42 protein-coding genes (1 of these 42 running past the window's edge) are annotated in these 42,211 nt (G+C 70.3%); 27 read left to right on the top strand and 15 right to left on the bottom strand.

Translation table 11 applies throughout. The features are described 5' to 3' along the window. The 7 genes from IE267_RS35350 to IE267_RS35320 all read left to right on the top strand — a co-directional run. A partial coding sequence (locus IE267_RS35350; protein WP_189766033.1) for an alpha/beta fold hydrolase occupies nt 1–2,547 on the top strand: 2,547 nt, incomplete at its 5' end. Between the two features lie 70 nt (nt 2,548–2,617). After that, entirely contained in the window at nt 2,618–3,253 is a 636-nt protein-coding gene (locus tag IE267_RS35345; RefSeq protein ID WP_189766032.1) for a DUF6875 domain-containing protein, read from the top strand. Nucleotides 3,254–3,284: 31 nt separating this feature from the next. Further along, nucleotides 3,285–4,166 carry an alpha/beta hydrolase gene (locus IE267_RS35340; RefSeq protein WP_189766031.1) on the top strand — a complete coding sequence of 294 codons (882 nt, stop codon included), beginning with the start codon at nt 3,285–3,287 and terminating at the stop codon, nt 4,164–4,166. Next, nucleotides 4,163–5,017, top strand: a complete 855-nt coding sequence (locus IE267_RS35335; RefSeq protein WP_167151432.1) for a tryptophan 2,3-dioxygenase — start codon at nt 4,163–4,165, stop codon at nt 5,015–5,017. Before IE267_RS35340 ends, IE267_RS35335 begins: the two co-directional genes overlap by 4 nt. Nucleotides 5,018–5,086: 69 nt before the next feature. After that, the gene (locus tag IE267_RS35330) at nt 5,087–6,349 is read left to right on the top strand and encodes a kynureninase (RefSeq protein ID WP_189766030.1); all 1,263 of its coding nucleotides are present in this window, start codon (nt 5,087–5,089) and stop codon (nt 6,347–6,349) included. 61 nt (nt 6,350–6,410) lie between these two features. Continuing rightward, nucleotides 6,411–7,451: a methyltransferase gene (locus tag IE267_RS35325; protein WP_189766029.1), complete on the top strand. Its 1,041-nt coding sequence runs from the start codon at nt 6,411–6,413 to the stop codon at nt 7,449–7,451. A gap of 26 nt (nt 7,452–7,477) precedes the next feature. Next, complete coding sequence (locus IE267_RS35320) at nt 7,478–8,770, top strand: cytochrome P450 family protein (RefSeq protein WP_229861612.1); 1,293 nt, start codon at nt 7,478–7,480, stop codon at nt 8,768–8,770. Nucleotides 8,771–8,852: 82 nt separating this feature from the next. Here IE267_RS35320 and IE267_RS35315 read toward each other — a convergent pair whose 3' ends face one another. The 3 genes from IE267_RS35315 to IE267_RS35305 form a co-directional block, all read right to left on the bottom strand. Next, nucleotides 8,853–9,056 carry a ferredoxin gene (locus IE267_RS35315; RefSeq protein ID WP_167151426.1) on the bottom strand — a complete coding sequence of 68 codons (204 nt, stop codon included), beginning with the start codon at nt 9,054–9,056 and terminating at the stop codon, nt 8,853–8,855. A 38-nt stretch (nt 9,057–9,094) separates the two neighbouring features. Beyond that, nucleotides 9,095–9,742 carry an LmbU family transcriptional regulator gene (locus IE267_RS35310; protein WP_229861611.1) on the bottom strand — a complete coding sequence of 216 codons (648 nt, stop codon included), beginning with the start codon at nt 9,740–9,742 and terminating at the stop codon, nt 9,095–9,097. 226 nt (nt 9,743–9,968) lie between these two features. Further along, the gene (locus IE267_RS35305; protein ID WP_189766028.1) at nt 9,969–10,817 is read right to left on the bottom strand and encodes a TetR/AcrR family transcriptional regulator C-terminal domain-containing protein; all 849 of its coding nucleotides are present in this window, start codon (nt 10,815–10,817) and stop codon (nt 9,969–9,971) included. 117 nt (nt 10,818–10,934) lie between these two features. On the opposite strand from IE267_RS35305, the gene IE267_RS35300 reads away from it, so the two are divergent. The 5 genes from IE267_RS35300 (at nt 10,935) to IE267_RS35280 (ending at nt 17,780) form a co-directional block, all read left to right on the top strand. Next, entirely contained in the window at nt 10,935–11,822 is an 888-nt protein-coding gene (locus IE267_RS35300; protein WP_167151422.1) for a siderophore-interacting protein, read from the top strand. Between the two features lie 94 nt (nt 11,823–11,916). Beyond that, nucleotides 11,917–12,900 carry an ATP-binding cassette domain-containing protein gene (locus tag IE267_RS35295; RefSeq protein ID WP_189766027.1) on the top strand — a complete coding sequence of 328 codons (984 nt, stop codon included), beginning with the start codon at nt 11,917–11,919 and terminating at the stop codon, nt 12,898–12,900. Continuing rightward, nucleotides 12,890–13,657 (top strand): ABC transporter permease, encoded by a 768-nt coding sequence (locus tag IE267_RS35290; protein ID WP_161256654.1) that lies wholly within the window; start codon nt 12,890–12,892, stop codon nt 13,655–13,657. Before IE267_RS35295 ends, IE267_RS35290 begins: the two co-directional genes overlap by 11 nt. A gap of 89 nt (nt 13,658–13,746) precedes the next feature. After that, nucleotides 13,747–16,008, top strand: a complete 2,262-nt coding sequence (locus IE267_RS35285; protein WP_189766026.1) for an ATP-binding cassette domain-containing protein — start codon at nt 13,747–13,749, stop codon at nt 16,006–16,008. Between the two features lie 416 nt (nt 16,009–16,424). Further along, nucleotides 16,425–17,780 carry a SpoIIE family protein phosphatase gene (locus IE267_RS35280; RefSeq protein WP_189766025.1) on the top strand — a complete coding sequence of 452 codons (1,356 nt, stop codon included), beginning with the start codon at nt 16,425–16,427 and terminating at the stop codon, nt 17,778–17,780. Nucleotides 17,781–17,959: 179 nt separating this feature from the next. Here the strand turns inward: IE267_RS35280 and IE267_RS35275 are convergent, their stop codons facing one another. Continuing rightward, the gene (locus tag IE267_RS35275; RefSeq protein ID WP_161252749.1) at nt 17,960–18,217 is read right to left on the bottom strand and encodes a hypothetical protein; all 258 of its coding nucleotides are present in this window, start codon (nt 18,215–18,217) and stop codon (nt 17,960–17,962) included. Between the two features lie 163 nt (nt 18,218–18,380). Between IE267_RS35275 and IE267_RS35270 the strand changes: the two genes are divergently transcribed. Beyond that, entirely contained in the window at nt 18,381–19,367 is a 987-nt protein-coding gene (locus tag IE267_RS35270; protein ID WP_189766024.1) for an L-threonylcarbamoyladenylate synthase, read from the top strand. Nucleotides 19,368–19,479: 112 nt separating this feature from the next. On the opposite strand, the gene IE267_RS35265 is transcribed toward IE267_RS35270, so the two are convergent. Beyond that, a complete protein-coding gene (locus IE267_RS35265; RefSeq protein WP_167151408.1) occupies nt 19,480–20,361 on the bottom strand; it encodes an SDR family oxidoreductase in 882 nt (293 codons plus the stop codon). 88 nt (nt 20,362–20,449) lie between these two features. Here IE267_RS35265 and IE267_RS35260 point away from each other — a divergent pair, with 88 nt between their 5' ends. Continuing rightward, entirely contained in the window at nt 20,450–21,028 is a 579-nt protein-coding gene (locus IE267_RS35260) for a TetR/AcrR family transcriptional regulator (protein ID WP_167151406.1), read from the top strand. A gap of 101 nt (nt 21,029–21,129) precedes the next feature. On the opposite strand, the gene IE267_RS35255 is transcribed toward IE267_RS35260, so the two are convergent. Further along, nucleotides 21,130–21,570: a MarR family winged helix-turn-helix transcriptional regulator gene (locus IE267_RS35255; RefSeq protein ID WP_189766023.1), complete on the bottom strand. Its 441-nt coding sequence runs from the start codon at nt 21,568–21,570 to the stop codon at nt 21,130–21,132. 69 nt (nt 21,571–21,639) lie between these two features. On the opposite strand from IE267_RS35255, the gene IE267_RS35250 reads away from it, so the two are divergent. Next, nucleotides 21,640–22,014: a cupin domain-containing protein gene (locus IE267_RS35250; protein ID WP_167151402.1), complete on the top strand. Its 375-nt coding sequence runs from the start codon at nt 21,640–21,642 to the stop codon at nt 22,012–22,014. 219 nt (nt 22,015–22,233) lie between these two features. Here the strand turns inward: IE267_RS35250 and IE267_RS35245 are convergent, their stop codons facing one another. After that, complete coding sequence (locus tag IE267_RS35245; protein ID WP_189766022.1) at nt 22,234–22,698, bottom strand: hypothetical protein; 465 nt, start codon at nt 22,696–22,698, stop codon at nt 22,234–22,236. Nucleotides 22,699–23,164: 466 nt separating this feature from the next. On the opposite strand from IE267_RS35245, the gene IE267_RS35240 reads away from it, so the two are divergent. The 3 genes from IE267_RS35240 to IE267_RS35230 all read left to right on the top strand — a co-directional run bounded on the left by IE267_RS35240 (nt 23,165) and on the right by IE267_RS35230 (nt 25,535). Continuing rightward, complete coding sequence (locus tag IE267_RS35240) at nt 23,165–23,728, top strand: YbaK/EbsC family protein (protein WP_189766021.1); 564 nt, start codon at nt 23,165–23,167, stop codon at nt 23,726–23,728. A 124-nt stretch (nt 23,729–23,852) separates the two neighbouring features. Beyond that, complete coding sequence (locus IE267_RS35235) at nt 23,853–24,320, top strand: PPOX class F420-dependent oxidoreductase (protein WP_189766020.1); 468 nt, start codon at nt 23,853–23,855, stop codon at nt 24,318–24,320. Nucleotides 24,321–24,479: 159 nt separating this feature from the next. Further along, on the top strand, nt 24,480–25,535 hold the full coding sequence (locus tag IE267_RS35230) for a glycoside hydrolase family 19 protein (RefSeq protein WP_229861610.1): 1,056 nt from the start codon (nt 24,480–24,482) through the stop codon (nt 25,533–25,535). Nucleotides 25,536–25,697: 162 nt separating this feature from the next. On the opposite strand, the gene IE267_RS35225 is transcribed toward IE267_RS35230, so the two are convergent. Continuing rightward, complete coding sequence (locus IE267_RS35225; RefSeq protein WP_189766018.1) at nt 25,698–27,044, bottom strand: WD40/YVTN/BNR-like repeat-containing protein; 1,347 nt, start codon at nt 27,042–27,044, stop codon at nt 25,698–25,700. Nucleotides 27,045–27,064: 20 nt separating this feature from the next. On the opposite strand from IE267_RS35225, the gene IE267_RS35220 reads away from it, so the two are divergent. Together IE267_RS35220 and IE267_RS35215 are read left to right on the top strand one after the other, a co-directional pair. Beyond that, nucleotides 27,065–27,298, top strand: coding sequence for a response regulator transcription factor (locus IE267_RS35220; protein WP_308428878.1), 234 nt, complete (start codon nt 27,065–27,067; stop codon nt 27,296–27,298). 502 nt (nt 27,299–27,800) lie between these two features. Next, the gene (locus IE267_RS35215) at nt 27,801–28,643 is read left to right on the top strand and encodes an AfsR/SARP family transcriptional regulator (RefSeq protein WP_189766017.1); all 843 of its coding nucleotides are present in this window, start codon (nt 27,801–27,803) and stop codon (nt 28,641–28,643) included. 28 nt (nt 28,644–28,671) lie between these two features. Here the strand turns inward: IE267_RS35215 and IE267_RS35210 are convergent, their stop codons facing one another. Continuing rightward, nucleotides 28,672–29,364 (bottom strand): hypothetical protein, encoded by a 693-nt coding sequence (locus IE267_RS35210; RefSeq protein ID WP_189766016.1) that lies wholly within the window; start codon nt 29,362–29,364, stop codon nt 28,672–28,674. A gap of 14 nt (nt 29,365–29,378) precedes the next feature. Next, nucleotides 29,379–30,671, bottom strand: coding sequence for a hydroxymethylglutaryl-CoA lyase-like TIM-barrel protein (locus tag IE267_RS35205; protein WP_229861609.1), 1,293 nt, complete (start codon nt 30,669–30,671; stop codon nt 29,379–29,381). 256 nt (nt 30,672–30,927) lie between these two features. On the opposite strand from IE267_RS35205, the gene IE267_RS35200 reads away from it, so the two are divergent. The 7 genes from IE267_RS35200 to IE267_RS35170 all read left to right on the top strand — a co-directional run bounded on the left by IE267_RS35200 (nt 30,928) and on the right by IE267_RS35170 (nt 36,609). Continuing rightward, complete coding sequence (locus IE267_RS35200) at nt 30,928–31,128, top strand: hypothetical protein (RefSeq protein ID WP_167150882.1); 201 nt, start codon at nt 30,928–30,930, stop codon at nt 31,126–31,128. A gap of 60 nt (nt 31,129–31,188) precedes the next feature. Continuing rightward, nucleotides 31,189–32,667 carry a phenylacetate--CoA ligase family protein gene (locus IE267_RS35195; RefSeq protein ID WP_189766015.1) on the top strand — a complete coding sequence of 493 codons (1,479 nt, stop codon included), beginning with the start codon at nt 31,189–31,191 and terminating at the stop codon, nt 32,665–32,667. Beyond that, on the top strand, nt 32,664–33,698 hold the full coding sequence (locus tag IE267_RS40225) for a hypothetical protein (protein WP_167151383.1): 1,035 nt from the start codon (nt 32,664–32,666) through the stop codon (nt 33,696–33,698). The genes IE267_RS35195 and IE267_RS40225 overlap by 4 nt, the downstream gene beginning before the upstream one ends. A 115-nt stretch (nt 33,699–33,813) precedes the next feature. Next, the gene (locus tag IE267_RS35185) at nt 33,814–34,575 is read left to right on the top strand and encodes a dienelactone hydrolase family protein (RefSeq protein ID WP_189766014.1); all 762 of its coding nucleotides are present in this window, start codon (nt 33,814–33,816) and stop codon (nt 34,573–34,575) included. A gap of 195 nt (nt 34,576–34,770) precedes the next feature. Then, a complete protein-coding gene (locus IE267_RS35180; protein ID WP_161255952.1) occupies nt 34,771–35,313 on the top strand; it encodes a GNAT family N-acetyltransferase in 543 nt (180 codons plus the stop codon). 301 nt (nt 35,314–35,614) lie between these two features. Next, nucleotides 35,615–36,199 carry a dihydrofolate reductase family protein gene (locus IE267_RS35175; RefSeq protein WP_189766013.1) on the top strand — a complete coding sequence of 195 codons (585 nt, stop codon included), beginning with the start codon at nt 35,615–35,617 and terminating at the stop codon, nt 36,197–36,199. Next, nucleotides 36,196–36,609 carry a VOC family protein gene (locus IE267_RS35170; protein WP_189766012.1) on the top strand — a complete coding sequence of 138 codons (414 nt, stop codon included), beginning with the start codon at nt 36,196–36,198 and terminating at the stop codon, nt 36,607–36,609. The genes IE267_RS35175 and IE267_RS35170 overlap by 4 nt, the downstream gene beginning before the upstream one ends. A 145-nt stretch (nt 36,610–36,754) precedes the next feature. On the opposite strand, the gene IE267_RS35165 is transcribed toward IE267_RS35170, so the two are convergent. The 5 genes from IE267_RS35165 to IE267_RS35145 form a co-directional block, all read right to left on the bottom strand. Next, entirely contained in the window at nt 36,755–37,147 is a 393-nt protein-coding gene (locus IE267_RS35165) for a hypothetical protein (RefSeq protein ID WP_167151375.1), read from the bottom strand. After that, nucleotides 37,140–38,003: a heavy metal-binding domain-containing protein gene (locus IE267_RS35160; RefSeq protein ID WP_205380370.1), complete on the bottom strand. Its 864-nt coding sequence runs from the start codon at nt 38,001–38,003 to the stop codon at nt 37,140–37,142. Before IE267_RS35160 ends, IE267_RS35165 begins: the two co-directional genes overlap by 8 nt. A 1-nt stretch (nt 38,004) precedes the next feature. Next, nucleotides 38,005–38,880 (bottom strand): heavy metal-binding domain-containing protein, encoded by an 876-nt coding sequence (locus IE267_RS35155; RefSeq protein ID WP_189766011.1) that lies wholly within the window; start codon nt 38,878–38,880, stop codon nt 38,005–38,007. Between the two features lie 303 nt (nt 38,881–39,183). After that, on the bottom strand, nt 39,184–42,024 hold the full coding sequence (locus tag IE267_RS35150; RefSeq protein ID WP_189766010.1) for a M4 family metallopeptidase: 2,841 nt from the start codon (nt 42,022–42,024) through the stop codon (nt 39,184–39,186). A 157-nt stretch (nt 42,025–42,181) separates the two neighbouring features. After that, nucleotides 42,182–42,211: the 3' end of a helix-turn-helix domain-containing protein gene (locus IE267_RS35145; protein ID WP_189766009.1), read on the bottom strand. 606 nt of this gene lie beyond the right edge of the window; the window shows 30 of its 636 coding nt (coding positions 607–636); the start codon falls outside the window, past its right edge; the stop codon is at nt 42,182–42,184.

Here is a 42,211-nt window from a genome sequence, read left to right as displayed (position 1 = left end):
CGTATTGAGCCGGGTGAGGTGGAGGCTGTGCTGGCCGGTCATCCGGGCATCGCGCAGAGCGCGGTCGTGGTCCGGGACGACCATGCCGGCGACGCCCGCCTCATCGCCTACGTCGTGCCGGACGTGGACGGGACAACCCCCGGCGAGGAAGCGGAACAAGGGCAGATCGAGGAGTGGAAGGATCTCTACAACTCGCTCTATTCCGAGTCCGGTTCGGAGTTCGGGGAGGACTTCTCCGGATGGAACAGCAGTTACGACGGTGAGCCCATCCCGCTGACCGAGATGCGTGAGTGGCGTGCCGCCACGACCGCGAGGATCAAGGCGCTTCGACCGCGCCGGGTCCTGGAGATCGGCGTGGGTACCGGACTGCTCCTCGCCGGCCTCGCACCCGAATGTGAGGAGTACTGGGGAACCGACTTCTCACCCACCGTCGTAGAAACGCTGCGACGCCATGTCGACGCCGACCCCGAACTCGCCCGGCGCGTCACCCTGCGCGTGCAGGCCGCGCACGAGAACGGCGAGCTGCCGCACGGCCACTTCGACACGATCGTCCTCAACTCCGTCGCCCAGTACTTCCCGAGCGCCGACTATCTGGAGCAGGTCATCGAGCAGGCCTTCCGCCTGCTCACTCCCGGCGGAGCCGTGTTCATCGGCGACATCCGCAACCCGCGGCTGCTGCGCACCTTCACCAGCGCGGTCCAGGCGGCCTCCGCCGACGACGTCGCAGACACGGCCGCCGTCCGTCGTGCCGTGGAGCAGAGTCTGGTCCTGGAGAAGGAACTCCTGGTGGACCCGGAGTACTTCACCGCCCTCGCCCACCACATCCCCGACCTGGCCGGCACCGACATCCAGCTCAAGCGCGGCGCCTCCCACAACGAGCTCACCCGCTACCGCTACGACGCCACCCTCTACAAGACCGGCATCACCCCCCACCCCCTCACCGACACCCCCACCCACCCCTGGCCAGGGGATCTCGCGGACCTCGCTGAGCAGTTGGGCACGGGACGGCCCGATCGGCTGCGCGTGACCGGCGTCCCGAACTCACGCATTGCCCACGATCTCGCCGTGCGGCAGGCGATCGAGGGCGGGACGGCGGCTCCCGGACCGCTCGTGGCCGGTGTCGATCCGGAGGAACTGCACCGGCTGGGGGAGCGCCACGGTTACTGGACCGCGATCAGCTGGAGCACGCACGATCCGGCCGCCGTCGACGTGACGTACGTTCGGCCCGAAGTCCTGGCAGAGCGCGTCGCCGTAGGTACGTACGCCTCCGCAGGCAGCGCCGCTTCCGGTATGCCGCTGTCCTCCTGGACCACGAGCCCGGGCGCCGGCCGCGACACGGGTGCTCTTCTCATCGCCCTGCGCGAGCACGCCCGTCGGCTACTGCCCGACTACATGCGCCCTGCCGCCATCGTGCCTCTCGACCGGCTGCCGCTCACCGCCAACGGCAAACTCGACCGCGCCGCGCTGCCCGCCTTCGCGCCGGAGCAGGCCGACATCGGACGGGCACCGGCCACACCGCAGGAGCAGGTCGTGTGCGAGCTGTTCGCGGAGGTGCTCGGGCGGCCGGTCGTCGGAGTGGACGAGGACTTCTTCGCCCTGGGAGGACACTCCCTGCTGGCCACCCGGTTGATGGCGCGGCTGCGGGCCGCCTTCGGCGTCGAGTTGGGGCTGCGGAGCCTGTTCGAGGCGTCGACCCCGGGCGGGATCGCGGCCCGGCTCGAAGCCGACGACTCGGACGGCTCCTACGAGGTGCTGTTGCCGCTGCGCCCCCGGGGCACACGGGCGCCGCTGTTCTTCGTCCATCCCGGCGGCGGCATCAGCTGGTCGTACAGCGCGCTGATCAAACACCTGGGCCCGCAGTACCCGCTGTACGGAATCCAGGCACGCAGTCTGGCCCGGCCGGAGGCCAGGCCGGGCAGCATCGAGGACATGGCGACCGACTACGCCGACCAGATCCAGACCGTGCAGCCGCACGGCCCCTACCACTTGGCGGGCTGGTCCTTCGGCGGGCTGTGCGCGCACGCACTGGCAGCCGAGTTCCGGCGGCGCGGTGAACCGGTGGCGCTGGTCGCGGTGCTCGACGTGATCCCCAACTGGCAGGGGCTGACCCACGCGGACGTACCCGCGCCCGACGACCGGGTGATGCTGCTGTACCACGTGGGTCTCGTCGACGACGGCACACAACGGCAGGACGACGAGGAGATGACCTTCGCCAGGGCGCGGGAGATCCTGCGTCGCCAGGGCAGTGCACTGGCCAGCCTGGACGAGGACCGGCTCGCGGCGATCACCGAGATCTCGGCGAACAACACCCACCTGACCATCGACTACCGGCCTGGCGCGATCGACGGCGATCTGCTGCTGATCGCCTGCTCGGAGCAGCAGGACCCGCCGGTCGACGCTGCGGCCTGGCAGCCGTACGTCCGTGGCACCGTCGAAGCCCATGTAGTGCCCGGCGAGCACGGGTCCATGCTGACCCGGCCGGACACGCTGGCCGAGATCGGTCGGATCCTGTCGGCCAAGCTCCACGAACTGACCGGCGACGAGTGACGTTCCCAGCCCGCCTTCCAGGCTCGCCCCGTCCGCCTTCCGCGTGGACCGATCCCGAGGACTGACAACGATGCTGACCGACGTGCTCTCCGTCGACTTGGCCAAGGCGCTAGAGGCCGCCGACGGCTGGCTGAGCGACTACATCCGCCGACCACACAGCGAACTGGGACGTACCGGCCCGGTGTGCCCCTTCGTGGAACCCGCCCAGCGCGCCGGCGCGCTGGAGATCCGGGTCAGACTGGTGGGTCCCACCCCCAGCCAGACCCTCATCGACGAGATCGTCCGCTGTGGGCTGGACGAGTTCAGCGAGGTCGACTGGAAGGCCGGCAACCCGAATCTGCGCTCGCTGCTGCTCGTCCTGCCGGACCTGCCGCCCGAGCATCTGCACCTGTTGGACGAGGCGCACGCCGCGCTCAAGCCCGAGAGCGTGCACCGCGGCCTGATGATCGCCCAGTTCCACGAGAAGTGCCGGGAGAAGGCCGCCCGCAACCCGGAGTTCGAGGTGAGCTACGCCCCCGTGCCGATGATGGCGGTACGGTCCATGGCGATCCATGACGTGCTGTTCCTCGCGGACCGGCGCGAGTGGTTCGAGGAGTACGCGAGCCGCTTCGGGGCGCGTTACCGGAACTCGGCGCACGGCATCGATCCGCTGCTGACCGAGATGTACGAACGGGCCCGTGCCAAGCATGGGCTGATGACCCCGTGATGCACGGCGGATTACGGCCCGGGGGTGCACGATGACGGACACCGCCGTGTACCGGGGCATGGATCAGGCCACGCTCGACCGGCAGTACTCGCCGAGTTCCCGGGTGCCGAGCCTCGGGGCCTACCTGCGGGAGTACGCACGGCGGAGCACGGCCGCCCGCCGGTGCCACCCGGTGCGCACCGGGCTCGCCTACGGCGGACATCCGGCCGAGGTGCTGGACTACTTTCCCGGCCGCCCGGGGCCCGGGCGGCCCCCCTTGCTGGTGTTCGTGCACGGCGGGAACTGGCAGGCGCTCGGCCGTGCCGAATCGGCCTTCCCGGTACCGCCGTTGCTCGCCGCCGGTGCGGCGGTCGCGGTGGTCGAGTACGGGCTGGCGCCGGACGTCGGACTCGACGCGATGGCGGGGATGGTGCGGCGCGCGATCGACTGGCTGCTGCACCACGCGGACCGGCTCGGGTTCGCCTCCGACCGGCTCCACCTGTGCGGCACTTCGGCCGGCGCGCACCTGGCCGCGATGGCCCTGTTGCCCGGTCCGCCGCAGGGGCCGGACGTCTCCGGCCGGATCGCCGGGGCGGTGCTGCTCAGCGGCATGTACGACCTTGAGCCGGTCCGTCTGTCGTACGTCAACGAGGCGCTGCGCCTTGACGAAGCGGGGGCGCGCCGCAACAGCCCGCTCGGCCTGCTGCCGCCGCGGTTGCCTCAGGTGGTGGTCGCCCGCGGGGGCAACGAGACCGAGGAGTACGTCCGCCAGCACGACCGGATGGTCGCGGCGCTGCGTCCCCGGGCCGCGGTGTGCGAGGTCGTCGCCGAGCGGCGCGACCACTTCGACCTCCCCTACGACCTGGGGGTGAGGGGCACCGGACTGGGCGACGCGGTGCTCGCGCAGATGGAACTGGGAGGAGCGGCCACATGACCACCGAACAGCCCGCGCAGGGCTCCGGGCAGAGCGCCGGATGCCCGCTGTCCGCAGCCGTCCCGCCGGGCACCACCCCGTACGCGTACTACGCGCGCATGGACGAGCTGCTGGCGCTGCAGCATCCGCTCAGCCCGGCGGACACCGAGCCGGGGTTCATCATCATGAGCCAGGTCAAGGAGCTCCTCTTCAAGCTGCTGCACACCGAACTGACCACCGCCCGCGATCAGTTGGACAAGGACCGGATCGACGCCGCGCTGTGGACCCTGCGCAGGTCGGCGCGGGTGCAGCAGGTCCTCCTCGTGTCCTGGGAGACGTTCTCCGTGCTCTCGCCCGCCGAGTTCGCCGAGTTCCGGGACGTCCTCGGATCGGCGTCCGGCTTCCAGTCGGCCGGCTACCGGCGACTGGAGTTCCTGCTCGGCAACAAGAACCCGGCGATGGCGCAGCCGCACCGGGACACGGCCGGTCACGACGCGGTGCTGAACCAACTGCACGAGCCGAGCCTGTACGACGCGGCCCTGGCCCTGCTGGCCCGCCGGGGGCTGCTCACGCCGGACGACTCCCCGGCGCGGGACGCCACCCTGCCGTACCGGTCCGGCGAGGACGTCGAGGAAGCCTGGCGGGCGATCTACCAGGACCGGCCCGGCCACCACGATCTGCATGCGCTGGCCGAGGCGCTGATGGACACGGCGGAGCAGTTCGCGCGCTGGCGCTACACGCATCTCCTCACCGTGCAGCGGATGTTGGGAGCCAAGCCGGGCACCGGCGGGACCGATGGCGTCGCCTGGCTCGCCCGGATCAGCGAACACCGTTTCTTCCCCGAGCTGTGGTCGGTGCGCTCGACGCTCTGACCCACCGGACAGGTGCCAGGAGCACCAGGGACACGACAGATGCCGACGGACTGAAGGTGAGGAGTGCCGATGGAGGGCGGAATCCCGCGCGCGGTGGCCGAGGAGCTGGACGCGGCCGATCCGCTGGCCGCGTTCCGGAAGCGGTTCGTCATCACCGATCCGGAGTTGGTCTACCTGGACGGCAACTCGCTGGGCCGACTGCCCGCGGCCACGTCGGACCTGTTGCGCGAGGTGGTCGAGAAGGGCTGGGGCGGCGGCCTCGTACGGTCGTGGCAGGAATGGATCGACTGGGGCGCCCGGCTCGGCGACCGTCTCGCCGCCCACGTGCTCGGCGCCCGGCCCGGCGAGGTGGTGATCTCGGACTCGACGTCGGTCAACCTGTACAAGCTGGCCGGCGCCGCGCTGGACGCGGCGCGCGGACGGAACACCGTCCTCATGGACGCCGAGGACTTTCCCACCAACCGGTACGTCCTGCAGGGGCTCGCCGACCAGCGCGGGCTGCGGCTGCGACGGCTCCCGTCCGATCTCGACGGCGGCCTGGATCTCGATGTGCTGCGCTCCGCCCTCGACCGGGACGTCGCCCTGGTGGTGCTGTCGCTGGTGTCGTACCGCAGCGGCGCGCTCCTGGACATGGCGAAGGTGAACGAACTGGCCCGCGCGGCCGGCGCCAGGGTGCTGTGGGACTTGTCGCACGCGGCCGGAGCCGTCCCCGTCGATCTCGCCGCGGCCGGTGCGGAACTCGCCGTGGGGTGCACCTACAAGTACCTGAACGGCGGCCCTGGTTCACCCGCCTTCCTCTATGTGCGCAGTGATCTGCACGCCGTGCTGCGCCAGCCGGTGTGGGGCTGGTACGGGCAGCGGGAGCAGTTCCGGATGGGGCCCGACTACGATCCGGTGCCGGGGATCGAGCGCTTCCTGGTGAGCACCCCGCCCCTGCTGTCGCTGGCGGCGATCGATCCGGCCCTCGCCCTCGTGGAAGAGGCCGGCGTGGACCGGATACGTACGAAGGGGCTGCTGCTCGGCCGGCTGGCCGACGATCTGGCCGCCGCCTGGCTCACCCCGCTGGGCTTCCGGTCGGCTTCGCCGGGGACGCCGGAGCAGCGAGGCTCGCATGTGTCGCTGCACCACCCGGACGCCTGGCGGATCTGTCAGACGCTCGCCGGTGAAGCGAAGGTCGTCTGCGACTACCGGGTACCCGACCGGTTGAGGATCGGTCTGTCGCCCCTCTACACCCGGTTCACGGACGTCTGGGACGCACTGGCACGCCTCCGCGAGGTCACCGCCGGGCGCACCTACGCGTCCCGCCCCGCCGACCTGGCCCGGGTGACCTGACCGTCGGCCTCGGGGCCACCGCCTTGCCCGCACCTCACCACCCACCCGATACGGAGTGCCCATGACCGACACATCGCCGCTCACCACCGACGGCCTGGTACGGATCCTGTTCGGCTCCTCGGCCTTCCAGATGCTCAACGCGGGCCGCAACCTGGGTCTGTTCGCGCTGCTCAGTCGGCAGTCCGGGCTGACCGCTCAGGAGATCGGACGTGAACTCGGCCTGGCGGAACGCCCGGTGCAGATCCTGCTCCTGGGTACTACAGCTTTGGGGCTGACGGTCCGTCAGGACGAGGGGTACCTCAATGCCGCTGTCCTGAACAACACGTTCGAGGACGGCACTTGGGAGATCATCGAGGATCTGATCGAGTACGAGGAGCGGATCGTCCGCCCTGCCGAGGTGGACTTCACGGAGTCGCTGCGCCAAAACACCAACGTCGGGCTGCGCCGGATCGACGGGACCGGCACCGACCTCTACCACCGGCTGTCCGCGAACCCCGAGCTTGAGCAGTTGTTCTACCGCTGCATGCGGTCCTGGTCACGGCTGTCGAATCCCGTCCTGATCGAGCAGGCCGACCTGACCGGGGTGCGCCGGGTCCTCGACGTCGGGGGCGGCGACGGCGTGAACGCCATCGCCCTCGCCCAGGCCAACCCCGGCGTCGAGTTCACCGTCCTCGACCTCCCCGGCACCGTGCAGATCGCTCGCCGCAAGATCGCCGAGCACGGCTTGGCCGAACGGATCTCCGTCCGGGCGGCGGACATCTTCGCCGACGACTACCCGGCGGGGCACGACTGTGTGCTGTTCGCCAACCAGTTGGTGATCTGGTCACCGGAGGAGAACGTGCGCCTGCTGCGCAAGGCCCACGCGGCGCTGCCCGACGGCGGGCGCGTGCTGGTGTTCAACGCCATGTCCGACGACAGCGGCGACGGCCCCCTGTACGCGGCCCTGGACAACGTGTATTTCGCGACGCTGCCGGCCGCGAGCAGCACCATCTACCGATGGGGCCAGTACGAGGAGTGGTTCGCCGCGGCCGGGTTCGTGAAGCCCGAGCGGCTGCCGGGCGGCCGGTGGACGCCGCACGGCGTGATCAGCGCGGTCAAGTGACGCCCCAGCGAGAACCGGAGTCGGCCATGTCCCTCAAGTCCCACGACGCCTCGCCGACCGGTGGGGCCGCGGCGTGCCCCGCCGGTCCGCACATGATGGATCCGGATCTGCTCCGGGACCCTTTCGGCGGCTACGGCCGGCTGCGCGAACAGGACCCGGTGGTGCACGGCAGGTTCGTCGACGGCACCCCGGTGTGGTTCGTGACCCGCTACGACGACGTCCGCGCGGCGCTGCGCGACCCGCGGTTCGTCAACACCCCCTCCCACGTGCCGGGCGAGAAGGGCGCGGACCCGCGCGAGGGCATGATGGAACTCCTCAAGGTCCCTGAGCATCTGCGCGGCTATCTGCTCGGCTCCATCCTGGACAGCGACCCGCCGGACCACCCGAGGCTGCGCCGCCTGGTGACCCGGGCGTTCGCGGCCCGCCGGGTCCTGGATCTGCGCCAGGAAATCGAGCGGATCGCCGACCGGCTGCTGGCCGAGCTGCCGCACCGGGAGGAGGACGGGACGGTCGATCTCCTGGAGCACTTCGCGTATCCGCTGTCGATCACGGTGATCTGCGAGCTCGTCGGCATCCCGACGGCCGACCTCGGCCGGTGGCGGGAGTGGGGCGGCGACCTGGTGTCGATGCGGCCCGAACGACTCCAGCACTCCTTTCCCGTAATGATCGATTACTGCCACGAACTGATCGAGCGGCGCCGCGCCGCGCTCAAGGACGATCTGCTGAGCGAGCTGATCCGGGCCCAGGACGACGACGGCGGACGGCTCAGCGACGTCGAGATGGTCACCATGATCCTCACGCTGGTCCTGGCCGGCCACGAGACGAGCGCGCATCTGATCGGCAACGGCACCGCCGCGCTGCTCACCCACCCCGACCAGCTGGCATTGCTGCGCAAGGACCCGGCACTGCTGCCGCGCGCGGTGCACGAGTTGATGCGCTGGTGCGGGTCGGTGCACGTGGCCCGACTGCGCTACGCCACCGAGGACCTGGAGCTCGCGGGCACAGCGATCGCCCGGGGTGACGCGGTCCAACTGGTCCTGGTGTCGGCCAACTTCGACCCGCGCCACTACAGCGACCCGGACCGCCTGGACATCACGCGCCAACAGGAGGGGCAGGCCGAGAACCACGTCGGCTTCGGACACGGCATCCACTACTGCCTGGGTGCGACGCTGGCCCGACAGGAAGGCGAGGCAGCCTTCGTGAAACTGCTGGAGCACTATCCGGACCTGGCGCTCGCCGATGGGGCCGCCGAGCTGGACCGGGCCCGGCTGCCGGGCAGTTGGCGGCTGAACTCGCTTCGCCTTCGGCTCCGGCCCTGACCACGGTCGCGGACAGGGGCCGCCCGGCATCGGGCGGCCCCTGTCGGCCGGCGACTCGCCTTGGCGGCGCACGGACGGGTGCTCAGCCGGGTGGTCCGTCTCCCAGGGTGATGGCTTGCACCGGGCACGCCAGCGCCGCTTCGTGCACCTGGTGCGGCACCGCGGTCGCGGCGCCTTCGGGCACCAACTCCGAGTATCCGTCGTCGTCCTGAGTGAATACGTCCGGGGCCGTCAGAACGCACTGCCCGGACCCTATACACGTGTGATGATCGATACTGATCTGCATGGAAGACCGTCTCCGATGGTCGGGCGGACAGGGGCCACTCAGTCCCCGAGTGCGTGCGCGGCGGCGCGGTCGAGGGCGACGAGTATCCACTCCTCGAAGTTCCCTTCCACCTTCGCCGCGGCCTCGCGCCAGCGGTCCACGCGATCGACGGACACGCTGATCCTGGGCAGACCGACCTGTGCGAGCGGGGCCGCCCGACTGCCCTGACGGCTCTCCCGCAGCTGGAGCCGGAGCCGGTTCCTCGACCAGCCCTGCTCCTCCGCGCGGTCGAGCCAGGTGTCCGCCTGCTCGGGCGGGAGCGAGGCGACCTCGGCATGGTGGCCGAAGCTCAGGTTCTCGCGCCGTCGCCCGAGCTCGAAGTGCCGTGCCACCCATGCGTAGTTGCGCAGAGTCTGATAGTCGAGTCCAGCGGCCTGTACGCCGGTCCGGTAGCGGTCGGAGTACCGCTCCTGGCCGTACACGAGCCAGTCGCCCAGGCACCAGGCGGATGAGTCGGCGATCTGGAAGATGTGCAGTCCGGCCTTCTCCCACCGGTCGTACGACAGGATGGCGGGAATCTTCAGGCCGACCCGTGTGGTCAGGATCCGCCCTTGATCGTTGCTCCCGCGGCGAGCCGCCGCCTCACCCGGTCTGTGGCCGACTGCTAAATGACTGTCACGCTGGTGGTACTTGGCGATTTGCTGCACGGGTTTTCCCCCTGGAATTGAGCCATTGCCAAATCTCGTCCCAGTCGTCAGCGACCGGGGGCCATGAAAGGACCCCGGCCCAAAAAACCGTAGATTACCGAACGATGTATCGTCAATGATCAATTCCGGACGGATGTGACCGGTTGGAGCGCAAAGGAGCCCGGGGATGACAGCCTCAAGTGTCCGTGATCTCTAAAACCCGTGTGCAATCCCTGCGCCCGGACCCTTACGGCGCGGACGGGGTCGCTCGGGCCGGGCTGCCGATGCCGGGCCGTTCGGCCGCGGCGATCCCGTCGAGGATCAGTTCCAGGCCGACCCGGAAGGCCTCCTTCGCCTCCCGCTCCACATGGGGTGTCGCGTCGGCCGGCTCCTTCCCCGCGTCGTCGGCCGCGGCAGCGGTGGCGTGCGACTCCAGCGCCGCCAGAGCCGGGAAGCGCTCCGCGAAGTCCGGCGCCACCTCGGTGAGCAGAGCGGTCCGCTCCATCCACCACTCCTCGTCGGACACCCCCGTCTCCGGCGCGGCCTGCCGGCGCTCGGCGGCCACCCGGGCCATGCCCCGGACGAACTGGAACAGCACGGCGATGACCCGGCGGACTCTCAAGGGCTCCAGGCCCACCCCGCCCAGGATGCGCACCACCGTCTCCAGTTGCGCGTACTCGCCCGGCCCGAGCACCGGCCGGGCCTGGGAGACCTGCAGGACCCAGGGGTGCCGCAGATAGAAGGACCAGGTGTCCTCGGCCCACTCCGCGATCGCCGCGCGCCAGCCCGCGGCGGTGTCGTACTCGGTGGGCAGCTCGGCCAGCACCCGGTCGTGCATGAGATCGACCAGTTCGCTCTTGCTCGGCACATAGGTGTACAGCGCCATGGCCGTCCGTCCCAGCCAGGACCCCACCGCCCGCATCGACAGGGCTGACATTCCCTGCTCCTCGGCCACCGCGATGCCCGCCGCCACGATCGTGTCGACGTCGAGCGCGGGCTTGGGCCCGGGTGCGGATCTGGTGCCCTTCGGGCCGGCCGAGCGCCAGAGCAGAGCCATTGAGCGACGGGCGTCGCCCTGTCCGGCAAAAATGACCACCTTGCAACTCCTTACTGCATAAAGTAACCTCGCCCCGAGCATCTCCTTACGGTGTAAGGATATCAGGTGGACGTGGGGTCCCGCCTCGGGATGCCCGGCACTCTTGGAAGGTTTTTGATGGCAGAGCTCCCTGTTTCATTCATCCAGGTCACCGACATCAAGCACGTCACGCCGCGCATGGTCCGAGTGACGTTCGACGCGGACCACATCGACGACTCCGTCGGCGGCACGCCGGACCAACAGGTCAAGCTCTGCTTCCCCCGATCCGGCCAGCGCGTGCCCGTGCTGCCGGAACAGGGTGACGACGCGACCAGCTGGTACCAGGCGTTTCTGGCCATTCCGGAGGACGAGCGGCCCTGGATGCGCAGCTTCACCATCCGGCGGCGCCGGCCGGGCACCAACACCCTCGAAATCGACTTCGTCCTGCACGGGGACACCGGCCCCGCCACCCGCTGGGCCGGTTCGGCCCGGCCCGGCAGTCAGCTCGGCATGGTCGGACCTTCGACGCTCTACTCCGCACCCGTCTCCCTGACGGACTCGATCGCGAACTCCGACTGGCTCCTGCTCGCCGGTGACGAGACCGCGCTGCCGGCCATCGGCACCCTGCTGGAGGCGCTGCCCGAGGGGGCACGTGCCCTGGCCTTCGTCGAAGTCGCCGACGCCGAAGAGCGGCAGGACTTCGAGACCGCCGGGAACGTCAGCGTCAACTGGCTCTACCGAGACGGGACTTCGCCCGGCCAGAGCGACAAGCTGGTCGACGCCGTGCGCGAGGCCGAGTTCCCGGCCGGCCGGCCGTTCGCCTGGCTGGCCGGCGAATCGGGGGCCGTGCGGGCCCTGCGCCGTCATCTGGTCAACGACCGGGAGCTGGACAAGAGGTCGATCGACTTCAGCGGCTACTGGCGGTTCAAGCTCACCCAGGACGATGCGCCGACCACGGAGGACATGGCCGAGGCGCAGGAGCGGCTCGCCGAGTTCCAGGCCGCCGCCGACGCCCGCCCGGAATGAACCGCACGGAGGGGCCGGGCTTCGGCTGGGCCCCTCCGCGCCCGACCGAGAAGCGGTACGCGCCGACAAGCGGTACGCGCGAAAGAAGGCTTTCATGATCACAGTGCGAGGTCTCGCCCGGCAGTTCACCCTCCGTGGACGGACCGTCGATGCGGTGAAGGGCATCGACTTCGATGTGGCGGCCGGGGAACTGGTCGGTTTCCTCGGCCCCAACGGGGCGGGAAAGACCACGACCCTGCGCATGCTGACCACGTTACTGCGCCCCACCCGGGGTTCGGGCACCGTGGCCGGCTGCGACCTCCTGACCGACCCGCAGGGGGTCCGGCGCAAGATCGGTTACGTGGCGCAGGGCGGGTCCACCTGGCCGGAGTCCAAGGTCGGGGAGGAGATCGAGCTGCAGGCCCGCCTCTACGGCCTGTCGCGGGCCGAGGCCCGGCGGAGGGGAGCGCTCCTGGCGGAACGGCTCGACCTCGCCGGCCTGGAGCAGCGTCCCGCGAAGACGCTCTCCGGCGGCCAGCGGCGTCGGCTCGACATCGTGCTGGGCCTTGTGCACGAGCCCCAACTGGTGTTCCTGGACGAACCCACCTCCGGACTCGACCCGCAGAGCCGGGCCAACCTGTGGGACCACGTCCGCCGGATGCGCGCCGAACAGGGCATGACCGTCTTCCTCACCACCCACTACCTCGACGAGGCCGACGCCCTCTGCGACCGGATCCTGGTGACGGACGACGGCAAGATCGTCGCCGAAGGAACCCCGGACGAACTCAAGGCAGGCGTCGCAGGTGATGCGATCACCGTCGACGTCGCGGACCGGGCCGCCGAGGCCGCCGAAGTGGTGCGCCGACTGCCCGGAGCCCACGACGTCACCGTCGTCGCCGAGACCGTGCGGCTCAGGGTTCCCCGGGGTGACTCCGTGCTGCCGGAGCTGCTGCGCGCCCTGGACAGCCATCGGATCACGATGACCTCGGTCAAGGTGAACCGGCCCACCCTCGACGACGTCTTCCTCAGCCTGACGGGGCGTTCCCTGCGCGACGGCGAGGCGGCGAGCCCGGCCATGGAGGCCACTCATGCTGCGTGACACCTGGCTGATCTTTCTGCGGGACATGAAGCTGTGTCTGCGCAATCCCACCTGGCTGATCATCGGCATCATGCAGCCGCTGCTGTACCTGTTCCTCTTCGGGCCGCTCATGGTGACGGTGGTGGCCCATACGCCCGGCTTCCCGTCCGGCAACGCCTGGGCCGTGCTCACGCCCGCGCTCATCGTGCAGACGGCGCTGTTCAGCGGTTCGTTCGCCGGAGTCGGGCTGCTCACCGAGTACCGGGTCGGCGTGGTGGACCGCTTCCGCGGAACACCGGCCAGCCGGTCCGCGCTCCTGTTCGGCAAGGTCCTGGCCCAGGCCGTCCAGGCCACCGCGCAGTCGGTGCTGATCGTCCTGGTGACGCTGCTCGTCTTCGACCTGGACGCGCCGGCGTCCGGCATGCTCCTGAGCCTCGCCATGGCGGCGGTCCTCGCCATCACGCTGTCGTCCGGATCGTACGCACTGGCGATGGTCCTCAAGAGCGAGGCCGCGTTCCCCTCGCTGATGAACGCCGTGCTGCTGCCGCTGCTCCTGCTGTCCGGCGTGCTGCTGCCGGTCACCGCGCAACTGGCTCCCGGCTGGCTCTACAACCTGGCCCGCATCAACCCGCTGACCCATGTGGTCGACGCCGAACGGGCCGCGTTCCGCGGGGACTTGGGCTCCACAGGGCTGCTGACCGGGTCCCTCGTCCTGTTGGCGATGGCCGCCCTGGCGCTCGTCTGGGGCACGCGGACGTTCCAGAAGGAGAACGCCTGACGGCGACATCCCGTGAGGCGACAGCCTCTCTGCCCGACCACGACCGGGGCTCTCCGGGGAGCCCCACCCGTACCACCCGAGGAGCACATGTGAGTACCGACGCCATCAAGGTGACCGGTGCGCGGGAGAACAACCTCAAGAACATCTCGGTGGAGATCCCGAAACGGAGTCTGACGGTCTTCACCGGCGTCTCCGGCTCGGGCAAGTCCTCCCTGGTGTTCGACACCATCGCCGCCGAGGCCCAGCGCCAACTCAACGAGACCTTCACCGCCTTCGTCCGCAACTTCCTGCCCGACCACGGCCGTCCGGCCATGGACGCCATCGAGAACATCTCCGCCGCCGTCGTCATCGACCAGAAACGGCTGGGCGGCAACCCACGCTCCACGGTCGGCACCATCACGGACATCAACCCGCTGCTGCGACTGCTGTTCTCACGGGCGGGCGACCCCGTGGGCCTGCCGCCCAGCGCGTTCTCGTTCAACGACCCCCAAGGCATGTGCCCGACGTGCGAGGGGCTGGGCAGGGTCGTGGAACTCGACCTCGACGCGTTCGTCGACCGCGCCAAATCCCTCAACCAGGGCGCGCTGCTGCACCCCGACTTCTCCACGGACAGCTGGTACTGGCTGAGTTACGTGGAGTCCGGCTTCTTCGACAACGACAAGCCGCTCGCCGACTTCACCGAACGGGAGTTGGGGCTGCTGCTGCACGGCGAGATGCCACAGAAGCTCCGCCTGGTCTGGCAGGGCAACACACTGAACGTCAAGTACGAGGGTCTGGTGGACAAGTTCACCAGGCTCTACATCAAGAAGGAGGACATGTCCGAGCGCAGCCGCCAGGTGTTCCAGCGGTTCGTACGCTCGGCTCCCTGCCGGGACTGCGCGGGCACCCGCCTCGCGCCCGCCGCCCGTGGCTGCCGGATCGCCGGCCACCACATCGCGGATCTCACCTCCATGGAGGTCGAGCGCCTGGCCGCGGTCCTGGCGGGGCTGGACCTGCCCCACGTGAAACCGGTCCTGAAGGACCTGGTCTCCCGGCTTCGGCACCTGGTCGACATCGGGCTCGGCTATCTGAGCCTGGACCGCGAGACCCGAACGCTGTCGGGCGGCGAGTCGCAACGGATCAAGATGGTCCGCCATCTGTCGAGCAGTCTGACCGACATGCTGTACGTCTTCGACGAACCGAGCGTCGGACTGCACGCCCGCGACGTGCACCGGCTCAAGGAACTCCTGCTCGAACTGCGGGACAAGGGCAACACGGTGCTCGTGGTGGAGCACGACCCGGACGTCATGGCCATCGCGGACCACGTGGTCGACATGGGACCGAAGGCCGGGACGCTGGGTGGCGAAGTGGTGTTCGAGGGCAGCTTCACCGGTCTCGTCGAAGCCGACACCCTCACCGGCCGCCACCTTCGCCACCGCCTGCCCGTGAAGGCCGCACCCCGGCGCGCGACCGGCGCGCTCAGCGTCACCGGCGCGAACAGTCACAACCTCACCGATGTCACGGTCGACTTCCCCACGGGCGTCCTCACCGTTGTCACCGGAGTCGCCGGATCGGGCAAGAGTTCTCTCGTCAACGACGACTTCCTGAGCCAACATCCGGATGCGATCGTGATCGACCAGTCCGCGGTGACGGGGAGCCGGCGGTCCAACACCGCCACGTACACCGGACTCCTCGACCCGATCCGCAAGCTGTTCGCCAAGGCCAACGGGGTCAGTGCGTCGCTGTTCAGCGCCAATTCCAAGGGCGCCTGCCCCAACTGCCAAGGACTGGGCGTCCTTTACACCGACCTGGCGTTCATGGAGACGCTGAAGTCCGTGTGCGAGGTCTGCCAGGGTCGTCGTTTCGCCGATGACGTCCTCGGCTACCGACTGCGCGGCCGGTCGATCAGCGACGTACTGGCCATGACGGCGGCCGAGGCGGTGGACTTCTTCACCGAGCCGAAGCTCCGCCGGACGCTGCACGCGCTGAACGAGGTGGGCCTGGACTACGTGGGGCTCGGCCAGCCGCTCAGTACCCTGTCCGGCGGCGAGTGCCAGCGCCTCAAGCTCGCCGCCGACCTGCACCGCGTCGGCAGCGTCTACGTGATGGACGAGCCCACCACCGGCCTTCACCTGTCCGACACCCACCGCCTCCTCGGCATCGTCGAGCGCATCGTCGACCGGGGCAACACGGTGATCGTCATCGAGCACAACCTCGACATCGTCAAGAACGCCGACTGGATCATCGACCTCGGCCCCGAAGGCGGCAGCGGCGGCGGGAAGGTCCTGTTCGAGGGAACCCCGGCGGAACTCCTGAAGGCCGCCGGCTCGTACACCGCCGAGTACCTCCGCCGGGACCTTTCGGGCGCCTGACGCGTAGGTGCCCGTCCACCGCCGGGGCGTGGCCGGTGTCGTCGGGGCCGGATCGCGGCGGATCGGACGGAAGGCGCCTGACCTGGGCAGAACCTCAGGTCAGGCGCTTTCTTCGGCTGGGGAGGACGTTCAGCGTCCTCGCCACCGCCGTCGTCCGGTCGGCGGGACGAGGCCAGTCGAGCTGCCTGGGCCCGTCCCGCGCCGGTACACCGCTGCGGGCGAAGGCCGGCAGCTCGCCGTCGCAGCCGACGACGTGAAGCTGCGGGGGACCCTCGCTGGACCACGCCGGTTCTGCTCCGCCCAAGCCGGCGCGGCGTCGGCCAGGTGTCGTTCCTCGGCCCGCGACTGACAGCCGTGCGGATGGTGTGGTTGGCTGGCCTGCGCGATTGCGGCGTGACGGGCAAGGGAGGCGAGGCATGGGCGGAGTGGACTATCCCGGCGGGGTACGGGAGGACGGGCTGCCGGCGGCGCTCTCCGATCCGGCCAGACTGGCGGCGCTGGAGGCCAGCGGGATGATCGGCAGCGCCCCGGAGCAGATGTTCGACGACCTGACGCGACTGGCCGTGTCGGTTACGGGTTCAGCCATCTCCGCGATCACGTTCGTGGGGAAGACCCGCACCTACTGGAAGTCGGTGCCGCACCTGCCCTACGGCACCGTGGACGAGTGGCAGAACGCGGTGGGCGACAGCTTCTGCTACTTCGCCGTCGGGGCGGAGGGCCCGTTCATCGTCGAGGACGCCGAGAAGGACCCGCGCACCGCCGGACACCAGGCCATCGGGCCCTGGGGCGTTGGCGCCTGGGCCGGATTCCCGATCGTCACCAGCGACGGTCAGGCGATCGGCACCATGTGCGTCATCGACGCGAGCCCGCGCCAGTGGAAGACCCAGGACCTGGAAACCCTCGCCGTGCTGGCCCGCGCGGCATCCAACGAGATCAATCTGCGCATCTCCCTGGGCGCGACACAGGCCGCGCTGAGCACCGCGCAGGTGGCGCTGCACCAGGCACAGGGGGCGCTGGCGAACTCCCGCGAACTGGCCCGCTCCCTCCAGGACAGCCTTCTGCCGCCGGCGCTGCGCCCGGTACCCGGCATCGACGCCTCGGCGCTCTACCTGCCTGCCAGTGGCGACGCGGATGTGGTGGGCGACTTCTACGACCTCTTCCACTCCCGCGGGCCGTGGTGGACGGCCGTGCTGGGCGACGTGTGCGGCAAGGGCACCGAAGCGGCCAAGGTCACCGCGTTGGCCCGCTACACCCTGCGCGCCGACGCCGGGGACCACCTGTCGCCCGCGACGGTCCTCGGCCGGCTGAACGCCGCCATGCTCGCCCAGCGCTCCCCGCGCTTCCTGACCGCCGTCCAGGCCACGCTCCGCACCACACGAGCCGGCGTGGCCGGACGCCTGTGCCTGGCGGGCCACCCGCCGGCCCTCGTCCGCCGCGCCACGGGGCGTGTGCAGCAGGTCGGCACCAGCGGCACTCTCCTCGGCGTCCTGGAATCCGTCCGCCTCACCGACGTCCGCTTCCGGCTCGCCCCGGGCGACCTGCTGTTCCTCTACACCGACGGCGCCTGCGAAGCACGCCCGGACCCCCAGGGGCCCGCACCCGACCGGTCGATCTTCGACGAAGGAGCCCTCGCCCAGGCCCTGGCGGACACCCACGGCCTCGACGCGGCCGCGACCACCGCCCAAATCGCCCGCACGCTGGCCGACCACCACGGTGGCTGGGCCAGCGACGACACCGCCCTGCTCGCCCTCCGGGTCCCCCCACCACCCTGACCCGGCCCGCCCCGACCGGACACGGCACTCGGGCCGGAAGGCGTCCCGGCCACGCCCGCACCGAACTCCGGTGAGCAGAAGCCCCGTTGAGCATCGAGCAGCCCGTACCGGATTTGGTGGACACGACCACGGAGTCCTCCGTCCGCACCGGGGCGAACGGAGGACTCTTCGTGTGTGGCTCAGTCGATGACGACGATGCTGCTCTCGCGGCCGCCGGTAGCGCTGTCGGTGGCCCAGCCGTAGCCGCTGTTCGCGGTGTGGACGTGGGAGGTCCCGGCGAAGCCGGCCCAGTGTCCGGCGACGAACGGCTCGTCAGCGCTGACAACACCCTCGTAGCGCCCGCCAACGGCGACGTCCGCGTAGGCGGGGGCGGCCAGGCCGGCCATGGTGAGCGCAACGGTGGAAGTGACCAGGACCCGGGCCAGCATGCTCTTCATCAGAGTTCCTCTCAGCGTGGGGATGTCCCCTGAGTTAACGCAGACGGCAGGCCCGTACGGTCGCTGCACGCGCCAACACACGTAGCGGATCACCCAATTCGCTCAGGTGAAGGGCGACCGGCGCTTGTTCCCGGCAGCCGGCGATCAGTGGAAGAATCCCCGCGTGACGGTACGTACCAGTGATATCGAGAAAGCGGCCGGGCTGCTGCGCGCCGGAGGGCTGGTGGCCCTCCCGACCGAGACGGTCTACGGTCTCGGTGCCAACGCCGAGGACCCCGCTGCGGTCGCGCGCATTTTCCAGGCCAAGGGGCGGCCCTCCTCCCACCCGCTGATCGTTCACATCGGCGGCGCGGACAGCCTCGACCAGTGGGTGGAGGGCGTTTCCCCCACGGCCCGGCTGCTGGCCGAACACTTCTGGCCGGGGCCGCTGACGCTGGTGCTGCCCCGGGGCCCTCGTGTCCCCCTCGAAGCAACTGGTGGGCTGGACACGGTGGCCGTGCGCGTGCCCGCCCATCCCGTGGCACTCGCCCTGCTGTCCGCCTTCGGCGGCGGAATCACGGCGCCCTCCGCCAATCGTTTCGGCTCGGTCAGTCCGACGACTGCCGACCACGTCCGTGCGGAACTCGGCGCGGCCGTCGACTTCGTGCTGGACGGCGGCCCGTGCGAGGTCGGCGTCGAGTCGACGATCGTCGACGTCACCGGTGAAGTACCCGGCGTCCTGCGGCCCGGCGGGGTGACGCGCGAGGAACTCGAAGCGGTGCTGGGGTGCCCGGTCACCGTTCCCGAAACGAGTTCCGTCCGGGTACCGGGCCAGCACCCGTCCCACTACGCGCCACGGGCACGCGTCGTCCTGGTCGCGCCCGACAAGGTCGTGGCCGAAGCGGAAAGCGCACAGGAACGGGGGCACCGGGTAGGCGTCTTCCTCCCGCCCACTGCCGTCACTCCGCCCAAGGTGCACGCCGTGGTCGACCTGCCTGCCTCGGCGGCCGGCTACGCACGCGGACTGTACGGGTTCCTGCGCGAGCTCGACGAGCAGGGATGTGACCTCATCATCGCTTCCCTGCCGACGGAGGAGGGGCTCGGCCTGGCCATCGCCAATCGCCTCCGCCGCGCTGCGGGACCCCGGCCCGACGATGAGCAACGAGGCTGACCGGAACGGTAGTTGACGAGGTGCCGGCGCCTCCGGGATCGTCGGCGCCCCGGTACCTTCGACGGACCGAGCCGTCCGCGCGAATGTTCCGAGCGGGCCTCTCGGTTGCCGGTCAGGGCTGGATGTTCTCCAAGTCCTCCAGGAGGCCGGGGTGCTTCGGCTCCCAGCCGAGTGCACTCCGGGTGCGGGCGCTGGACGAGGGCTGGTCGGCCTCGAAGATCGGGCCGAGGGGGCCATAGGTCTGCACCGGCACCGACTCGACCGGCAGACCCAGCCGCCGCCCGACGACCTCGGCGATGTCCCGCACCCGGTCTCCCTCGTCGGCCACGGCGTGCCAGGCGCTGCCGGCTTCCCCGCGCTCCAGGGCGAGCCGGAACAGGGCTGCCGCGTCGAGCGCGTGGACGGCCGGCCAGCGCTGTGTGCCGTCGCCCGGGTAACCGGACACGCCGGTCCGGCGTGCGATGTCGGTCAGCAGGCCGGCGAATCCGCCCGAGCCCTGGTTGTGGACGGTACGCGGCAGGCGTACGGCCGTACTCCTGACCCCGCGCGCCGCAAGGCCCAGGACCGCCGTGACCGCGCGGCCGCGACCGCCGACCGGTCCGTCGGTCGGCACCGGATCGGCCTCGGTGGAGAGGCGGCCCGGGGTGTGGGGCGTACCCGAGGCGGTCACGAACGGGCGGTCGCTGCCGACGAGTTCCTCGCCGAGCGCCGCGAGGGCGGCGCTCTCCTCGGCGACGTTCCGCGCGAGGGCCTCGGGACTGCTGAAGTCGTTGCCGAAGGCGAGGTGGACGACGCCGTCGGCCCGGGCCGCGCCTGTCCGGAGGACATCCAGATCGGCGAGGGCTCCGCGGAGCGGCTCGGCGCCGGCCGCCTCGACGGCGCGTGCGGAGGCGTCGGAACGGGCGAGTGCGAGGACGGTGTGGCCGTTGCCGAGCAGTTCGGCGACGACGGTGGAGCCGATCAGGCCGGTGGCGCCGGTGACGAAGACGCGCATGGGAAATCCTCCATCAAGTGATGGGACTCTTGTCCCGTCACACGCTACCAGGCGACGGGACAAGAGTCCCATCACATAGGATGACCCCATGAGTAGGTGGGAACCAGGCGCACGCGAACGCCTCGTCGTGGCCGCAGTCGATCTGTTCACCGAGCAGGGGTACGACGCCACGACGGTCGCGCAGATCACCGAGCGTGCCGGGGTCACCAAGAGCACCTTCTTCCGGCACTTCCCCGACAAGCGCGAGCTGCTGGTGGCCGGGCAGGAGACGCTGAGCAGGCTGCTCACCGAGGGGATCGCCGAGGCCCCCGCCGCCGCCACGCCTCTGGAAACGGTCGCCGCCGGTCTTGAACGCGCATCGAATGCGATGGGCCCCATGAACCGCGAGCTCGCCCCGCGCGTGCGGGCGGCCATCGCCGCCTGCACCGAGCTGCAGGAGCGTGACGCCCTCAAGGCCGTCAGCCTCACCGCCGCGATGACGACCGCCCTGGTCGCCCGTGGCCTGCCCGAAGCCACCGCGGCCCTGGCGAGCGAGCTGGGCATCCTCGCCTTCAAGCGCGGGTTCGCCGAGTGGTCCGAGGGTGACCGCGACGGCCAGGACGAACTCGCCGGGTACGTCCTGGCGGCTCTGGACGAGCTGCGCGTGGCGAGCGCATCACTGGGCTGAGCGGTCGGCCGTGCCCGCTCGTCGGCGGGCTGACCGGGTAGGTCCACCCTCGTGGAGGGCCCGGGCGTGCCCGTCGCCCCGTACGGCGCCGGGCCGGTGGTTCACCAGGCGGGGCGGATCGGCCCCCGCGGTGCGAGTCGTCTCAGGTCGGTGACCAGTTCGCCGAAGCGCGTCTCGCCCAGTACTTCTCTCCATGCCGCGACGGCGGCTCGGGCCGCCTGATCGGCGGCGCGCGTGGCGGCCCAGCCGGTCGCGGTCAGGGCCAAGAGGCGGGCGCGGGCGTCGTGCGGGTGCGGAAGCCGTTCCACGTATCCCTTGCGGACCAACTCCTCGACGAGCTGGGCGGCGGCCTGCTTGGTCACGCCCAGGTGCTCGGCGAGGTCGGCCGTGGTGGCGCCGCCGGCCGAGATGCGGGCGAAGGCGAAGCCGTGCGCGGGCCGGAGGTCCGCGAACCCCTGCTGGGACACGGTGGTGTGGATCTCCTGTACCAGCTGGCCGGAGAGGGCCAGTACAAGTGCGGAGAAGTCCAGGGCGTCGTCCATGGCTTGACTATAACTCGTCAACCAGCTTGTCTATGTGGACAAGGAACTTGTCTAGCTGGAGGTTGGCGTATGTCGTTCATCCGCAGTGAAGAAGCCGTCGTGCACGAGATCCACGGTGGCCGTTTCGTTTCCTACGTACGTCCGGACACCGGCAGCCGGGACCTCGCCGCCTGGCGCGTCGAGATCCCGGCCGCCATGGTGGCGCCGACCCATACGATCAGCGAGGAGGAGACGTTCTACGTCCTGTCCGGCAGCGTCCGGCTCGTCATCGACGGCGAAGGCCTCGAACTCCGGCCGGGGGACGCGGCGGTGGCGCCGGCAGGCTCCGAGCTGGCGCTCGCCAACACCACCGACGAGCCCGCCCAGCTGTGGGTCAACACGCGTGTCGGGCTCACGGCCCGGCTCGCCGACGGCAGCAGCATGTCGCCTCCCTGGGCTCGCTAGTGCTGTGACCGACGGGCCCGGCCCTCCCGTGGATCAGGTGGCCGGGCCCGTCCCGTGCGCATGGTCGAAAGCTGTCACGTCATGGGGCTGCGCGGCGCCCGCGTGCCCGCGGTCCCGCCGCCTTCGCGGGGGCGCCTTCGCCTCGGCGGCCTCGATGGGCCACGCCTGTGGGGGCCCGGCAGGGGCGCGGGAGGCGGGCAGCGGTACGGCTGTGGTCGCTCAGTGGTTGGTGCCGGTGGCCCAGATCGCTTGGCTGCCGTCGTAGATGACGACGTTGCCGTCGTCCTGGACGACCAGTCGTGAACCCGGGTGGCCGCTGGTGTTGGATGCCCATACGGGCCTGTTGGAAGCGGTGTAGACGACGAAGTTGCCGTCCGTCTGGAACCGGGCCGTCCAGCCCTGGCCGACCGTGTTCGATGCCCAGCGCGCCCGGTTGAACTCGTCGTAGACGACGAGGTTGCCGTCCGTCTGCAGGACGAGTCGCGCCGTGTTCGAGCTCAGGGACTGGTTGCGGTTCAGGGTGAACGGCGCGTAGCGCGTCTGGTTGGCCTGGGGTCCCAGCGCGGTGACCGAACCGTGCTCGGCCGCCGGAGCGTGTCCGGCGGGTGCGGCGTTGGCCTGGCCGGTCAGCGCCATGGTGGCGAGGGTGGCCGTTGCGAGAAGGGTGATGACTCTCTTCCTCACGAGCGGACTCCTTGAGTCAGTCAGTGCATCCTGCGAGTGCCCGACCGGGCACCGCAGCGGCACTCTGGCACCATCGACACACCGGAAGGAGCCGCTCCGTACGGCGGTGGCGGGTTCATATGCCCTCTTTGATGAGAAGGTTCCGGCATTGCGGGGCGGGCAAATGCCGACGAATGCCCACGAAGGGCCAGCTCCTCGGCTTCCGGTGCTCCGGAGAGTGCGAGCGGATCAACTGCCGTCTCCTGATGGGCAACCGCGACCTCGTGCGGGACTCAAAGTCCGATTCCCGAGCGCCTCGTGCCGGTCGCACCACTGGTCATGCCAGGAGGGCGCGTCAACGGCGTGTATGCGGACGAGGTCGAATCCCGGGGTGCGAGGGCGCGCCCGACCGGCGCTGACCGCGCGTGGCCACCTGCGCTCGGGGGGCCGCATCGAGCACCGCGGGAGCTGGACTAAGGTCGCGTCCATGGCCACCCTGGTTCCCGCCCCCTTCGGCGACTTCGCCGCTGCCCACCCCGCGCTCGAAGTTCGTGCGGACCTCGTCGCGCCGGTGGCAGGCGCTCTCGCACATTGGGACGCCGCTGAAGCGGCCCGCGCGGTCCTCTATGTCGACACCGACCCGGCCAAGGCCGACACGGCTGTCTTCGCGGAGTCGTACAAGGTCCCGCTCGACGTCTCCGCGAACTGCGTCGTGGTCGCCGCCAAGCGGGGCGGCGAGACCACACTCGCCGCCTGCCTCGCACTCGCCGGTACCCGGGTGGACGTGAACAGCGTCGTGCGCAAACACCTCGGCTCGCGCAAGGCGTCCTTCGCGCCGATGGACGTCGCCGTGGCCGAGAGCGGGATGGAGTACGGGGGCATCACGCCCATCGGCCTTCCCTCCTCCTGGCCGCTGCTCGTCGACGCGGCGGTGGTCGAGACCCCGTTCGTCCTGGTCGGCAGCGGCCGACGCCGCGGCAAGCTGATCGTCCCGGGCTGGGCACTCGCGCAGCTCCCGGGGGTCGAGGTCCTCCAGGACCTGGCCCGCTGAGAACTCCTGCAGACGACCGCCCGGCATTGGCCGCGCCGGTGCTGCGACAGGAGCGGCAGGGGGCGGCGGCGGCCACGCGCGCCCTGCCTCTCCGGCCGTGCCCGCCTGTCGTAGGGTGCGGTACATGAGTCCTAGCATCGCTTCCAACACTCCTGTAGAACTTGACCAGTTGCTTGAGTTCGCACGTACGAGGCACCGCGCGATCCTGCTGACCCGGCGCGCCGACGGCGACCCGCAGGGGTCGCCGCTGACGTGCGGCGTCGACGCCGAGGGACGCCTGGTGATGTCCACGTATCCCGAGCGCGCCAAGACACGGAACGCCCGCCGGGACGAGCGGGTGAGCGTGATCGTGCTCTCGGACGAGTGGAACGGGCCGTGGGTGCAGATCGACGGCACGGCCGAGGTCATCGACGCGCCGGAGTCCGTCGAGCCGCTGGTGGACTACTTCCGCAGCATCAGCGGTGAGCACCCCGACTGGGACGAGTACCGCGCGGCCATGCTGAAGCAGGGCAAGTCCCTGATCCGCGTCACCCCGGTCCGCTGGAGCCCGGTGGCGAAGGGTGGCTTCCCGGCGCGGCTGGCTCAGGAGTAGCTCCTTTCCGCCCCGAGCCGTGGCCGTTCCCGCCGTCACCTCGATGCGCGGCGGACGCGGAATGGTCTGGACCTTGACAGGTGCAGACCATTCCGCTTGAGTCTGCCCCGATCCCACTCGACTCCTAGAAGGAGTGGTCGCGTGTCGAGACAACGGCTCATGGCTCTTCTCACCACGCTCGCGGTCGCGTTGGGGCTTGCCCTCGTCGTGCCGCTGGCATCCACTGCCTCCGCCGCCGCCACCTGCGCCGGCGCCTGGAATTCCTCCTCGGTCTACACAGGTGGTACGTCCGCCTCGTACAACAGCCACAACTGGCAAGCCAAGTGGTGGACCCAGGGCGAGACCCCCGGAGCGGCCGGCGTCTGGGCGGACCAGGGTGCGTGCGGCGGCTCGGGCGGAACCGGCGGTAGCTGCGACTACCCGGCGTGGACCGCGGGCCATGCCTATGTGGCCGGCGACGTCGTCAAGTACACGGACGGCAATTACTACGTCGCCGAACACGACAACCCGGGCTACGACCCGGTCATCAGCACCTGGTACTGGGACCCGTACAGCTGTAATGGCGGTGGCGGTCCGACCACTCCGCCGTCCAACGGCTCCTTCGTGGTCAGCGAGGCCCAGTTCAACCAGATGTTCCCGAACCGGAACTCGTTCTACACGTACAGCGGTCTGACCGCCGCACTGAGCGCGTACCCGGGTTTCGCCACCACCGGTAGTGACACGGTCAAGAAGCAGGAGGCCGCGGCCTTCCTCGCCAACGTCAGCCACGAGACCGGCGGCCTCGTCTACATCGTCGAGCAGAACACCGCCAACTACTCCCACTACTGCGACGCGACCCAGCCCTACGGCTGCCCGGCCGGGCAGTCCGCCTACTACGGCCGAGGCCCGATCCAGCTGAGCTGGAACTTCAACTACAAGGCGGCGGGCGACGCGCTCGGCATCGACCTGCTCCACAACCCGAACCTCGTGCAGACCGACTCGGCGATCGCCTGGAAGACCGGGCTCTGGTACTGGAACACCCAGAACGGCCCCGGCACCATGACCCCGCACAATGCCATGGTCAACGGGGCCGGGTTCGGCGAGACCATCCGTAGCATCAACGGCAGCATCGAATGCAACGGCGGAAATCCCGCCCAGGTGCAGAGCAGGATCAACGCCTACCAGAGCTTCGTCTCCATCCTCGGCGTCCCGGCCGGGAACAACCTGAGCTGCTGACAGCTCCAAGGGCTGCCCTTCGCCGCCCTGCCCGAGACGCGGCCGTGCGCCGAGCCGGGCCGCGGGTAACCGCGCCCCGGCTCGGCGTCAACTGGTCGGCGTGCCCCGCTCATGGGCGAGCGGGGCACGCCGAGCCGATCGAATGCGCTCATGGCCGGAAGGTCACAACTCCAGGCAGTGCACCCCTCCTTGCACCGTGCCCACGTAGAGCCGGCCGCCGGCAGCCGCCAAGCTCGTGGCGTTCAGGTTCTGCAGGCCGTTGGAGATGTTCTGCCAGGTCCGCCCGCCGTCCGTGGAGCGCAGGACACCTCGGCCGCCACGCGGCAGGGCCGCATCCCAGTAGCTGGTGGTGGCGGCGTGGAGAGTGTCGTCGACCTGGAGCAAATCGCTTACGCGCAAAGGTAGTTGACCGGTGTCGGCGGTACGGAACGTCCGGCCGCCGTTCGTCGAGACCCTGATCGTGTCACCACCGATCAGCATCTTCGGGCCGGCGAACTCGATGGTGTCGACGCGGCCGTCGGCGACCTTGGTGATGTCGTCGCCGCCGTTGTCCGAGCGGTAGAGGCCGTCCGGGGCGCCGAGCCACAGCCGGTCGCGGTTCTCCGGGTCACCGGCGACGGCGGTGAAGTGCGTCCGGTCGTTGAGCAGGTTCTTCCAGGTGGCGCCGCCGTCCTCGGTGGAGAAGAGGCCCGTGCCCTCCAGGTTGCTGTACGCGACGTACACGCGGGCGGGGTCGGCGGGGTGCACGGTCATGGCGAACACGGTGCCGTTGCTCTCCGTCTTCTCCTGCCAGGTGGCACCCGCGTCACCGCTGCGTTGCAGGTGGAAGTCGCCCCAGGCGCCGCAGCGGACCCGCCACACGATCCGCGAGTTCTTGGCGGAGGCCTGGAGCAGCCGGGTCTCAGCGCCGATCGTGCCCTCGCCGCCGGTGGTTCCCCACTCCGTGCCGGCGACCGGCAGCGGGGCCCGGTGGGTGCCCTGTTGGCCGGCCGCGAGCAGCTGGTCACCGCTGACGGCAAGGGAGTTGACGGCTCCGCCCTGGACGCCCAGGCGGCGGTAGCCCTTGCCGTCCGCGGTGCCTCGATAGACACCGGCGGCGTCCGCGGAGACCGTCAGCGAACCGTCGGCCCAGCGGTCGAAGTCCGAGGTCGTGGACGCCTTGCTGACGGACGGAATGCTGCTCCACCGACGGCCGTGGTCGCGGCCGACCCGGATGTCCTTGCCGTATCCGACGTACATGTCGCCGCCGCTGAGGGTCAGGCCCGAGGCGCCGTAACCGTGGTCGTCCAGCGTGGCCCAGCTCTCGCCACCGTCGAAGGAGCCGACGATGCCCGAGCCGATCTCCTGGATCGCCACGACCTGGCTGTCCGCGACGACGGTGACGGAGGTCCGGCCGCCGGTGGAGTCGTAGACCTTGGTGGCCTTGCCGAGCGTGCCGGAGGACAGGCCGTCCCGCTTCCACAGCGACTTGCCCGTCGAGAAGTAGAGGCTGTCATCGCCGATCGCCACGTCGTAGACCGCGTCGACGACTGTGCTGGCGCACGGCCACCCCGCTGGACGCCCCGGCGGACGATCCCCTCACCGAGGAGGACCGGCAGATGCTCACGCTGCTCGTCAGTGGGCTCAAGGACGAAGCCATCGCGCGCCAATTGGGCTGGTCGGTACGGACGATGCGGCGCCGTATCAGCCGTCTCCACGAGGAGCTGGTTGCGGCCAACCGCTTTCAGGCAGGGGTGATCGCGGCGCGGCGAGGCTGGATATGAGGCTCGGCGACGGCAAGGAGAGCCGGCTCTGCGGCTTGAGGGGGCGGGTCGATGAGCGGCCGATGGGGGCCACATCGACATGTGGCTACGTCATCGTCACCCGTGTCCGTTCTTCAACTCCCTTTTGAACTCGCTTTTGCGGAGCGGGCGCCGGCTGCCTCACTAATTTAGTTTTCGAATAAATCAATAGTCGGTCGCCGGGGGAGTCTCGAGAGAATGGGCCGCGGTGGCGCGCTGGTCATCTCATCGTAGGGAGTTCGGCAAAGAGATTCCCAAGGATCTGCGCCGTAGGCCCCCCGTTGGGGACGTGAGTGGCCGCATCGAGACGCCTGATGACGGGTTCCGTCGGACAAAACCACACTACTGGCCATGTGTTGGCAAAGAGATGCGCAAGGGTTCTTCCCACGTAAGGGCTAGGACTTATCCCCTCAGGTCCTGCTTAAGAACGAGAAGTTATGGTGATCATCAATACTCCGCATTTTGCCCGCTTTGGAGGAATGCTGTGGAAGTCAAAGTCCTTGGTGCGCTCGAAGCCTCGGTCAACGGAGCGTCGATCGTTCCCACCGCCGACAAGCCGCGACAACTGCTCGCACTGCTCGCCCTCTCGGCGAATCAGGTCCTCCCCGCATCCCAGCTCATGGAAGAACTCTGGGGCGAGGAACTTCCGCGTAGTGCGATGACCACGCTGCAGACCTACATCCTCCGTATCCGGCGCAGCATAAATGACGCTCTCGACGCGAAGGCGGTACGCGGTCCCAAGGAAATCCTGGCCACCAGGAACGGCGGATACCTCATGGACGCGCTGCCCGGCAGCGTCGACGCCCTCGAATACGAGCGCTTCGCCGCCGCCGGACGGCGCGCCTTCGAGCGGGGCGAGGACGACACCGCCGTTCGACTCCTGCGTCAGGGGCTCGCGTTGTGGCGAGGTCCCGCCCTCGTGGACACATGTGCCGGGCGGCTTCTGGAAATCGAGGCGACCCGCCTTGAGGAAAGCAGGCTGGGCGACCTGGAGCGTCGCATCGAAGCCGAACTGCGCCTGGGCCTCCACGCCGACCTGACGATCGAACTCACCACACTCATCGCCCGCTATCCGCTCCACGAAGCGCTGCATGCCCAGTGCATGGTGGCCCTGTACCGCGCAGGCCGCCCCGCCAGGGCACTGTCCGCATACGCCGCACTGCGGCGCAACCTGGCGACGGAACTGGGCATCGACCCTTCACTACGGCTGCAGAGCCTGCACTGCGCGATACTCGGCGGCGACCCGGTCCTCGACCAGCACGACACGACGTGCCGCAGAGTGCTGGATCTCTTCGCCTGCCGTGGCGCCACTGGTGCCCGCCGTTGACGACGGATGCCGTCCGTCTGCCGGGGCGTTACCGGCCGGCGCTGCTCGTGACGTCCGGTTCCACTCCTCGCGCCCGGTCCAGGTGGCGCAGGTAGTGCTGCGGATTCGATCCGTGGGCGTGGTCCTGAGCGCCGTGTCGGATGTGGGTCAGGGTTCCGTCGGACGCGATGCGCAGCATGGTGGTGGCGGCATGAAGGGTGCCGGTGTCCCGCAGGCTGTCGGCATCCACGACCGGGATGTCGGGTCCGAACATTGCCGTGGCGTGCGTGGCCGTGGGTGCTGGGGGCCGCCCCGTGCGGTTGGCGCTGCTGACGTACAGGCGCGGGAAGCGGGCCAACAGGCGGGCCAGGGGCGGCCAGTGGGCGCCGAAGAGGAGGAGGTGGCCATCGCGCAGGGCGGGGGTCGCCCAGACCGGTGGCACGGTGTCGGTGCGTACAGGCACCAGCAGCGTGATCAGTTCGACCCGTAGGAGATTCAAGGCCGTGCCGAGGGCGGCCGGTGTCAGATCGAGCGCGGGTGTGAGCTCGGTCCATGTGGTGTCATTGTGCACCCACAGAGCCACCTCCTGGTCGGCGGGACGGGCCTTGGCGTTGTTGACGGCCTCCGGGGTGGTGGCCGCGACGACGTACGTCAGGGGACTCGGATTGGGCAGGATGACGGCCCGTCCGGTGGCGAGGGCGTTGGCGGAGGTGCCGATGTCGAGCGGGGTGGTGGCCGGCATGGGTGTTGGTCCGTTCAGGGTGCGGGTGCGGGTGCGGACACAGGTGTAGGCGTGGGGGCGGACCCGGTGGTGTCGGCGGTGTTGGCGGTGAGGCCGTCGAGGTAGGCGGCGAAGTCGGGGTCGGCGACGACGGCCTGGCCGAGTCGATAGGCCCGGTCCTTGACCCAGGCCAGGGCGGTGCGGGTCTGGCCCGGATTCAGTTCGTACCCGAGGCGTTCGGCGACCGCTCTCAGCACACGCTGACTGGCGAGGTGGGTCAGGACGACAGTAGGGGACAGGCCCAAATGGCTCTGGGGATCGTAGGGTTGGAAGGTCTCCGGGTGAGTGAAGGGGGTGCCCGTGGAGATCGTGGCCACTCCGGTGCCCACGATGGGGGTGGTGACGGTGAGGGGCACGCCCGTCTCGTCGGACACCATCCGGGCGATCCCCGGCAGCCGGGTCAGGTCGGGAGCCGTCCACCACGGGGCGCAGCCGGCCCCTAGCACGCGCGCCGCCTTCACCGGATCGTGGGCGAGCAGGAAGAGCAGCTGCTCCGTGGCCACCATGCCGCTGCGCTCGGCCATGCCCAACCACGAACAGGCGGCGACCCGCACTCCCGACTCCAGCGCGGCCAAGGTGTTCGCCAGCCCCAGACCGAGGTCGTTGTGCAGATGGGAGACCAGGACCGAGTCGGGGCCCGCGCCCACCGCGACCTGCTGGAACAGCGTGTGCGTCTGCCCGGGCAGCAGGTCTCCCACGGTGTCGGCCAGCACGATCGTCCCCGCGCCCTGAGCCGTCAACGCTCCCGCGTATTCGGCCACCAGAGCAGGGTCCGCGCGCGGTGCGTCCACCAGGCACACGTCGACCGCGATGCCGTCCGCCAGGTGCACCGCTTCCTTGACGACGTCCAGGCCGCCGGCCAGGGCTTCGCGGGCCCCCCTGTGGACCAGGGCGCGAGCCGTCGCCTCCGACGCCGCGACGATGACCATCACCCGCGCGTGCGCAGCCCCTCGAACCGCGCTCAGCGCCAACCGCACGTCCGGCACCGTGCCTCGGCAGATCGCGGACGGACTCACCGACTCCTGTGTTTCCAGGGCGACTTGACGTGTCGCCTCGAATTCCTGTGCACACACCGAGGGGAAGCCCGCCGCGAACACCACGTGCCGTGGACCGTCCGCGGCGAACATTGCCCCCTGTTCCCGGGCCAGCCGCACGCGGAAGGCCGCGGTCATCAACGTCTTCGCCTGAGCCCCGTCGCGTGCCGACTCCTCGAAGAACACCATGCGCCCGGCCCGTGCCGACTCCCGCACCACGTCCACAGCCGTCACCGCTCAACCCCCGTCTCGGCACGGGGGCCACACCCTGTGCGGTGTGACCCCGTTCGAGCGGATCGTATTAGGAGGCATGAACGACCGCGGTGACAACTGCGTTAAGTGGAAGCCGAGTTCGAGGAAGTGATATGGGGTGACCGCGCCGGTGGTCCGACTCCGGGGCCCGCAACACGCGCTGCTGCCGGGCGGGTTCGGCTCACACGCCGGGGCGGCGGGGCTGGTGAAGAGGGCATGGGTGATTCGTGGATATTTGATGAGTGCAACATCTGGTGAAGCTCTGCCCAAGACCCCTAAACTGCCGCTGCTCACCGGCCAAAACGACCGGAAGCTCAGCACCGCGAGGAGTGGCCGGCATCGAGCCGCCGCCGACGAGGGAGGAACCGACATGGTCAAGCACTACCTCAAGTACGCACTGAGCACGCTCACCGCCGCGATGTTCGCGCACATGGCCTGATCTGCTCCGGCCCCGGCCTGGGCCGGGCGACACCGTCCGGTCCAGGTTCCAGGAGGCCCCGTGTTCGGCACTGCCCTGAGTCAACTCCGTTACGGCATGGCGATCCTGCGCAATCGCCGCATCCGCCCGCAGGACCTGGAGCGCATCGCCCGGGACCTCGTCGCCACCCTCGCCGAGTTCGGCGAGCCCGGCGCCGACTCGGCCCTGCTGCCCGGCCAGTCCGGCCAGGCCGCGCAGATTGATCCCGAGGTACGCGGCACCGTCACCCGGCGCAGCCTGCGGGCCACCGCCCGTTCCGCCGTCCGGCACACCGCCTACTACCACCGGATCTTCGGTGAACTCGGCCTCGATCCGGACGGGTTGGACGCCGAGAGCTATGCCCGGGTGCCGGTGACGCCCAAGAAGGCACTGCGCTCCATGCCGACGGCGTTCGTCTCCTCCGCGGCCGTTCCCGCTCTCATGGCGCTCACCACCGGCACGAGTGGTGCGCCCACCGCGGTCTGGTACTCGCGAGCCGAACTGGACACCACGATCGCGCTCAGCACCATCTCGGCCGCCCTCGGGCTCGGCCTGCGCCCCCGGCACACCCTTGCCTACGCGGGTTGCTCACGCGCGACCCTGCCCTTGCTCAACGCGGCCGAGTCGGCGACCCGGGTCGGTGCCTCGTTCGTCCAGTTCGGCACGGTCGACCCCGCCATCGCCCTCGACCGGCTCGCCGCCCCCCTCGGGCTGCCCGGCAAGGCACCACAGATCACCCACCTGACCGCCTCGGCCTCCTATCTCGCGGCCCTGGTCGAACTGGCCGAGCGAGGCGGGTGGCGGGCGGCCGACTTCGGCCTCGAAAGCATCGGGGTGGGTGGCGAGGTACTGTCCGAGCCCCTGAGCAGACGTGCCGAGGCAGCCTTCGGCGCGCCCGTGTCGACCTCGTACCTGATGACCGAGACGCTGCCGTCCGGCGCCACCCCGTGCCCCGCCGGGCACCTGCACCACACCAGCGAGTTCGGGCACCTGGAGGTCCTCGATCCGCTGACCTGGGAGCAGGCCGCCCCGGGCGCGATCGGCATGATCGTGCACACCCCGTACGTGCCCTATCGCGAATGCACCCTGCTGCTGCGCTACGCCACCGGCGACCTCGTACGGCTGCCTGATTCCGTGCCCAGTTGCGAACTGGCCCACATGCCTGCCACCTCGGCGATCCTGGGCCGCTGGACCGGACCGCTCAGCGCCGTGCTGCCCACCAGGTCCGTACTCGACCTGATCGAGGCGGAACCAGAGGTCCCACTGCCCGCCCGCTACGTGCTGACCGGGGACACCGACTCGGGGGTGCTGCTGCACGTACTGGTCCGCAGCCTGCCCGCGGCCGGCCTCCTCGGCCGTCTGGAGGACCGGGCCACGGCCGCCGGCCTGCCCCTGGCCGGGATCGTCCTGCACGACGACCGAGCCGACCTGCCGCCCACCGCACCGGTCCGCGCCGATCTGCGCGAGCACACCTTCGAATCGGTCCGCGCGGCCGACATCCCCACCGGGAGCGGCATATGAACCCCTTCGCCCTCGTCGCGCTCAGTGCCTGTGCCGCCGCCATGATCGGTGCGGCGGCAGCCTATTTCGTCAGGGTGCGCATGCCGCGGCCGCCGGTCGGCGTCTATGCCGCGAGCGACATCGCCTTCCTCAGCGTCGGGGTCGTCGTGGCGCCGCTCCTCTACCTCTCGCTGTCCGGCGCCGCCGTCTCGGCCGTCTTCGGCCTGGTGCTGGGGCTCGCCGTGCAGTTCACCCTCGCACCGGTGTGCGGCGGCCGATGGGCCTGGGCGCCGGCACTCGCAGCGACGGCCGTGACCGCGGCCTTCGCGTTCGCGGACCGGCCGGTCGCCGTCCGCGTATGCACGGACCTCCTGCTCGTCGTCGCCGTGGTGGGCGTCGCCAACCTGTGGGCCCAGAGCGGGATGCGGCCGGTGCACGTGGCTGCCTTCGCGGCCGTCCTGACCGGCTACGACTTGGTGGCCACCACCCTCACCCGGGTCACCCTCGATTTCGCCACCCAGGTCCAAGGCCGGCCCTTCGCCCCGATGTTCGCCCTGACCGGCGGTGACAGGCCCGTCGCCATCGGACTGGGGGACCTGCTGCTCCTCGTCCTCTTCCCGCTCGTGGCCACCCGGGCGTTCGGACGCCGCGCTGGGCTCCTCGCGGCGTCCGTCGGAGTGGGTGTGACCGGCGTCGTCAGCGCGCTGTTCGCCGTCGGAGCCCTCACGGCGGGCTTCCCTCTGCTCACACTGCTCGGGCCGCTCATCGTGGCCCAGCACCTGGTGTGGACCCGGCGGTACGGCGGCGAGCGCCGCACCGTCGACTGGCGTGCGGGCACCCCGGTACGGGCCAGACCACGGGACGAACAGGCCCTGCCGGCGGCCGAGTTGACGGCCGCGCTGGCCGTCCCGGTGCCGGACGGCTCTCCCGAGGGCACCTGGTTCGCGGTCGGAGAGGGCCGGGTCCTGGCCACGGGCCCGACCCCTGGGCAGGCCCGCCGCGCGGCCGGGCGTCAGGCCCCCGAGGTTCCGGTGGTGATCCGGATGGTGTGAGCATCCCTTTGCCGGTCCCGTGGACGCGCCGGGGCGATGGATCGCCCCGTTCCGTTTGGTGAAAGGGTGGGGTAGGGGTAGGAGAACCCACCTCGCTCGAAGGAAGGACGCGTACATGATGGCCGTACGAGGCAGTGCTGTCGACATCCCGACACAGGACGGCATGGCTGACGCATACTTCGTCCACCCCGACGGGCACGGACGCCACCCCGCGGTGCTGCTCTACCAGGACGCGTTCGGGCCGCGCCCGGCGCTGAACGCGATGGCCGACCGGCTCGCCGCCGAGGGCTACGCCGTGCTGGTCCCCAACGTCTTCTACCGCCAGGGCCGCTCGCCGGTGGTGTCGCTTCCCGCGCACATCGACCACGACAACCGCGGCGCGCTGTTCGCCGAACTGGGGCCGCTGATGCAGGGCCTGACCCCGGACCTGGTGGTTGCCGACGCGCATGCCTACCTGGGCTGGCTCGCCGACTGCCCGCAGGCCGCCGACGGGCCGGTCGGCATCACCGGCTACTGCATGGGCGCGCGGCTCGCCCTGTACACCGCGGGGTCCTATCCGGACCGGGTGGCCGCGGTCGGCGGCTTCCACGGCGGCCGCCTTGCCACCGACCAGCCGGACAGTCCTCACCTGGCCGCCGCCACCATGACGGCGGAGGCGTACTTCGGCCACGCCGATCAGGACGAATCGATGCCACCTGCGCAGCAGGAGTTCCTGGAGAAGGCACTCACCGAAGCCGGCGTCATCCATCGCTGCGAGGTGTACCAGGGCGCGGGTCACGGTTACACCCAGTCCGACACCTCAGAGTTCGACCCCGAGGCGACGGAGCGACACTGGGCCGCCCTGCTGGACCTGTTCGGCCGAACACTGCGCGGTTGACGGCCGGGGTACGTACTCGGGAGGGCTGACCGGCGCTCGACGGCTTGGTCCGACGGCACGGTGATGACGTGGGACCGGGCCGTCGCCCCACCGGCGCCGGGCGTCTCGTCCCGATGACGGCTGCCGCCGCCTGGTCAACTCGGGCCGAGGCATGCAGGGTTGCTGCGGGCGAGCCAAGTCGGGTAGGAAGCCCGCATGCTAAAAGGGAGCAGGACCGGGCTGAGAGCCAGGCACGACGACGACATCCCCACTCTGCGCACCGAGCTCTACGACGACGTGGTCAACTCCGCTCGGGCCGAGGTGGGGCCGTGGCGGCCGATCACACCCGGTTCGAAGGATCCGCGGTTCGTGGTGGACGACACGGCACACGTCGACCTCACGTTCTCCGTGGTGGAGCTGGCAGGAGGCGCCCTGGCCGGCACCGCGACCGTGTGGGGCATCGACAACCACAACCGGTCCGCCCACGTCGGACTCATGCTGCTGCCCGCGGCCCGTGGAAAGGGCTACGGCACGGACGTCGTCGCGACGCTCTGCCACTACGGTTTCGTGGTCCGCGGCCTACAGCGGCTACAGATCGAGACACTGGCGGACAACACCGCCATGCTGCGCGCCGCCGAGCGCAACGGCTTCGTCCGTGAGGGCGTACTGCGCTCGTCGGCCTGGGTGCTGGGCGCCTTCGTCGACGAGGTGGTCCTCGGTCTCCTGGCCCAGGATTGGCAGCCGAACGCGCAAGCCTGAAGCCCGAGTCGCCGACGACGCTTCCAGCCGACGTCGGCGGCTCTCTCGGACGCCGTTTGCCCCGCCCCCGACCCCGACGATTCACGTCCACGCCTCGGCGCAGCTCCCGCGTACGCCGGCCCTGCGGTGGCATCCCGGTGGGGGCGCAGGGCCGGTGTGCGGTGTTGGCCTGTGTTGCCGGGACCGGCGGGGCGGGCCGACGAGTCCGGCGGTTTCCTGAAGTCTTCTCTGTGACGTTTCATTCCCGTCGGCGAGCCAGGCAACGTCGATTCCCGCTCGTGGAGGAGCCATGGAGGCCAGGATGAGCAACCCGATTCGGCTGTACATGTCGATGTCGCTCGACGGCTACATCGCAGGCCCTGACGATCGGCCCGGGCAGGAGCTCGGACGCGACGGTGGCCGGCTCTTCAACTGGCTCGACGACCGGGAGTCCGACGGTCCGAGCGGCCAGGTCTACCGCGAAGCGCTGGCCACCGGCGCTGTGATCTCCGGCCGACGCACCTTCGAGCTCGCCGGGCGCTGGCAGGGCGACCACCACGACGGCGTCCCGATCTTCGTCCTCACCCACCGGGTGGACGACGGGGACGTGCCACCGGGCCACGCGCGATTCGTGAGCGATGTCGAGGACTGCGCCCGGCAGGCTCGCGCGGCCGCCGGGGACCGGCCCGTCATGGTCCATGGGGCGGGTGCGGCCCAGGCACTCCTCCGAGCCGGGCAACTGGACGAGATGGAGATCCACCTGATTCCGGTCCTTCTCGGGGAAGGCCGTCGACTGTTCGATCACCTCGGTAGTGAGCACATCGAACTCGACCTCGTGCGACGGCTCGAAGACCGAGATGTCACACACCTCCGCTACCAGGTACGTCGATCCGAGGAAACCGCATGAAGACGCTCTTCGTCTCCTACCGCGTCACCGATCTGGACCGCTCGCTCGGCTTCTACACCGCCTTGGGCTACGTCGAACTGGGCAGGGTCGAGCCTGGCAACGGCGCACGCCTCGTGATCCTCAAGTTCCCCGAGGAACCGGCGGCCTCCCTCGAACTCGTCCACCGACCCGGCGAGCCACCGGTCGACGTCGGCAGCGGATTCGACCACCTCGCGATCCAGGTGGAAAGGCTCGCCGTCACTCTGGAGACGCTGACCGAAGCCGGCTTGGACCCCGAACCGCTCGAACATCCGGGTGGCCCGCAAGGCCCGAAGACGTCGTGGCTCACGGACCCGGACGGGTACCGGATCGAGTTGGTGGAGTGGCCGTCCGGCCATGCCGACAGCATCACCGCAGCGGACTTCGCGTGAGGGCTGCCCCGCATGACCGATCCGTCATCCCTGATCCGAGCGCCCGGACGCCCCGGAGGGACCGCTGAGAACGTGGGGCGGCACCGGCACCGGCACCGGCACCGGCACCGGCACCGGCACCGGCACGTGCACGGGTGGGTGGTCGCTAGGCCAGGAAGCGCTCGATCGCCTCGCGGGCGCGGGCGCTCGTGACCGCCGCGTCCGCCATCGACTGCGCCAGGGCATCGATCCACTCGTCCAGGCCCACTTGGCGTCGGGAGAGCACGATTCCCCGCACCTCGTGGCAGATTTCGCAGGCCACCCGTCCCGGGTCCGTCCGCAGCGAGAGCCGCTGCTCCCCGAGGGCGACGTCCAGTTCGGCGACCGAACCCTCACGCCCGGCCACCCGTTCCGCCAGCGAGCGCCTGCGCTTGACGCGCACGGTGCCGGGTGGCAGCGAGTCCGCCAGGTTCGTCGAAAGCACGTTGGCGTACAGGCCCAGGTCCGCGCTGTCCTGGCGGAGCGCGGCGGCCAGCAGTTCCACTTCCAGCTCAGGCATCGAGGCTCAGCACCATGGTCGGCCGGGCGATCACGTGGTCGTCGCGCAGCGGGCGCACCGCTGTGCCGATCGCGAAGAACTCCGTGGTGTGGGTTCCCCAGGTGTGCGAGTGCTGCCTCAGCTGGACTGCCACGATCCCCTCGGCCTCCAGGGCCTGCCCCTCCGCCTGCATGCGGCTCATCGCCAACTCGCGTGCGTCGTAGAGCGCCTGGGTGAACGGCTCGATCTCGACGTTGCGGCCCGTAGTGCTCAGAGCCTGGGCGAAGCGCTGGTGCGCCACGTGGTAGACGCACGAGCCCATCACCATGTCCAGCGGTGCGTATCCGGCTCGGATCAGTGTCCAGAAGTCCTGGCCCGACAAGTCGGAGGTGAACGGCTTGCCCTTGTTGTTGAGCCAGGTTCCGGTCGGCCCCGGGTCCGCGCCGTCCGCCTTGACCGCCGTACCGACCGCGATGAACTCGGCGATGTCCGAGCCGAATTCCTTGAATTCGATGTCCAGCCGCACCCCGACGATGCCGTCCGCCCCCAAGGCGCTCGCCTCCGCCTCCATCCGGCTCATCGCCAGCTCGCGCGCGTGGTACATGGCCTGGGACAGTTTGGTCAGCTCCTGGTTCTTCGACCAACGGCCGAGCTGGATGCCGACGTGGTACACCGAGGAGCCGAGGACCAGCCCGAGCGGGCGGAAGCCGGCCTCGCGCACCAGCAGGAACTCGTTCACCGTCAGGTCCGAGGTGAACAGCGATCCCTTTTCTCCCGGTTGGAGCTGAGCGAGCCGCCGCATCGCGTCCTCGGGTACGCCGTCCCTGGCCGGCTGTGCGGCTGCCCCGGTCGGTTCTTGTCCCGTTCGCTCGGTCATGTCAGCGCTCGCGCTCCAATCTCATGATGGTCAGTGGTCTCGCTCCGGCGGGCCGCCCGGAGTGGTCGAACCTGGCGATCGAGGTGCCGACGAAGACCGCTTCCGCGCTGAGGTCGCGCGTGCTCCCGATCGTGAGGCAGTCGCGCTCCCACACCCGCAACGTCACGTCATCCACCACGATCCCGTCGCCGCCGTGCTTCGACGCGTCCAGGGCCAGCTGCTCCCGGGCGTCGTGGCGGACGTGGTTGATCAGCAGGGTGTAGGCGTCGACCTCCTGGTTCCCCGCGGTCCAGGGGATGCGGCGTGAGGTACGCCAGTCGTCGTGCCGGGTCGCGAGGGCGATGCCGAAGGCGAGTCCGGTGGGTACCCATCCGCCGTGCAGGAGCTTGGCGAAGTCCTGGCCGCTCAGGTGCGACGTGAAGGGCTGACGCGGCCGGATGCGCGAGCGGGCCCGGACCGCGGTGCCCAGCGCGGTGAACTCAAGACCCCCCGCCGGAAACGCGCCGACCCGCAGCTTCACCCCCACGATCCCGTCGCCGCCGAGCGCCCGGCACTCGTCCACCGCGCGGGACAGCGCCAGCCTGCGCGCCGCGTACATCGTCCGCACCAACGGGGCGAACGACGACCCCCAGGCCGAGGACTGGGCTTTCACGCCGTCCGCGGCCGACCACGCACCCGGGCAGCCCCAGACGCCCGAGTACCCGATGTTGAAGACGGCCGTCCCGAGGACCTGGCCGACCGGCTCGAACCCGACGCCCTTGACCGCGGCGAATTCCTCGGCTGACAGCGCCGAGTCCCAGGTGCGGCCGTCCCGGATATCAGCCGTCCCATCGGCGGCGGCCCCGGGCGTACCGGCGTTTCCCCTTGAGTACGTCATCGACTCCCGTGCCACTGACCTCTCGGCTCACGGCGCGGATCGCGTCGCCGTTCGGCAGCGTAAGCCATCGAAGAAATCAGCGGAACGGGGGCCTCGGGCTCCAACGGACTGGTCCCGCCCTGGTGGATCGGAGGGACACGGGCCCGGCCCGGGGCGATGACGGACGAGGCCCGGTTGGTCACCGGTGACCGGGCCTGCTGGTCACCGGTGACCTCGTCCGCCGTCAGCGGCCGCAGTGCCGACGAGACGGCCTGCGGCCCCCGGTCCCTTGGCGTAGCCGGGGCGCCGGGCGCACCCGGTCCGTCAGGCGCAGCGTCCGGTGGGCCGGGTGCGGGTCACCACCTGGCTGATGCCGGTGGTCGCGTCGACCCAGACCACCTGACCGCCGGCCGCCGCCGCGGCCGAGAGCTGATCACCGCGGTTGCACGAGACCCGGCCCTTGCGCGCGCCGTCGTCCGAAGGCGACGCGGTCGCCGAGAACTGCCACAGCTTGGCGAGCGACTCGTTGTGGTACTCGGGGTCGTACGTCCGCGCTCCGACCGTCACCGCGTCCTCGGACGCCGTGAGGTCGTACGCGTTCAGCGCGTCCGGGCCGACCTCCGGGCTGAGGTCGACCGCACCGGCCCCGTCGAAGCCGGCCCGGCGCAGCGCCGTAGTGCCGTCGCCGTCGAGCTCGTCGGTAAGCCAGTAGACGTGGGTGCCGTTGACGGCCGTCGGGCCCAGGCTCGCGTTGGCGGCTGCCTCCTGGACCACCGTGTCCGTACCGGCCGCGATGTCGACGACGCGGGTCGTGTACTGGTAGGTGACGGGTGTGCCGCGGACCCGTTGCATGTCCTGGTAGACGACCTTGCCGTGACTCACGGACGGGAAGTACGTCCGGTGGTAGGTGCCCCCGCCGAGCTGGACCGCGCTCGCCGGGTCCTTCAGGCTCAGATAGGCGATGCCGGGCCGCCCGCCGTAGTTGTAGTAGGGGAACGTCACGGTGTCGCCGTCCACGGCCGTCGAGGCGCCCACGCTCCGGCTGGTGTGCCACAGTGCGCGCACCGGACCGCCTGCCAGTGGCCTGGCCAGGATGTCCACGCCGTTCGCCCCGTACGCCTGCCACACCACGGTTTTTCCGTCGGTCGCCGGATTGACGTGGTAGCGCCCGTCGTTGGGGCTCATCAGTTTCGACTGGCCCTTGCCGTCGGCCCGTCCGGCCCACACCGAGTACGCCTCCGAGCCCGCCTCGTTGGACGTGGATGCCGTCCACCAGCCGCCGCCCGCGCCGACCCGTGATCTGCTCGTGTTGACCCGGTCGAGGAGCCGGTCGGAGTCCACGCCCAGCGCGAGTTCCCAACCCGGCGCGATGCCACGGGCGTTGAAGGCGCGCTGCACGGCCTTGAGGCCGCTCGCGGGAACCTTGAGGTCCTTCGCCGCGGCGAGTACCGCGGCCCGGCCCTGCGTGAAGCCGTCGATCGGGGTGAGGTATTCGGTGAGCGCTTTGTACACGACGCGGTCGGCTACGGCCGCACCGAGGTCCTGCCGGATGTTCCACAACGCGCCGGAGAAGATGGTCGAGTTGAGGTGGACGCCGCCGTTGTCGGTGCCGAAACCCACACCGAGGAAGGACTTGGCGGTGGTCCGCCCGTCGCCCATGTCGCGCAGGGCGCAGGCACGCGGAGCCTTGGTCCGGCAGAGCCGTTCGCCGAGGAGACCCGAGTCGGGATGGTCGGTGGGGGTGCCGTACGCGGTGTTCTCGATGGCGTTGCCGAAGTAGTCGGCGATGGCCTCGTTCATCGCTCCCGACTGACCGGCGTAGACCAGACCCGCCGAGTGCTCGATGACGCCGTGGGTCATCTCGTGGCCGACCACGTCGAGCCCCGCGGACAACGGCCGGTACTCGGCGTCACCGCTGCCGTACACCATTTTCTGGCCGTCCCAGAAGGCGTTGACGTACGGCTGGCCGTAATCGGTCACTCCCACGAGGGAGTTGACGGTCATGCCGTGGCCGTCCAGGCTGTCGCGGCCGAACTTGTCCTTGTAGTAGTCGTGGACCTGGCCCGCGGCCCAGTGGGCGTCCACCGCGCCGGACTCGGTCGCCTCGGCGCCGAAGGCCGGGGTGGCGGAGGCCACTTCCAGGATGTCCTCCGGCCACGTGCCGACGAGGTCACTGGCCCACTTGCCGCGGGCGTCCCAGGTGGCGAGGACGTTGTCGCCCTGAATTCGCGAACGGTCGCGCAGAACATAGGAGTTGCGTGCCTCGTCACGGTCCACCTGAAGCTCGACGGGCTTCCCGTCGAGCCGGACACCCGAGCCCGCGACGCCGGACGCCGGGGCCGCGGCGAGGTGTGCCGGGGGGTTCTTGCCGGCTGCTGCGGCCGGTGCGCCGAACGTCTGGATCCCGCTGTACTGAAGGACCGGATATCCGGCCTGGGCGTCGACGTACACCTCGCGCGCCACCGGTTCTGCGCTCGCCGGGTCCTTGCCCCGTACGGTGATGTGCCGGGCGAGCACCCCGCCCCCGCTCGGCAGGACGACCAGCCCGCGTGGCGTGCCGGTGAGCTGCGGCTCGGTCTCCTCGCTGCCCCGGCGCGGGGTGAACTCCTGCGCGTGCAGGTCCGTGAGGACCGCGTCCACAGCCCGCTCGACGGCCAGTTCGTCGCTGATCTCGGGTGTCGTGCCGGTTCGCAGTCCGGTGAAGTACTGGCCCGACGTTCCGGTGACGACGCGTCGTCCGTCCTTCTTCTCCATGCGTACGAGGTACTGGCCACCGAGGACCGGCACGCCCTGGTGCTTCTGCTGGAAGCGCACCGTCTCCTGTCCGGCCCCGCTGCTGATGGTGCCCACCGGGTCCAAGTCCCGTGCCGGGGACGCGATCCCGTACCGGTCCGGTTTTCCCGCGAGGTGGGCGCGGGCCGCCTCTGCGGCACTTCCCGCGGCCGGGGCCTCCTCACGGATGCCCTGCACCAGCGCGGGCGTCGCCGTGTGCTGCCCCGGAACCACCTCCGCGGGGCCGGGCGGCGGGGCGCCCTGTGCCGCCGCGGCCGGACCTACCGGGACGACGAGTGCGGCGACGCCGATCAGCGCCGCCGCACTCAGTCTTCGGGATGTTCCGTTCGTCCGTGCCCTCGCTCTGGTCGAGAGCGTTCTCAATCGCCGCATCCTCTCCCCAACCCCCTTGCACGTCCTGCCGGCGGCACGGCGCCACCGGGCTGTGCTCATGGAACCGGCGATGCGGCGAGGCATCAACGGGGCAGGGGCCGCACGGAACACTTCCGGCCGCGCGGCACACCATGGGCATGCGTGTGGGTTCCGGCCTCTATGGCCGGGCTTCGCGGCCGGTGCGGGC

Origin of the sequence: Streptomyces xanthochromogenes (assembly GCF_014650455.1) — a bacterium.
Lineage (GTDB): Bacteria > Actinomycetota > Actinomycetes > Streptomycetales > Streptomycetaceae > Streptomyces > Streptomyces xanthochromogenes.
This window is presented reverse-complemented; position numbering and strand designations above follow the sequence as displayed.

Bases quoted from the DNA above. Each gene is read 5' to 3' on its own strand.
- IE267_RS35345 (WP_189766032.1), top strand. From the start codon at position 2,618: ATGCTGACCGACGTGCTCTCCGTCGACTTGGCCAAGGCGCTAGAGGCC.
- IE267_RS35295 (WP_189766027.1), top strand. From the start codon at position 11,917: ATGATCACAGTGCGAGGTCTCGCCCGGCAGTTCACCCTCCGTGGACGG.
- IE267_RS35260 (WP_167151406.1), top strand. From the start codon at position 20,450: ATGAGTAGGTGGGAACCAGGCGCACGCGAACGCCTCGTCGTGGCCGCA.
- IE267_RS35175 (WP_189766013.1), top strand. From the start codon at position 35,615: ATGAGCAACCCGATTCGGCTGTACATGTCGATGTCGCTCGACGGCTAC.
- IE267_RS35280 (WP_189766025.1), top strand. From the start codon at position 16,425: ATGGGCGGAGTGGACTATCCCGGCGGGGTACGGGAGGACGGGCTGCCG.
- IE267_RS35335 (WP_167151432.1), top strand. From the start codon at position 4,163: ATGACCACCGAACAGCCCGCGCAGGGCTCCGGGCAGAGCGCCGGATGC.
- IE267_RS35230 (WP_229861610.1), top strand. From the start codon at position 24,480: ATGGCTCTTCTCACCACGCTCGCGGTCGCGTTGGGGCTTGCCCTCGTC.
- IE267_RS35325 (WP_189766029.1), top strand. From the start codon at position 6,411: ATGACCGACACATCGCCGCTCACCACCGACGGCCTGGTACGGATCCTG.
- IE267_RS35180 (WP_161255952.1), top strand. From the start codon at position 34,771: ATGCTAAAAGGGAGCAGGACCGGGCTGAGAGCCAGGCACGACGACGAC.
- IE267_RS40225 (WP_167151383.1), top strand. From the start codon at position 32,664: ATGAACCCCTTCGCCCTCGTCGCGCTCAGTGCCTGTGCCGCCGCCATG.
- IE267_RS35150 (WP_189766010.1), bottom strand. From the start codon at position 42,024: ATGCGGCGATTGAGAACGCTCTCGACCAGAGCGAGGGCACGGACGAAC.
- IE267_RS35240 (WP_189766021.1), top strand. From the start codon at position 23,165: ATGGCCACCCTGGTTCCCGCCCCCTTCGGCGACTTCGCCGCTGCCCAC.
- IE267_RS35315 (WP_167151426.1), bottom strand. From the start codon at position 9,056: ATGCAGATCAGTATCGATCATCACACGTGTATAGGGTCCGGGCAGTGC.
- IE267_RS35330 (WP_189766030.1), top strand. From the start codon at position 5,087: ATGGAGGGCGGAATCCCGCGCGCGGTGGCCGAGGAGCTGGACGCGGCC.
- IE267_RS35235 (WP_189766020.1), top strand. From the start codon at position 23,853: ATGAGTCCTAGCATCGCTTCCAACACTCCTGTAGAACTTGACCAGTTG.
- IE267_RS35300 (WP_167151422.1), top strand. From the start codon at position 10,935: ATGGCAGAGCTCCCTGTTTCATTCATCCAGGTCACCGACATCAAGCAC.
- IE267_RS35170 (WP_189766012.1), top strand. From the start codon at position 36,196: ATGAAGACGCTCTTCGTCTCCTACCGCGTCACCGATCTGGACCGCTCG.
- IE267_RS35290 (WP_161256654.1), top strand. From the start codon at position 12,890: ATGCTGCGTGACACCTGGCTGATCTTTCTGCGGGACATGAAGCTGTGT.
- IE267_RS35275 (WP_161252749.1), bottom strand. From the start codon at position 18,217: ATGAAGAGCATGCTGGCCCGGGTCCTGGTCACTTCCACCGTTGCGCTC.
- IE267_RS35340 (WP_189766031.1), top strand. From the start codon at position 3,285: ATGACGGACACCGCCGTGTACCGGGGCATGGATCAGGCCACGCTCGAC.
- IE267_RS35255 (WP_189766023.1), bottom strand. From the start codon at position 21,570: ATGGACGACGCCCTGGACTTCTCCGCACTTGTACTGGCCCTCTCCGGC.
- IE267_RS35185 (WP_189766014.1), top strand. From the start codon at position 33,814: ATGATGGCCGTACGAGGCAGTGCTGTCGACATCCCGACACAGGACGGC.
- IE267_RS35160 (WP_205380370.1), bottom strand. From the start codon at position 38,003: ATGACCGAGCGAACGGGACAAGAACCGACCGGGGCAGCCGCACAGCCG.
- IE267_RS35165 (WP_167151375.1), bottom strand. From the start codon at position 37,147: ATGCCTGAGCTGGAAGTGGAACTGCTGGCCGCCGCGCTCCGCCAGGAC.
- IE267_RS35155 (WP_189766011.1), bottom strand. From the start codon at position 38,880: ATGACGTACTCAAGGGGAAACGCCGGTACGCCCGGGGCCGCCGCCGAT.
- IE267_RS35320 (WP_229861612.1), top strand. From the start codon at position 7,478: ATGTCCCTCAAGTCCCACGACGCCTCGCCGACCGGTGGGGCCGCGGCG.
- IE267_RS35250 (WP_167151402.1), top strand. From the start codon at position 21,640: ATGTCGTTCATCCGCAGTGAAGAAGCCGTCGTGCACGAGATCCACGGT.
- IE267_RS35265 (WP_167151408.1), bottom strand. From the start codon at position 20,361: ATGCGCGTCTTCGTCACCGGCGCCACCGGCCTGATCGGCTCCACCGTC.
- IE267_RS35210 (WP_189766016.1), bottom strand. From the start codon at position 29,364: ATGCCGGCCACCACCCCGCTCGACATCGGCACCTCCGCCAACGCCCTC.
- IE267_RS35200 (WP_167150882.1), top strand. From the start codon at position 30,928: ATGAGTGCAACATCTGGTGAAGCTCTGCCCAAGACCCCTAAACTGCCG.